The following is a 56,029-nucleotide window of genomic DNA, read 5'->3' on the forward strand; positions in this document are numbered from 1 at the left end:
CGGGTTTGCGGTCGTAGAGACCGGGAAACCAACCTGCTTCGCAACGGGGTTAATGGCAAATAAAAAGGTAAAAAGAACCGACGAGCGGTGGCGGCGCACTCCATGCGGCCATGACGGCCCCCTTCTCCCTGCGGATATTTAAACATCTGCATCATTTCCTACCTCGTTACACACTGTGTCGTTAACTGAAGCCCCGTTGCCGCCTGCGCTCCTTAACGCGGCATCCGGGAATGGCTGGGCTCCCAGCAAAAACGTCCGACCAGGCTCCGCTCAGGCCGTATGATGCTACTCGTGATAACGCTAAGCTGCCCCCTGCGGGGCGGCAATCAGGCGTTTTTCAACATCCACTCGATTTCGGTTTCCGTGATCAGCCGCTCAAACTGCAGTAATTCGTCGTTTTTACAGGCGTGATAAACGTGGCAGAAACGTTCGCCAAGCCGTTCGCGCAGGTGATCGTTTTGCATAAACTCCCACAGCGCATCGCTCTGGCGAATCGGGAACGGCAGCCCCTCCTGCTCAAGGCCGTTGCCTTCCACCTCTTCCTGTAACGGCAGCGGATTATCCAGACCGTGGAGGATGCCGGCGAAAATCGCCGCCATCACCAGGTACGGGTTGGCGTCCGCCCCGGCCACGCGATATTCGACGCGGTGGTTGTGCCGATCGCCGCACGGAATGCGCAGCGCCACCGTTCGGTTGTTGTGCCCCCACGACGCCTGGGTCGGCACGTACATTCCCGGTTGGAAACGACGATACGAGTTGACGTTCGGTGCCAGCAGCGCCATCGACGCCGGCATCAGATCAATCATCCCGGCGAGCGCGCGTTTTAACATCGCGGAATCTTCGCCGTCCGCGTCCGCCAGCACGTTCTCGCCTTTGTTGTTCTGCATGCTGATATGGATATGCATCCCGCTACCGGCGTGCTCTTCATAGGGTTTGGCCATAAAAGTGGCGTGCATCTTATGCTTCTCCGCCATTAAACGCACGAGACGTTTTAACGCCAGCGCGTCATCGCAGGCGTCGAGCACGTTATCGGTATGGTGGAGGTTGATTTCAAACTGACCGGGAGAGGCTTCCGCCACCGCGCCGTCGGCGGGGATCAGCTGAAGCTGGGCGATCTCATCGATTTCGTTCAGCACGTCGGCAAAGTGGTTGAGGTTGTCGACGGAGTAAACCTGGCTTTGGGTATTGCGATCGCCGGTTCCCGGCGCGCACGGCGGCTGCAGGTAACCTTCCGCGTCGCGCTTGCGGTCAAGTAAATAGAACTCCAGCTCTACCGCTACCACGGGGAACAGCCCGCGCTGGCGCAGCTGCTGCCAGAGCCGGTTAAGAACGTTCCGCGGCTCAACGTCAAAGGGAGCGCCATCTTCATCAACCATGGTCAGCAGAACCTGACCAATGTATTCCGGGTCCGCCGCCGACGGCGTTAAGGTTCCCAGCACCGGTACGCAGGTGCGATCCGGTTCGCCCATCTCCTGGCCGAGCCCCGCCTCTTCCACCACGTTGCCGAGAATGTCCATCGCGAACACCGAAGCCGGGAAATAGCAGCCCTTCTCCAGTTTGCTCAGGCCAGACACCGGGATCCGCTTACCGCGGAAGCAGCCGTTCAGGTCGGTTAACAGTACATCTACGTATTGCGTATTGGGGTAACGCTCGAGGTAGCGCTTCACTTCCCAGGTGAATGCGCTGACCCGTCTCTCTTCCGACTGCTGAACAAAATTCTCAACTTCTACGATATTAGTTTCCATGATTCACCGCCGTTGTTTAGTTTCGGACCCTGAATGGCACTGTTAAATATAATGTCCATTATTGGAATGTGTATGCAAACAAATTGTTTGTCAAATGTTAAATTAAGTTTGCAAAGGGCTATATCCACTGCTAGATTGAGAAAATATTGAACGAAATGGCCGTTTTACCCGCTAATCCGGTCATAATTTAGTCCACTTTGTGAGGGCGATCATGGAAAATATAATGTACAAGCCAGTTATTGGCGTGGTGATGTGTCGAAACAGGCTTAAGGGTCACCAGACCCAGACTCTGCAAGAGAAGTATCTGAACGCGATTGTTAACGCCGGCGGCGTGCCGATTGCCCTGCCGCACGCGCTGGCGGAGCCGGAACTGCTTTCCGCGCTACTGCCAAAACTGGACGGCATTTATCTGCCCGGCAGCCCGAGCAACGTACAGCCGCACCTCTATGGTGAAAACGGCGATGAGCCTGACGCCGATCCCGGGCGTGATCTTCTGAGCATGGCGCTGATCGACGCCGCGCTCGAAAGGCGCATCCCCATTTTCGCCATCTGCCGTGGACTACAGGAACTTGTTGTCGCCACCGGCGGGACTCTGTATCGTCGTCTGTTCGAGCAGCCTGAGCTTCTTGAGCACCGCGAGGACCCCGAACTTCCCGTCGAGCAGCAATATGCGCCCTCGCATGAAGTTCAGGTTCAGGAAGGAGGATTACTTTCTCAGTTAATACCGGGCTGCAACACGTTTTGGGTAAACTCGTTACACGGACAGGGAGCGAAAACCACGGGTCCACGGCTGCGCGTGGAGGCGCGTTCTCCCGACGGGCTGGCGGAAGCGGTCAGCGTTAACGACCATCCTTTCGCCCTCGGCGTGCAGTGGCATCCTGAATGGAACAGTAGCGAATACGCCCTGTCGCGAATGTTGTTTGAGGGTTTTATCACCGCCTGTCAGAACTATAGCCAAAATAATTCAAGTTGCAGGAAAGCGGCAAGTGAGCGACAAATTCGTCGGGAACGAATTTGACCAGCCGAAGGCTGGCCTCCGGTGAGAGGCAGGAGCCTCTCATTAATCCCCAGGAGCTTACTGGAGTAAGTGACTGGGGTGAGCGAGCAAAGCCAACGCGCAAGCGACTTGAAGTATGACGGGTATATGTCGCTGAAAAACAGCGACTCTGACCACTACCGTTAAGGAAATGCAAATATGAGCGATGACGGACTGGCGCCAGGGAAACGTCTGTCAGAGATCCGCCAACAGCTGGGTCTCTCGCAGCGTCGTGCCGCCGAACTGTCTGGGTTAACACATAGTGCCATCAGCACCATAGAACAGGACAAAGTCAGTCCTGCCATCAGTACGCTGCAAAAGCTGCTGAAAGTCTACGGGCTGTCGCTCTCGGAATTCTTTTCTGAACCAGAAAAACCGGCTGAACCTCAGGTGGTTATCAATCAGGACGATCTGATTGAAATCGGCAGTCAGGGGGTGTCGATGAAACTGGTTCACAATGGCAATCCGAACCGCACGCTGGCGATGATTTTTGAAACGTACCAGCCTGGAACCACAACCGGGGAGAGGATTAAGCATCAGGGTGAGGAGATAGGCACCATACTGGAGGGTGAAGTCGTGCTGACCATTAACGGTCAGACGTATCACCTGGTGGCTGGGCAAAGCTATGCCATTAACACCGGCATACCGCATAGCTTCAGCAACACCTCGGCGGGTATCTGCCGAATCATCAGCGCCCATACTCCCACCACATTCTGATTTTTTAGCCTGAGGTTTTCTCAGGCTTTCTTCAGGCCTGCACCGTCGGAGTTTATTCCGGCGGCGCGAAGAAAACGCAGTTCACCTTGCGCGATGCGGAAAAACGTATTCCGCTGGCCCCGGATAATTTACGCCCGTTAACGGGCAATTTAAACGGTACTCACCCCCGGGGACGCCCTACGCCCTGAGGGTCTGAAATCACCACTTTTTTATTTTTCCGATTATGTCATTAAGGAGTCATGATGGATTTTCACAACCTGGCTTACTGGCAACAAAAAGCACGCGAATTGACGATTGAAACGCGGTTATTTATTAACGGCGAGTACAGCGCCGCCGCCGATAATAGCGTGTTTACCACCGTCGACCCGGCGGCGCAGCAGACCCTTGCCGAGGTCGCGCGCGGCAAAAAAGCCGACGTCGATCGCGCGGTCCAGGCCGCCCGCGGCGTTTTCGATCGCGGCGACTGGTCGCAGGCGTCTCCTGCCCAGCGCAAAGCGGTGCTGACAAAATTCGCCGACCTGATGGACGCCCATCGCGAAGAGCTGGCGCTGCTGGAAACCCTCGACACCGGCAAACCGATCCGTCACAGCCTGCGCGACGATATCCCCGGCGCCGCTCGCGCGATTCGCTGGTATGCCGAAGCTATCGATAAAGTCTACGGCGAAGTCGCCCCCACCAGCGGCAACGAACTGGCCATGATCGTTCGCGAACCGATTGGCGTGATTGCGGCGGTAGTGCCGTGGAATTTCCCACTGCTGCTGGCCTGCTGGAAGCTTGGCCCGGCGCTGGCGTCAGGCAACAGCGTGGTGCTTAAGCCGTCGGAAAAATCCCCCCTTACCGCTCTGCGTCTGGCGGGCTTAGCAAAACAGGCCGGACTGCCGGACGGCGTATTTAACGTGGTGAGCGGTTTCGGCCATGAAGCCGGTCAGGCGCTGGCGCTGCATCCGGACGTCGAAGTGATTACCTTTACCGGCTCCACCCGCACCGGTAAACAGCTGCTGAAAGACGCGGGCGACAGCAATATGAAGCGCGTCTGGCTGGAGGCGGGCGGTAAAAGCGCCAATATCGTCTTTGCCGACTGCCCGGACCTGCAAAAAGCGGTCAACGCGACTGCCGGCGGTATTTTCTACAATCAGGGCCAGGTCTGTATCGCCGGTACCCGTCTGCTGCTTGAGGAGAGCATCGCCGACCGCTTTCTCGACCTGCTAAAAGAGCAGGCAAAAGCCTGGCAGCCGGGCAATCCGCTTGACCCGAATACCACCATGGGCATGCTAATCGACAACACCCATGCCGATAGCGTCCATAGCTTCATTCGCGCCGGCGAGGCGCACAGCACGCTGCTGCTGGATGGACGTAAAAATCCGTGGCCCGCGGCGGTCGGCCCGACCATCTTCGTCGATGTCGACCCCGCCTCCCCGCTCAGCCAGGAGGAGATCTTCGGCCCGGTGCTGGTGGTGACCCGCTTTCACACCGAAGAGCAGGCGCTGGCGCTGGCCAACGATAGCCGCTACGGCCTCGGCGCAGCGGTCTGGACCCGCGATCTCTCCCGCGCTCACCGCGTTAGCCGCCGTCTGAAAGCCGGATCCGTCTTCGTGAACAACTACAACGATGGCGATATGACCGTGCCGTTCGGCGGCTATAAGCAGAGCGGTAACGGACGCGATAAGTCCCTGCACGCCCTGGAAAAATTCACTGAACTGAAAACTATCTGGATTGCCCTGGAGTCTTAATCATGAGCGAACATACCACCAGCTATTATGCCGCCAGCGCCAACCGCTATGAGCCGTTCCCGACGCTGGACGAATCAATCAGCTGCGACGTCTGCATCGTCGGCGGCGGCTATACCGGCCTCTCATCGGCGCTGCATCTGGCCGAAATGGGCTACGATGTGGTGCTGCTTGAAGGCGCGCGCATCGGCTTCGGCGCCAGCGGGCGGAACGGCGGCCAGCTGGTTAACTCCTATAGCCGCGATATCGACGTTATCGAGAAAACCTACGGCCCGGACGCCGCGAAGATGCTCGGCAGCATGATGTTTGAAGGCGGCGACATTATTCGCGAGCGCATCCAACGCTATCAAATCCAGTGCGACTATCGCCCCGGCGGGCTATTTGTCGCGTTGAACCATAAACAGCTGGAGACGCTGGAAGAGCAGAAGGCGAACTGGGAGCGCTACGGCAATACCCAGCTGGAGCTGCTGGATGCCAGCGCTATTCGCCGCGAAGTGGACAGCGACCGCTACGCCGGCGCCCTGCTGGACCACAGCGGCGGCCATATTCATCCGCTGAACCTGGCGATTGGCGAGGCGGACGCCATTCGGATGAACGGCGGTCGGGTTTACGAACAATCACCGGTCACCCGCATTCAGCACAGCAGCCCTGCGGTGGTGACCACCGAACGCGGGCAGGTCACCGCCCGCTACGTGATCGTCGCCGGTAACGCCTATCTCGGCGATAAGCTCGAGCCGGAGCTGGCGAAGCGCAGCATGCCGTGTGGCACCCAGGTGGTCACTACCGCGCCGCTGGCTGAGGATCTGGCGCGCTCGCTGATCCCGAAAAACTACTGCGTGGAGGATTGTAACTACCTGCTGGATTACTACCGTCTGACCGCCGATAACCGCCTGCTGTACGGCGGCGGCGTGGTGTATGGCGCGCGCGATCCGGACGACGTTGAGCGACTGATTATGCCGAAGCTGCTGAAAACCTTCCCGCAGCTGCAGGGGGTAAAAATAGACTACCGCTGGACCGGCAACTTCCTGCTGACCCTCTCGCGGATGCCGCAGTTTGGCCGTCTCGATAACAATATCTATTATATGCAGGGCTACAGCGGCCACGGAGTGACCTGTACGCACCTCGCCGGACGGCTGATTTCGGAGCTGCTGCGCGGAGACGCCGAACGTTTCGACGCCTTCGCCAGGCTGCCGCACTATCCGTTCCCCGGCGGGCGCAGCCTGCGCATTCCGTTTACCGCCATGGGCGCGGCGTACTACAGCCTGCGCGATCGCCTGGGCGTTTAATCCCCCCGGCCGACGGCATCTGCCGTCGGCAATGTTGCCTCGTCGTACTGCTGCGGAAAGCGCTGCTGGAAGTAGCGGCGCAAAAACTCCACGGTGGCGCGAATTTTGGCCGAGGTCGCCAGCCGCGAGACGTATACCGCCCAGATATTGGCGGGCTGATAGTACTCCGGCAGCAGATGCAGCAGATTGCCGCTGGCAATATTCTCCCTGACGTCCCACCATGAGCGCAGCGCGATCCCCTGCCCCTCGAGGCACCACTGATGGACGATTTCGCCGTGGTTTGACGACAGCGGTCCGGTCACCTTAATAGCGTGCTCACCCTCTTTATCGCGTAGCTGCCAGACGCCAAAGGGCCGGTCGCGCTCTTTGATCACCAGACACGGCAGCGCGGCGAGATCGCTTAGCTGTCTCGGCCGGGGATAGCGGGCGACAAACGCCGGCGAGGCGCAGAGGATGCGGTGATTGCTGGCAAGCTGGCGGGCAATCAGGTTGGGGGCGATATCGTCGCCAACGCGAATATCCAGATCGACCCCTTCATTGGCTAAATCCACCAGCCGGTCAGCGACATCAAAACGGATTTCCAGCTGCGGGTAGTGACGGGCCAGCTCGGAGAGCGCCGGCGCGACTACTCGCCGGCCAAAGCCAAAGCTGCTGATAATCCGCAGCGTCCCCTGCGGTACCTGCCGCACATCGGAGAGCTCATCCATCATCTGATCGACGTCCTGCAGGATGCGCTGCCCCCATTCGTAGATGCGCTCCCCCTCTTCGGTGATAGCGACTCGTCGGGTGGTGCGGTGCAGCAGCTGGACGTTGAGCGTTTGCTCCAGCAGCGACACGCGCTTGCTGACGAAAGCCGGAGAGACCCCCAGCTCTTCAGCGGCGGCGGCGAAACCGGCGCGGCGGGCAACCAGCATAAAAACGCGCAAATCGTTCAGCAGCGGCAGATTATTCATGATTCGTGTTTTATGTTTCACCAGTTGGCGGGATTAATTATGAATCAGTCAATTATAGGATAGAGATGAAGTCAATTTCCCTTACCTGAAACTGAGAACAATGATGAATAAAACCTTACGTATTGCCGCCATCCCCGGCGATGGCATCGGTAAAGAAGTGCTGCCGGAAGGCGTCCGTGTGCTGCAGGCCGCCGCCGAACGCTGGGGGCTGGCGTTAAGCTTCGAGTATTTTGAGTGGGCCAGCTGCGACTATTACGCGCAACACGGCGCCATGATGCCCGACGACTGGCGCGCGCAGCTGCAAACATTTGATGCGATCTACTTCGGCGCGGTCGGCTGGCCGGATATCGTGCCGGATCACATCTCCCTGTGGGGCTCGCTGCTGAAGTTCCGTCGCGAATTTGACCAGTACGTCAACCTGCGTCCGGTGCGCCTGTTCCCCGGCGTCCCCTGCCCGCTGGCGGGTAAACAGCCCGGCGATATCGATTTTTACGTGGTGCGCGAGAATACCGAAGGGGAATACTCCGCCCTCGGCGGGCATGTGAATCCGGGTACCGAACATGAAGTGGTAATTCAGGAGTCGGTATTTACCCGCCGCGGCGTTGACCGTATTCTGCGCTACGCCTTTGAATTAGCGCAAAGCCGCCCGCGCAAAACCCTGACCTCAGCGACTAAATCTAACGGTCTGGCCATCAGCATGCCCTTTTGGGACCAGCGCGTTGAAGCGATGGCACAGGAATACCCTGAGGTGAAATGGGATAAGCAGCATATTGATATTCTGTGCGCCCGCTTCGTGCTGCAGCCGGAGCGTTTTGACGTGGTGGTCGGCTCTAATCTGTTCGGCGATATCCTCTCCGATCTCGGCCCGGCCTGTACCGGCACCATCGGCATTGCCCCATCGGCAAACCTCAATCCGGACCGTACCTTTCCGTCGCTGTTTGAAGCGGTGCACGGTTCGGCGCCGGATATCTACGGCAAAAATATCGCCAACCCGATTGCCACCATCTGGGCCGGCGCGATGATGCTCGACTTCCTCGGCAACGGGGACGCGCGCTACCAGGCCGCCCACGACGGTATTCTGGCGGCGATTGAGCAGACCATTGCCAGCGGACCGAAGACGCCGGATATGCAAGGCAGCGCCTCCACCCAGCAGGTGGGCGAGGCGATTTGTCGGGCGATTGCCGGGCAGTAGATCGCCCAGACGGGCGCGGCAGCGCCGCCTCCGGGACGATGTTCGTGCAGCTACGATATGCCTCTGAAACAACGTGATATGCAGCGATGCCCTGGTGCCCGCTGAAATCGGCGAACCGGAGGTCGGAAGACAAGGGCTGGCCGCCAGGGATGGCGGCCAGAGGCGAATCGAGACAGCGATGTCGAGTTGAGCCGACCGCGGGCTGAGGACCGGGAGGTGAGCGCAGTGCGCAGCACCGATTTCTTTGCGGGACCGCGGGGATTGTAAAGGGGGAGACGGTTTTCTCCCCCTTTACCCGTTCACCTACCACGGTGAGACATTTTCTGCGGGATAGCGGTGAACGGAACCCCTGCACGCTTTCCCGGAGGCGGCGCTTGACGCGCCTGTCCGGGCCCGGTGCCTCCCTCAGGCACCGGGCCCGGAAATCCCGGGTCGCGGCGTAAACGCCTTACCCGGGCTACTCCCCACTACCGTTTCGCAAACGACTGGAAACCCGTAGCCCCGGTAAGCACAGCGCCACCGGGGAGATGCTCCGGACCGAATTACAACTCCAGTTCGCGCTGCAGCAGCGCCGCGATCGCCTCGCTGCTCTGCGCCGTCACCAGCGATTGCCGGAACTCCGCATGCATAATGCGCCGCGCCAGCCGCGAGAAAATACGCATATGCTGATCGCCCGCCGAATGTTTGTTCAGCGTCAGCATAATTACAAACTGCGCCTCGTCGTCGCCCCACGCTACCGGCTGCGCCAGACGGGCGACGCTGATGGTCGACTGCTCGATATGCTCCGATTTACTGTGCGGAATGGCGAAGCTAAACCCTAACCCGGTGGAAAACACCGCTTCGCGGGCCCACAGATCCGCTTCCAGCTTACGCGGATAGCGGCAGCGACCGGCCAGCAGCAGATTGTCGGTCATGCCCTTAATCACCTCCTCTTTACTGCGCCAGTCGCTGTTCAGCGTAATGCATTGAGGGGTAATCAGCGGCGCGTCCTGCTGGGTCATACGGAACTGGGCCAGCAGGTGCTCGACCTCCAGCGAAGTACGGCACTGCATCGCCTGGTTAAGCAGCTGACGGCAGGCGCGGCTGTCAAGCTGCGCCAGACGCGCCTTGGTCGCGGGGATCGACGGCGCGCTCATGCTCAGCTCATCCAGCCCCAGCCCTACCAGCAGCGGCAGCACGGAACCTTTAGCCCCGAGTTCACCGCACAGGCCGATCCATTTACCCTGGCGATGCACCGCCTGAACCGCGTAATCCAGCGCGCGCAAAAAGGCCGGATTGAGGCTGTTGTAGTGGCGCGTCACCTTGGCGTTATCGCGATCCACCGCCAGCAGATACTGGGTCAAATCATTGCTGCCGATACTAAAGAAATCAATCTCTTCGCAGCACTGGTCAATGATAAACATCACCGACGGCACCTCGAGCATAATGCCCAGCGGGATCTTTTCATCGAACGGAATATGTTCGCTGCGCAGCGACTGCTTTGCATCCGCCAACTGCTCCTTCACCCACAGAATCTCCTCCATCGAGGAAATCATCGGGATCATGATTTTCAGCGCGCCGTGCGCCGAAGCGCGCAGAATCGCCCGCAGCTGGGTGCGGAACAGCGCCTGATACTCTGCGTAAATACGTACCGCCCGGTAGCCGAGAAACGGGTTGTTCTCCGCCGGAATGTTGAGGTAGGCCACCGGCTTGTCGCCGCCGATATCCATGGTGCGGATGATAATGCTGCGCCCGTTGGCCGGCTCCAGCGCCTGGCAAAATATGTTGTAGAGCTCGTTTTCCGACGGCGCGCTGGGCCTGTCCATATAGAGCATTTCGGTGCGGAACAGGCCTACCGACTGTGCGCCGTTGTTAAAGGCCGCCGTCGCCTCTACCGAATGGGCGATATTCGCCGCCACTTCCAGACGAATACCGTCTTCCGTACGCCCCTCTTTATCCAGCCAGGCCTGCTGCTGGCGGCGGATCTGCGCCTGCACCCAGGCCTCCTGCTGATAGTAACGCGCCACCGCTTCATCAGGATTCACCACCACCAGCCCGGCGTTACCGTCAATCTGCACTCGCCGATCGACCCACGGCAGCAGCGCCTCCATATCGACACCCACCAGGGTGGGAATATTGAACGAACGCGCGAGAATCACCGTATGTGAAGTTGTGCCCCCACTGCGCAGCAGCAGGCCTTTCAGCAGGGTTTTATCCAGCTCAAGGAACTGGCTGGGAGTGAGCTCATCGGCGAGGCAGATGGCCTCTTCCGTCAGCTTACCCGGCGCCGGAAAGCGCGCTTCGCCGTAGATATGCTGCAGCAGCTGGAAGCAGACATCGCGGACGTCCAGCACGCGCTCCTGCAAATAGTCGTTGCCGGAAGCGCTGAACTGGGCGCAAAAATGCTCCCCGGTGGCGACCACCGCCTCGGCGCAGCTCAGGCCGCTCAGCAGCCCGCCCAGCAGATGCTGGCGCAGCGAGGCGTCGGTGGCCAGGGAGCGATGCGCTTCCAGGATCGCGCTGGCGGTGCCGTCGTTATCCAGCAGGCGAAACTCAATGTTTTTTACCAGCAGGGTCAGCCCTTTATCGAGCGCCGCCTGCTCCTGTTCGGTGCCGCCCGCCGCCGGTAGCGCGCCTAAATCGCGCAGATCGAGGGACTTAAGATGGGTAAGCCTGCCGCCCGCGCTGCCGGCGCAGACCGGTAAGGCGCGAAACAGCGTGGGATTAAGGCGCGAGAGGGATTCAGGAACCGGCTGAACGTCCATTTGTTCCACCGTCGGCAGCGGCGCATCGCAGTGCGGAAATTCGTCGCGGATAAACGCCGACAGCGCGGTGAACGCCTGTTCTTCGTCTTCCCCGCTGACGATCAGCTCACAGCGGTCCCCCTTTAAGGTATTAGTGCCGATAATCGCCAGCGCGCTTTTCGCGTTCCCGCGCCCTTCCGTGCGGATATTTAACCATTCGACCGAAGACGAAAAAGTATTGCACAGCGTTTCGACCAGGCTTGCCGGGCGCGCATGTACGCCGTTGGGCAAATCACATATGAATTCAATTACCAGAGCCATCGCCTTCCTCCTGAATAATGCGTATTAGCCAAAAGGTAAAGAAAGAAGTCGCCCGCCACTACGCGATAAAAGTGGTAATTACTGGATAATTGTATGCCAGACTCTTTTTTATGCTCGTGGTCACAAATCCCCCCATTAACGTCGTCAGAAAGCCGCCAGGACTAAGATTTGAGGTGGATCGCAATTTTCTTTTCGTCTTACAAATATCCAGTAAATGCACTTTTTCTCTACTATTTTATGCGCCGCCCTTTTTCTAATGTTGAGACATCAACTCAGTCACGGGCCACGCAGCGCTCAGGAGAAAAATAATGAATGAACTGGTGCAAATATTAAAAAATACACGCCAGCACCTCATGACCGGGGTTTCACATATGATCCCGTTTGTCGTGTCCGGTGGGATCTTGCTGGCAGTCTCCGTCATGTTGTACGGCAAGGGCGCGGTGCCCGATGCCGCCACTGACCCTAACCTGAAAAAACTGTTTGATATCGGCGTGGCCGGACTGACGCTGATGGTGCCGTTTCTGGCAGCCTATATCGGCTACTCCATTTCCGACCGCGCGGCGCTGGCCCCCTGCGCCATCGGCGCCTGGGTCGGCAACAGCTTCGGCGCCGGCTTCTTCGGCGCGCTGATTGCCGGGATCATCGGCGGGTTGGTGGTCTACTACCTGAAGAAGATCCCGGTGCACAAAGTGCTGCGCTCGGTGATGCCCATCTTCGTTATTCCGATTATCGGCACTTTTATTACCGCCGGGATCATGATGTGGGGCCTCGGTGAGCCGATTGGCGCGCTCACCGCCAGCCTGACCGGCTGGCTGCAGGGCATGCGCGAAGGCAGTATCGTGATTCTCGCCATCATTATGGGCCTGATGCTGGCCTTCGACATGGGCGGTCCGGTGAATAAAGTCGCCTACGCCTTCATGCTGATTTGCGTTTCCCAGGGCGTCTACAGCGTGGTGGCCATCGCCGCCGTCGGCATCGCCGTGCCGCCGCTGGGCATGGGCCTGGCAACGCTGATTGGACGTAAATACTTCTCCGCGGAAGAGCGTGAAACCGGTAAGGCCGCGCTGGTGATGGGCTGCGTAGGCGTGACCGAAGGCGCGATCCCCTTCGCCGCCGCCGATCCGCTGCGCGTTATCCCGGCCAACATGATTGGCGCCGCTGCTGGCTGCGTGACCGCCGCGCTGCTCGGCGCCCAGTGCTATGCCGGCTGGGGCGGGCTTATCGTTTTGCCGGTCGTTGAAGGAAAAGGCGGATTTATTGCCGGCCTCGCGGTTGGCGCCATCGTCAGCGCCGCCTGCGTCATCCTGCTCAAGGCCCTGGCGAAAAAGAAAACGTCTGACGCCATAGCCGATGACGAGATGGATCTTGATTTCGAAATTAACTGAGACACTGGAAGGAATATTGTATGACTAAAATTATCGCCGTTACCGCTTGCCCGTCTGGCGTCGCCCACACCTATATGGCCGCCGAATCCCTGGAGAGCGCCGCTAAAGCCAAAGGCTGGCAGGTCAAAGTAGAAACTCAGGGCTCCATCGGCATCGAAAACGAGCTGACCGCGGAAGACATCGCCAGCGCCGATATGGTGATTCTGACCAAAGATATTGGCATCAAGTTCGAAGAGCGTTTTGCCGGTAAAACCATCGTGCGCGTCAACATCAGCGACGCCGTGAAGCGCGCCGAAGCCATTATGAACAAAATCGACAGCCACCTTTCACAAAATGCCTGACTGAATACACGGGGCGCGGCCTGCGCCCCGCAAAATAACATGGAGTTTGTCATGACCAATCGCACTCAACGCTTAAAAGATCGTCTGTTCGCCAACCCGCGCGAAATCTCCCTCGAGCGGGCCCTGCTCTACACCGCCAGCCATAAACAGACCGAGGGGGAGCCCGTGGTGATCCGCCGGGCGAAAGCGACCGCATGGGTTCTCGACCATGTGCAGATTTCGATTCGTGATGATGAACTGATTGCCGGTAACCGCACGATCAAACCGCGCGCCGGGATTATGTCGCCGGAGATGGATCCCTACTGGCTGCTTAAGGAGCTGGACCAGTTCCCGACCCGCCCACAGGACCGCTTCACCATCAGCGAAGAAGACAAGCGCATCTACCGCGAAGAGCTGTTCCCCTACTGGGAGAATCGCTCAATGAAGGACTTCATCAACAGCCAGATGACCGATGAAGTGAAGGCCGCCGTCAGCACACAGATTTTTAGCGTTAACCAAACCGACAAAGGCCAGGGGCATATCATTATCGACTACCCCCGCCTGCTGGAAAACGGCCTCGCCGCGCTGGTGGCAGAGCTTAAGGCGCTAAATAAGCAGCACCCGCAGAACAGTTTTTATCAGGCGGTGCAGATCCTGCTGGAAGCCTCCCAGCGCCATATTCTGCGCTATGCGGCGCTTGCCGATGACATGGCCGCCGGCTGCGTCGACGTTCAGCGGCGCAAAGAGCTGGAGACCATCGCGGAAATTTCCCGCCATAACGCGTTGCACCGGCCGGAAGATTTCTGGCAGGCCTGCCAGCTCTTCTGGTATATGAACATCATTTTGCAGTATGAATCCAACGCCAGCTCCATTTCACTGGGGCGCTTTGACCAGTACATGCTGCCGTACTATCAGGCTTCATTAAATCGCGGCCAGGATCCGCAGTTTCTTCAGGAGCTGCTGGAGTCGCTGTGGGTGAAGTGCAACGATATCGTCCTGCTGCGCTCCACCAGCAGCGCGCGCTACTTTGCAGGCTTCCCAACCGGCTATACCGCCCTGCTCGGCGGTCTGACCGAGACTGGGCGCAGCGCGGTCAATATCCTGTCGTTTTTATCCCTCGACGCCTACCAGAACGTGCGCCTGCCGCAGCCGAACCTCGGCGTGCGGGTCAACGAGCTGATCGACCGTCCGTTCCTGCGCAAAACCGCCGAAACCATTCGCCTCGGTACCGGTATTCCGCAAATCTTTAATGATGAAGTGGTGATCCCGGCGTTTCTCAACCGCGGCGTCTCGCTGGAAGACGCGCGGGATTACTCGGTGGTCGGCTGCGTTGAGCTGTCGATCCCGGGGCGCACCTACGGCCTGCACGATATCGCCATGTTTAACCTGCTGAAGGTGATGGAAATCGTGATGCTGGAAAACGAAAGCAATCCTGATATCACCTGGGATGGGCTGATTAACCAAATCCGCGACAAGATTCGCTATTACATTAAGCTGATGGTCGAAGGCAGCAATATTTGCGATATCGGCCACCGCGACTGGGCGCCGGTTCCCCTGCTCTCTTCCTTTATTGAAGACTGCGTGCAGCACGGCCGGGATATCACCGAAGGCGGCGCGCGTTATAACTTCTCCGGGGTGCAGGGCATCGGCATCGCCAATCTCAGCGACTCGCTGCACGCGCTCAAAGGGATGGTGTTTGAGCAAAAACGACTGAGCTTCGCCGAACTGATCGCGGTGCTGAAAGCCAACTTCCAGACGCCGGAAGGCGAAAAGATCCGCGCGCGCCTGATCAACCGCTTCGAGAAATACGGCAACGATATCGATGAAGTGGATAACATCAGCGCCGATCTGCTGCGCTTCTACTGCAAAGAGGTTGAGCGTTACCAGAACCCGCGCGGCGGTCATTTCACGCCGGGCTCCTATACCGTCTCCGCCCACGTGCCGCTAGGGTCGGTGGTTGGCGCGACGCCGGACGGACGCCTGGCCGGGGAGCAGTTGGCGGACGGCGGGCTGTCGCCGATGCTTGGCCAGGACGTGCAGGGACCGACCGCGGTGCTCAAGTCGGTCAGCAAGCTGGATAACTTTCTGCTCTCCAACGGGACGCTGCTGAACGTCAAATTCACCCCGGCGACCCTTGCCGGCGACAGCGGCCTCAACAAGCTGGCCGACTTTCTGCAGGCCTTCACCAAGCTGAAGCTACAGCATATTCAGTTCAACGTGGTCAACGCCGACACCCTGCGCGAAGCCCAGCAGCGGCCGCAGGACTTCGCCGGTCTGGTGGTGCGCGTCGCCGGCTATAGCGCCTTTTTTGTCGAGCTGTCGCAGGAGATTCAGGATGACATTATCCGCCGCACCGCGCATCAGCTGTGAGGTGATGGAAACGCGTGCCGATAAGGCGCGCATTTTTAACATCCAGCGCTACTCTTTGAATGACGGTCAGGGGATCCGTACCGTCGTGTTTTTTAAAGGCTGCCCGCACACCTGCCCGTGGTGCGCCAATCCGGAATCGATCTCGCCGAAAATTCAGACCGTGCGTCGGGAGAGCAAGTGCCTGCGCTGCTCCCGCTGCCAGCAGGACGTGGTCGAGTGTCCCTCCGGGGCGTGGGAGCAGATTGGCCGCGACGTCACCCTGGATAATCTGCTTAAAGAGGTGCTGAAGGATGAAGTCTTCTTCCGCGCCTCCGGCGGCGGCGTTACCCTGTCGGGCGGCGAGGTACTGATGCAGGCCGAGTTTGCCGCGCGTTTTCTGCGCCGCCTGCGCGAATGGGGAGTGAGAACGGCGATTGAAACGGCGGGCGATAGCGCCTTTAGCCGTTTTTTTCCGCTGGCGCAGGCGTGCGACGAAGTGCTGTTTGATCTGAAAATCATGGATGAAGCGCTGGCCCGAGAGCAGCTGCGGATGAATATGCCACGGGTGCTGGACAACTTCGCCCGTCTGGTGGAAGCGCATATTCACGTGATACCCCGAGTGCCGCTGATTCCGGGGTTCACGCTGAATGACGCGAATTTCCGTCAGATTCTGGCGTTTTTGGCCCCCTTTAAGCTGCCCGAAATTCATCTTCTGCCGTTCCATCAGTACGGCGAACCCAAATATCACTTACTGGGAAAAACATGGTCGATGTCGATGATTAAAGCTCCTGCGGAATCTGAGATTCAACCATTCAAGACGCTGGCCGAACAGGCCGGTTTTAGCGTGACCATCGGCGGATAACGCCTGGAGGATGCTATGGATTTCAATATCGTTGCCGTCACGGCCTGCGTCAGCGGCGTCGCTCACACCTATATGGCGGCCGAGCGGCTGGAAAAAGTCGGCCACCAGGAGAAATGGAATATCAAAATAGAAACCCAGGGCGCGTTGGGGGTGGAGAACAAAATCACGGCTGACGATATTGCCCACGTCGATGTCGTTCTGCTGGTGACGGATATTGAAATTGACGATGCCCAGCGTTTTAACGGCATCCGCACCATTAAGACCAGCATTAAAACCTTTCTGCTGCAGCCGCAGCAGATTGTCGAGGCGGTGAAATGCATTATGAAAAAACCGGTGGTTTATATCGAGCTCCCCTGAGGGTGTCGGTGATTTTGTCGCCCGGACAAAGCACTTGCGCCACAGCCCGGGGAAATAGCACTGCGCCCGCTCAGACCTCCCCCGGTCGCGCTGCGCTTACCGGGGCTACAGGTTCACCGCCGTTTGCCGTTTTGTAGCCCGGGCAAGGCGCTTGCGCCGCGGCCCGTGGAATTAGCACTGCGCCCGCTCAGACTTCCCCCGGTCGCGCTGCGCTTACCGGGGCTACAGGTTCACCGCCGTTTGCCGTTTTGTAGCCCGGGCAAGGCGCTTGCGCCGCGGCCCGGGGATATAGCACTGCGCCCGCTCAGGCCTCCCCCCGTCGCGCTGCGCTTACCGGGGCTATAATTCCATGCGATTTTTACGCCACCCCCAGCAGCCATTTCTGCGCGGGCGTCAGGCGGCTGGCGGTTTCCGGCGTCAGCCAGCGTTGCTGATCCTGCTGCGCGGTATCCGCTCTGTCGATATATAAACCGTGCAGCACGCGCCTTCTGCTGCCAACGCGGTTGCGCGTCCCGCCGTGCCAGGCGTGGGCGTTATAAATCATCACGCTGCCCGCCGGCGCGGCGAACACTACCTCATCAGGATGCGCCAGCTCTGGATCGTCCAGCACCTCTTCCGGCAACTCCGGGCGAAGATGGGTACCGGGAATAATGCGCGGCGCGCCGTTTTCCGCACTCAGGTCATCGATAGCCCAGATGGTATTCACCAGATGCACTTTCGGAAAATCGGGACGCGGCTTTTTCCAGTCCGCATGCAGCGGCTGATGGCCGCCGTTAAACAACGCTTCCCGCGCGTTCAGGCTGGAGACTTTAAAATCCCCCTGAAAAACATGCCGACAGGCGGAGAGAATCAGCGGGTGGGACCAGACCTTTTCCCAAATCGCGCCTTTGTTAATCAGGTTGGCGATGCGGGTTGCCGTCGCTTCCTGGTGGTGCTCCATCGCCAGATTATCGCCCTCCCTCTCGACGATGGCGTCGATAAGCGTACGCATCGCCGCCAGCCACTCCGCGTCCGCCACGTTATGCACGACGGTGTAGCCCAGGGTATCCAGCTCCTGTTTCATTGTCGGGCTCAACGTAACGTTCGCCCCCAGCGCATCCAGATAAACCGCAGATTGTTGTTCCATATTTATATTCCTTAACTTATCGATAACACAAAACAAACTCTAATCTGCGGCGGGCGGGAATACATGAGGCCAAAACTACGAAAAACTGGACAAGCGTACGCGGCAGGGAAAAGTGTGATGGCCATCAAAATCCAGCTTTTTCCCCCTTCCTGCAGGGCCATCATTAGTGAAGTCGCCTGATACAGAACAAACCTGTGTAGATAAAATAGATTATAATCAACAGGATAATTGCTCTCTTCTAAGGCATACGGAATGATTGACGATCTGGCGGATATTTTAAATCGTTTAGTAAATCAGAAAGATAATCTGCACGTCAGGTTCCCCGACCCGGATATCTCCGAGCCCGCGCTGGCGTTTAAGGTACCCTTTCCACGGCTGGAAATTGTGCTCGAGGGTGAGCTTAAGGAGAACGGGCTTCCGCTGTCGGAGACGATGCTCTCCGCCTCGCAGGTACTCTACGTTCAGGCGGGTAAATGGACGCTGCCGGAATGGACCGCGCCGGCGTCGACGTTAAGCATTCTGTTTGGCCGCCAGAAGCTCGGGTTTTGCGTTCAACACTGGGACGGCAGGCAGCTGCGCACGGAAAAGCAGAATGTCGCCCGCCTGGGGCCGCGCGTGGGCTCCTACCTGCTGCTGTCGCTCAATGAAATCTGCCTGCAGCCGGACCCAGTCACCGCCAGGCTGGTGGTCGCGGCCCTGTTGAGCCACTGCCTTGAGCAGTTGGTCGGGCTGGAGATGCGCGTCAGCCGCAGCCGCGATCTCTTTCTGGCGGTACAGGATTATCTCGAAGAGCATCTCAGCCAGCCGCTGACCCGCGAGTCGGTGGCGAAGCGCTTTCATATTACACCCAACTACCTGTCGCATATATTCCAGAAATCCGGCTCCGTCGGTTTTAATGAATTCCTCACCAGCGTGCGCCTGGAAAAAGCGAAAAAGCTGCTGCGCGGTTACGACCTCAAGGTCAAAGAGATCGCCCACAACTGCGGGTTCGTCGACAGCAACTATTTCTGCCGGGTGTTTAAACGCTATACCGAGCGCTCGCCGTCCGAATATCGCCGCCACTGCCGCAGCGCGCAGCAGGGATAGTTCACACGGCCCATTCAACCCGCCCGCGGCCATTATTTTTTGCTTTATAGAGCGCGTCATCAACCTTTTTAATAAACTGATTCTGCGGCTCGTCTTGATGCCGCAGGCCAACGCCAATGCTAATCGACAGCGGGTTGTCGTGGTTAATCAGGATTGCCCGGGCGTTTTGCAGAATAGAGTGCGCCAGTTCATCCACTTCCTGCGCCGACAGGCCATCAACGATAATGGCAAACTCTTCGCCGCCAATCCTCGATGGCAGCACCTTATCGCTGGTGAGTTTTGCCAGCTGTTTGCCGAGGGCAAACAGCACTTCGTCCCCCACCAGATGGCCGTAGGTGTCATTAATTTTCTTAAAGTAGTCGATATCAACAATCATTAGCGCCTGCGTATTCCCCGCCTTTTCGCGGACGGTGTCGATAAAGAAACGGCGGTTTGGTAGTTGAGTCAGCTCATCCTTAAGCGATTGAGAACGCGCGTCGACGTACAGAAGATTGATGCGCTCGATGATTTTGTAGACCCCGACCGCGCTCAGCAGCATGCCGGTCAGACGCAGCAGATCTTCACAGTAGTATCCCATCCAGCGCGGCTGGCGGAAGATTTCGTCCATCAGATCGAACGTGCCTCCGGCAATCCATAGCAGCAGCCCGTAGCGTACCCAGTTGACCGCCACGTGGTTCATGCGCACCTTGGTTGAGCTCCAGAGCATAAACAGCAGAAAAAGCAGCGCCAGAAGATCGATATACATACCGGGATTAGACAAAATCACGCGCCACGGCCCCAGCGGCGGCGAGACGAACGCGCACAGGCCCGTTACGGCGGCGATCGCCAGCAGCGCCGGAAAGATATGGGTTCGGGAAATAGAAGACGAGGGTTGAATATGGATGTTTTTTTCGCGTTCGGCCATGGTCAGGTCTCTTTACAGCGCGGCTTGCCAGGGTGTTAGCATAACAGCGGAAAGCGTTTGCGCGAACTGTAAAGGCGCGATGCCGGGCGATGCGCAGCAGCGAGCAGAAGAGAGTGGCCTGATCCCGCGGAATGTTCCAACCTACTACCAATCCATGGCGACGAAGTCAGTGGCGCGAATAATAAAGAGTTAACGCTACGAGGATGTGGCAATCGGTGCTGGGGGAAAGGCCTTTTCTGGACTCCGGGAGCGGTCTTCCATTTTTAGCCCGATGGCCGATGCTGAAGGGGCGGACTCCGCTATGCAAATAAGGCAGTGCTGACGCAGTTTATAACGCTCTGGTCCGCCGCAGACTCAGCCTCAAGGCTATCTCGAACTATCAGCTTCAACGTAAACGCTGACGTTCAGTCTCTTCGCCTCCATGGTTATTATCTTCCGGGCAAGGGCCCTGTCGCCGCCGTGCACCCGATCTATCAGCGCCTGGACGATTGTCATCATAAGAAAGTGCTGATTAGCCGGAGAGAAATCGGTCATATCAATCCCGCAATCCGCCAGCTGCTGGTGCGCATCGCGCTCTGTCTGAGTAATAAGGTCAGTCACTTGCTCTTTCATTTGTTCGACGCGCGCAAAAACCACGCGATTAATGATTTCGATTTGCTCAGGTGTAAAATTTTTGTCCATTATTATGCTCTCATCACAGTCTGAAGTAATTAATCAGCCAACCAGCCTCAACCCTTTCGCCACCACTCTTTTGAACTCTTCACAATGCCTATGCTCCGGCTGCGTGCAGCGCGCTGCGTGCTTTAGCCCGCGGCTTAACAGCTGCAGCTTGCGCACGGTAGCATCAATCTCTTTCGCACGCTGGAGGAGCAGCCCCCGGTCAATCGAGACCCCGGCTTGCGAACCAAACATCGCGGCGAGTTCATCCAGCGTAAACCCTGCCGCCTGCCCCAGCGCAATGAGCTGCAGCTTATTGAGCACATTTTCATGGTATTGCCTTCGCAAACCATTACGACCAACAGGCTGAATTAATCCCTTTTTTTCGTAATAACGCAATGCTGAGGGTGTAACGCCGGAGAGGTCGGCAATTTGTCGGATATCCAGCGCTTTCATCATTGACTTAAACCTCGCTTTAAGTTGCACACTGGCTACCAGCCTGTCATTGATTGGAAAAGGAGTACACCCTGGATACGATTATTGTTGTTAAAACTGTCATAACGGGTATTGGCGCGACGCTGATCATGGATTTGTGGTCATGGTGTCAAAAATACATCCTCAAGATACCGCCGCTGAACTATGCCCTGGTCGGTCGCTGGATATTATGGCTAGCCAGAGGAAAGCTCTGCCATCGCACCATCATCTCAACGCCGGAAATGGCTGGGGAGAGGCTTACCGGCTGGGTATTTCACTACCTGACCGGGATCGCTTTTGCTTTTGTCCCTCTGCTACTGAGCGGCGCCGTCTGGCTGGACGCCCCCTCGCTTACATTAGGCCTGCAGGCAGGCGGGTTAACCTTATTTGCGCCGTTCATCATTCTTCAGCCCGCATTGGGCTTTGGCATCGCGGCGTCGCAAACACCTCGCCCATCGCTGGCTCGCTTGCTCAGCGTGCTCACGCATCTGGCCTGGGGATTCGGACTCTATATCGCGGCTCTGGCAATCAGAGCGTGGGAATAATGGCTTAACAGACCACCGGGGGTCAGAGTGAGGCTAACTGCCCCCTTCGCGGTACGGGAATATTGCGCGGCTCGCTCACCCGACCAACCGTTAGCAACCCATATCACCTGTTTTGCCGCTGTAGCTGATTATGCTGCTCAAGCTCATACTCAATAAAGGCGTCTATCATGGACCGATACACTTTCTCAATAATCACTTCGGGCAACCCTGCCGCAGCCGCCTTCTCGCGAACCCGATCAATAACCTGCTGCACGCGTTCTGGCGCGCGTACGGCTGCGTGGTCTGTTTTAAATGCGGCGGCGGCCTGAACACACTCAGCGCGCTGAGCAATCAGGCTCACCAGTTCGCTATCAATCGAATCGATCTGACTTCTGACATCGGCAAGGGTGGAAAACGTCATTATTTGAACCTCCAAACTAGTACATGGGCTCATAATGATATAGTAAATTTCGCCCGATTCCACGCCTGGCGTCTATTCAGGCAGCGTTGGCCAGCTTTTCTTCAAGGCCGATGCCGGCGGCGCGCTGCAGCGGTGACCTTTCGTTTTTATCCGCGGACGCGCGTATTTGTTAGTGATAGAGCTTAGCCGGACAGCGGTGGTCGCTGGGTACGCATAGCCGCATAGAGGGAACAGAGCTCCTGCAGGCTGTTGGTCCCCATACGCTTCATCAGCCGGGTACGCTGGACGCTGACCGTGGACGGACTGACCCCGCGGATACGGGCAATATCATCCAGAGAATGGCCGCGTAAACTGAGCCTCATGATCTGTTGCTCGGCGTGGGTAAAATTAAACGTATCGGGCAGATAAGCAACGCTTTGGTTCTGGGCCGAAAACAGGCCCATCACTTTTAACGCCTGACGCAGTTCTTCAACCGTCAACCTCTCTGACAAACAGAGCTTTAGCAGGCCTGGAAACAGCCGGTTAATGGCCTCAAAATGGCGCTCAGAGGTGATGAAGATGGCGTAGTGCTCCGGCGGATGGCGAAAGAACAAAGCATAAATCTCCTGGATATCCATCCCGCAGGTGACATACACACAGTTGCTTAACCCTGCATCCGCGCCATCGCTCAGTTCCTGCAATAGAGTCTCTACGCCAGAAATAAATACACGATCCTTTCCATGAATAGTCATCTTGAAGTCCCGAGGTTACTGTCTTTTATTATCCTTCCATATGGATACTTTTCTGAGAGTGTTATGTCGTCAGTCTGGCAGATCAATAGCGCAATCTTTTCCGTTTAGCTTTCGTTTAGGTTAAAGGAATCGGAAGTATTGACTTCGGTTTAACCATTGAAACTATCAGAGTATTTTTAAGTTTTAACAAAATGAGCATTTAAAAATATAGGAATACGATTACCGCCAGTTCAAATAAAGCCTTAAATTCAGGTATAAAAAAGCGTCAAAAAACCACAAAATAATATGTAACTCCATGATAAAAATGGAAAATACATAATTAGGATTATCTTTATAAATAACATAAAAAATATTTATTCTCTCTTTTTAATATTCAGATCTCGATCTCAAAACATCATTTCATTTTGTGTAAAAGTTATTTTCAATAAAATTACAAACAGTGTGAGTTAGTCATCATCAGGGAATAAAGAATAATGTGTGGTGAATCCCCCTAAGCGGCGGGGTCATGCTGAATGGAGGAATACCCTCATCTACGTTTCGTTTTTATTGACGAATCAGGAAGTCAGCGCCTGATTCACCGGGAGGCACCCGGCACCACACCACCATCTAATAATTTAATGTGTATCGTTCTGCCTGCTTTACGGCAGGTAATTTCTTGTACCTTTGGAAAATATAAAAAGTAGAGGCACCCTATGTTTCGCTCATTATTATTAGTCACGATTCCTTTTATCAGTATTGCTGCCCACGCGGTGACGTTTGATTATCGTCATGAAACCAATGACAAAGCCGGCAATAATCATAAAGACAGACTGTTGATGTCGCACCGTTTTGCTAATGGTTTTGGCTTGTCGCTGGAAGGGAAATGGAAAGGTTCGCAGGATAAAAATAAAGCCTATGATGAAACCGTCAGTAACGGCACCGAAGTGGTGGCGAGCTATGTGCATAAAATAAATAAAACCTTTCAGATAGAGCCTGGCTTCTCTCTGGATACCAGTTCGTCTTCAAACAACTACCGCCCTTATCTGCGCGGCAAAGCCAACCTGACGGATGACCTCAGCGCCTCACTGCGCTACCGCCCTTACTACAAGCGCAATTCAGGCAATATCGGTACATCTAAAGATACCTCAGAGAACGGTTATAATCTGACCAGCGTTATTTCCTGGAAATTCCTCAAAGATTATCAGCTCGATTATGAACTGGACTATAAAAAAGCCAACTCCGCCGGGGTTATTTTAGCGGATAACGAAAGCTACGACTGGACCCATGATTTTAAGCTGACCTATAAATTCGATAAAAACTGGTCCCCTTATATGGCCATCGGCAACGTTTCCGGCAGTAAAGCCACCGATGAACGCCAAACGCGTTATCGCGTTGGTGTGAAATACTCCTTCTGATAACTTCCTGTCAGCCAGATAATAAATAAGGGTTTCATTAAACCCTTATTTTCATTAAGAGGAAAATAATGAAGATTGCAAAAATCACCCTGGCATTGGGCGCACTGAGTCTCTTCTCGCTGAGTGCTGGCGCCCAGGAGAACGCGCGGCTGAGCAGCGTAAAGCAGTTCGCCGACGTCGTGCTGGATAAAGCGGGAGATCGGTACGGCCATCACTCTCCTCTGCTGGCAAACGGCGTGGATCCTCGCACCGGCAAGCAAATGGAGTGGGTTTTTCCGGACGGTAAAGTTACCGTACTGTCGAACTTCTCCGCCCAGCAAAATTTGATGCGGGTGCTGGTAGGGTTAAGCAACCTGACCGGCGAAGCAAAATATAAGCAGCGGGTCGCGGAGAATATTCGCTACTACTTTGACCACTATCAGGACGCCAGCGGGCTGCTGCTGTGGGGAGGGCATCGCTTTGTTGATTTGAAAACGCTGCAACCTCAAGGCCCAAGCGAAAAGGAGATGGTCCATGAACTTAAAAACGCGTACCCCTATTACGACATGATGTTTGCCGTCGATGACAAGGCCACCGCGCGCTTTATCAAAGCGTTCTGGAATGCCCATGTTTACGACTGGAAAACGCTGGAAACCAGCCGTCATGGGGAGTACGGCAAAGCGATGGGCGCGCTCTGGCAAAGTGATTTTGAGCAACAGCCGCCGTTTTTCGCCACCAAAGGCCTGAGCTTTCTCAATGCCGGCAACGACCTTATCTACTCCGCATCGCTGCTCTATAAATACGATGGCGACGCAGGCGCGTTGACGTGGGCGAAGCGTCTGGCCGAACAGTATGTACTGCCGCGAGATAAGAAAACCGGACTGGGCGTCTACCAGTTTACCCAACCGCTAAAACGCGCCGACACCACCGATGATAGCGACACGCACTCGAAATACGGCGACCGTGCGCAGCGTCAGTTTGGTCCCGAACTGGGCCCGGACGCGCTGGAAGGCAATATGCTGCTGAAGGGCCGGACCAGCACGCTCTACTCAGAAAATGCGCTGATGCAGCTTGCCCTGGCCAAATCGCTGGGCACAGCCGGCGACGATCTCAAAAAATGGACCCTTGATGGCCTCAAGGCCTTCGCGACCTACGCTTACGATGAGCAGAACAATACCTTCCGCCCTCTGCTGGCCAACGGCACGGACCTCTCCGGCTATGTGTTAAAACGCGACGGCTATTACGGTAAAAAAGGCACGGTGCTGAAAGCCTATCCGGCAGGAAATGAATTTCTTCTCTCCTACGCTCGCGCCTGGACGCTTGAACCGGATCATGCCATCTGGAAAGTCGCCCGCGGTATCGCCAAAGGCCAGGGACTGGGTGATATTGGCGAACCTGGCGGCGCGAACCGCAGGCTGAACAGCCAAACGGAGAATCATCAGCCGTATGCGATTTTCGCGCTTATCGACCTGTGGCAGGCCACCGGGCAGCAGGACTATTTGATGCTGGCGGATCGGATCAGCGCTAACATCATCAAAAACCAGCGCATCAACGGCTTTTTTGTCGATGATCCTGAGGCCGAATATGCCAGTATCGATAGTATCGCCCCCTATGCGCTTCTCGCCCTGGAAGCCGCCTTCCGCAACACCCCAGAAGCGGTGGCGCCGTTCCTGAACGGCGCGGGATTCACCGAGGGTGCTTATCGACTGGCTGACGGAACGGTTCGCTACTCCACCCGCGATGACGAGCTATTCCGCCTTAAACCCGGTGAACAGCTCAAACCGAACGGCAAAAAATAAAACGGTCCCCCACCGCCACCGGTGGGGGACCGTTCCGCGACGGGACAGCTCCACTTGCACAGCGCCGGACCGCCCGGCGCTTACTTCCCGACATCCAGCGCCGACACCGCGCGCGAATAGGCGTCTATCGCCAGCGCCACATCGTCGGCGGTGACCGACTCGGCGGGATGATGGCTGATGCCGCCTTTGCAGCGCACAAATAGCATCGCTGATGGCCAGCGTTCGGCAATGGCGATGGCGTCATGCCCGGCGCCGCTCGGCAGCGTTAGCGAACGCCCCTGCACCGCCTGCACCGCTTCGCTCAATACCTGCTGCAATCCGCTTTCGCAGGCGGTAGCGGCAATCCGGTAAAACTCTTCGGCGCTGAACCGCAGCTGGCGACGGGAGGCAATGACCTGCGCCTCCATCAGCAGCGTATCCAGCAGCGCATCCAGCGGCTGGTCGTTCGGCCCGCGAATGTCGAGGGTCAGCGTCACTTCGCCGGGAATGACGTTAACCGCGCCGGGCGCGCAGCGCAGCGTCCCCACCGTGGCGACCAGGTTTCCGCCCTGTTCGCGGGTCAGCGTCTCTATCAGCACCATCCACTCGGCGGCCGCGGCCAACGCATCTTTCCGATGGCTCATCGGTACGGTCCCGGCGTGTCCCGCCTCGCCGGTAAAGCGGCAGTTCAGGCGACGCGCGCCGTTAATCGCTTCCACTACGCCTAAGGCCAGTCCTTCCTGCTCCAGGCACGGCCCCTGCTCGATATGCAGTTCCAGATACGCGGCGATCTCCTCCAGGCTGCGGGCGGCCAGGTGAATGCGCGCCGGATCCAGCCCGGCCAGCACCATCGCCTGCGCCACGCTGACGCCATCGGCATCGGTCTGCGCCAGCCAGCTCTCGGGCCAGGTGCCGGTCAGCCCGCGGCTGCCGAGCAGCGTAATACCGAAACGCGTCCCTTCTTCATCGCAAAAGCCGACAATCTCGATCGCCTTTTTCAGCCTACGCCCCTGTCGATGCAGGCTGTCCACCACCTCGATCGCCGTCAGGACGCCGAGCATACCGTCATAGCGCCCGGCGTTGCGCACCGTATCAAGGTGCGACCCCAGCAGGATGGCGGGCGCCCCCTCCTGCTCTCCCTCGTAGCGCCCGCAAATATTGCCGACGCTGTCCTGCCAGACGGTCATCCCGGCCTGGGTCATCCACAGCGCCGCCCGCTGGTTTGCCGCAAGATGCTGAGGAGAGAGATAAACCCGGGTCAGGGCATCCGGCGTTTCGCTGATCGCCGCCAGCTCGTCGGCGCGGGCCATCACTCGCGCCGCGGCCTGCTGCATATCCGCCTGCTGGCGTTGTGTTTGACTCATTGCGCGCGCTCGCTGCGATAGTGGTCCCACGCGGCCTGCATCGCGGCGCCCTGGGTGGTCGGGAATTTGAGGTAGTTCAGCACCGACTCCAGGGCGCTGAGCGTAGTCATCACGCAATCTTTCCGCGCGTTATAACCCATGGTGCCGATCCGCCACACCTTGCCGTGCAGCGGGCCAAATGAGGTACCGATTTCAATGCCGAAATCTTCCAGCATCAGCTTGCGCGCCTGGTCGCCGTTGATGCCCTGCGGGATGACGACGCCAAGCACGTTGTTCATCTTGTGTTTCAGATCGCCGAAGGTCTCCAGCCCCATCGCCTGGATGCCTTTAACCAGCGCATCGCCGTGCAGCTTATGCCGGGCAATGCCGTTATCCAGCCCCTCCTGTAGGATCAGGCGGGCGCATTCCCGGGCGCCGAACAGCGCGGTAGTGGCCTCGGTATGGTGGTTAAGGCGCTCCGGCCCCCAGTAGTCCATCACCATGCCGAGATCGAAATAGTTGGAGTAGATCATCTCCTCGTCGCCGTCGCGGTGGGCATCGGTGCGGATCCCCTCTTCCACGCATTTGCGGCGGCGAATCGCCTCTTCCATGCGCGCGCTGAGGGTAATCGGCGAGGTGCCGGACGGGCCGCCAAGGCATTTTTGCATCCCAGCCGAGACCGCATCCAGTCCCCAGGCGTCGGTTTCCAGCGGGTTGCCGCCCAGCGAGGCGGTGGCGTCGGTGTAAAACAGGACGTCATAGCGGCGGCAGATCTCCCCCAGCTCCGCCAGCGGCTGCAGCATGGTGGTCGAGGTATCGCCCTGCACCGTTAGCAGCAGACGCGGACGAATACGTTTGATGGCATCTTCCACCTGGTCCGGGGTGAACACTTCGCCCCACGGCACTTCAATGGTATGCACTTCCGCCCGGCAGCGGCGGGCGATTTCGCACAGCAGATGGCCGAAGCGGCCAAATACCGGTACCAGCACCTTGTCGCCCGGCCGAATAGCCGAAACCAGGATCGCCTCAATCCCGGCCCTTGAGGTTCCATCCACCAGCATCGTCCAGCGGTTTTCGGTACGAAATACGCCGCGGTACAGCGCCATCACTTCGTTCATATAGTGGGTCATCGCCGGGTCGTACTGGCCGATCAGCTGGCTCGACATGGCGCGCAGCACGCGCGGGTCGGCGTTAATCGGGCCGGGCCCCATCAGCAGGCGCGACGGTGGGTTGAGTTGCGAAAACTGGGAGATATCCATCTTTAAGTCCTTATTGATTGAGGCCGCGCACGGAGGAAATAAACTGCTTCAGTTCGCTGGTTTGCGGGTTGGCGAACAGCGTTTTGCTATCGCCCTGCTCCCAGACGCGTCCCTGATGCATAAATACGACGCGGTCGCCCACTTCGCGGGCAAAATTCATTTCATGGGTCACGAGAATCAGCGTCATGCCCTCCGCCGCCAGCTGCTCCAGCACCTTGAGCACTTCGCCCACCAGCTCCGGATCCAGCGCCGAGGTGATCTCGTCGCAGAGTAAAACTTTTGGCGACATCGCCAGCGCGCGGGCAATCGCCACGCGCTGCTGCTGGCCGCCGGAGAGACTGGACGGGTAGTAATCGAGCCGGTCGCCCAATCCGACCTTTTCCAGCATCCGCTGGGCCAGTTCACGGCACTCGGCGGCGCTCTTCTTCAGCACCCGACGCGGCGCCAGCATCACGTTTTCCAGCGCCGTCATATGCGGGAACAGATTAAAGTTCTGGAACACCATGCCGATAGAGCGGCTGATCTCACGCGCCTGCGAGTCGCGGTCGGTAATGGTCATCCCGCCGAGCTTAATGCTGCCTTCCTGATAGCCTTCCAGCCCGTTGATGCAGCGCAGCAGCGTGCTTTTTCCGGACCCGCTGCGGCCGATAATCGAAATAACTTCGCCCATATCGATATCCAGATCGACGCCCTTGAGCACGTGGTTATCGCCGTAATACTTCTGCATCTGATTAATGGTGATGAGAGGCATTGAATTTGTTCTCCAGATAACGGCTGTAGCGGGACAGCGGATAACACAGAATGAAATAGCCCAGCGCCACCAGCGCAAAGACTTTAAACGGCTGATAGGTGACGTTGGTCAGCATGGTGCCCGCTTTGGTCAGCTCGACGAAGCCGATAATCGACGCCAGCGCCGTGCCCTTGATAACCTGCACAGCGAACCCCACCGTCGGGGCGATGGCGATCCGCAGCGCCTGTGGCGCGACGACGCGATACAGCGTCTGGCCAAAGCTCAGCCCCAGACAACGCGAGGCTTCCCACTGCCCCTTTGGCAGGGCGCGAATGCTGCCGAACCAGATATCGAGCAAAAAAGCGCTGGTGTACAGCGTCAGCGCCAGCGAGGCCGCGGTCCACGCCGAAACGTCGATGCCGAAAAGCGCCACGCCGAAAAAGGCGAGGAACAGCTGCATCAGCAGCGGCGTCCCCTGAAACAGTTCGATATAGCCGCGGATCAGGCGTTTTACCTGGCGCCCGCCGGTCATGCGCAGCAGCAGGAGCGGCAGAGTCACCAACGCGCCGCCGAGAAACGCCACCAGCGACAGCAGCACCGTCCAGCGCCCGGCCAGCAGCAGATTGCGGACAATGTCCCAATCGGTAAAGGTGGTCATCATGCCTGTACCCCCAGCCATTTACGTCCCGCCGCCAGCAGCAGCTGACGCATCGTTATCGATAGCGCTAAATAAATCCCTGTCGTCACCAGATAGACCTCAAAACTGAGGAAGGTGCGCGACTGAATCAGGTTGGCGGCAAAGGTCAACTCTTCATAAGAGACCTGCGACACCACCGACGAACCGAGCATGACGATGATGCACTGGCTCACCAGCGCCGGATAAATGCGCTGTAGCGCGGGCGGCAGAATGACCTGAATGAAGGTCTGCGACCGGGTCAGCCCCAGCACGCGCCCCGCCTCCCACTGCCCTTTCGGCGTCACCTGAATACCGGCGCGCACGATCTCAGTACTGTAGGCCCCGAGGTTCACCACCATCGCCAGCAGCGCGGCCTCGCCCGCCGTCATCTTCAGCCCCAGATTCGGTAAGCCGAAGACGATAAAAAACAGCTGTACCACAAACGGCGTGTTGCGAATCAGTTCGACATACCCGCCCCATATCCGGCTGAACCACGTCGGACGTCCGCTGCGAACGGCGGCGCCGAAAATGCCAATCGTCAGGCCGCCTATGGTCGCCAGCACGGTCAGCTGAATGGTCACCCACAGCCCCGCCAGCAGCTCCGGCCAGTGCGGCCAGAGCTCAGAGAAATGAAGTTGCTCCGTCATGCCCGAACCTTACGCGCCGAGGCTGGCAGGCAGCGGCGCTTTCAGCCACTTCTCGGACAGCCCGTTGAGGGTGCCGTCTTTTACGCCCTGCTCAATCAGCGCATCCACTTTCGCCTTCAGGGCCGGTTCATTTTTCTTCAGGCCGATAAAGCACGGCGAGTCTTTCAGCATAAAGCTCGGCACCGGGGCTTTGTCAGCGTTCTGCCGGGAGATGGCCGCCACCACCAGATTGCCGGTCGCGACGTACTGCACCTGGCCGGAGAGATACGCCGACAGCGTGGTGTTGTTGTCCTCGTAGCGCTTAATCTGCGCCTCTTTCGGCGCCACGCTGGTCAGTACCATGTCTTCCACCGCGCCGCGGGTTACGCCAACGCTTTTACCACTCAGCGCCGCCGGGTCTTTCAGCTCTGCGCCCTTCGGACCAAATACGCCGAGGAAGAACGGCGCGTAGGCGCGGCTGAAATCGATCACCTTCTCGCGCTCGGCGTTTTTACCGAGGCTGGAAATCACCAGGTCCACCTTATCGGTTTGCAGATAAGGCACGCGGTTGGCGCTGGTGACCGGCACCAGCTGCAGCTTGAGCTTCATCTGTTTGGCGAGGTAGCGCGCCATATCGATGTCGTAGCCCTGCGGCTGAAGGTCGGTACCCACCGAGCCAAAAGGCGGAAAATCCTGCGGCACCGCAATGCGGATCGTGCCGCGCTTTTCAATATCCTGGAGCTGGTCAGCCTTCGCCGCCGAGAGGTTGGTTAACAGACAAGCGGCCCCGGCCAGTGCGATCAACAGTTTCTTCATGATGTTTACCCGTTACGTTAGCATGAAACAAAAGATTCTTTAAAGTCACTTTTGCAACTAATGTGCCAGATAAATCGCCGCGCATCGTGTTAGCCCGGCATTTGGCTAAGCAGAGGTAAAACAAGGGAAAGTGAGGAATTAAGAGGAAACGACTGCGCGTTTCCTCATTATTTTATCGCACCAAAACCATGCAAGGCACCACGCTGGCGCCCCATTATCGTTGTTCCAGCTCGTCCAGCTGCTGATAGAGGGTGGCAATATCGTGAATCCGCGGGCGGCCTTTATCGAGAATTTCGTGCAGAAATGCGTTCGACAGTAGATTGATCAGGCTATTGACCGACGCGTAGCTATCGTAGGCCGATACGCTATCCAGCGGCGCGCAAAGCTGCCAGCGCGCCAGCGGAAACAGGCCGTGGGCCTGCGGTTCGCACATCAGCAGCGCCGGAATACCGCTGCTCTGTAGCTGCTGCAGCAGCGGGCGAATAATTCGCGGACGGCGGCGAAACGCCATCACCACCACCACATCGTCGGCGGTTAAATCCACCAGCTCCTCGCTTAAACTTTGTCCCGGCTGCGGCAGCACCAGCACCTGCCCGCGCGCCTGTAAAAGCTGCTGGCGCAAATGCAGCGCCGCCGGATAAGCATTGCGCATGCCGATAATCACGATACGCCGGGCGCTCACCAGCGCCTGAATCGCCTCGGCGAACTGCTGGACATCAAGGGCGTTAACCCACTGGGTCAGGTTGGCCATCTCCTGTTTATAATGGCGCGCCAGCAGCGTGTTGCCCTGCACTGCATCGCGATTATCGGTCAGCGGCATTCCGCTCTGGCGCAGGGTGCGCAGCTCATCGCGCATATCTTTATATTTCTCATAGCCCAGGCGCTTGAACAGCCGGCTGACCGTGGCTTTCGATACCCCGCTAAGCTGCGCCAGCTCCGCGCTGTTGTAGCTAATCAGGTCATCAAAATGATCGAAAATAAAATCCGCCACCCGCTGTTCCTGCGGCGATAAAGACGGGTACTGCTCTTTTAGTCGTTCATCAAGCTGTTGCATAAGACCTCTGTAACTTTCGTTTCACCGCACTATACCGTTAACGTCTTTCATAATGCATGCCAGTTCGACAAAAAACGCCCCTCACCAGCAGCGATTGAAACTTTACGTTCAGACATGGAACAGCTTTTGCAACCCTCTCGGACGATTTGGTTAATTGAGGACACCCCATGCAAAGTCATGTTGCCGCCCACGGGATGGCGGTCGCGCCCCATCATCTGGCCAGCCAGAGCGCGCTGGCGGTTCTGCGCGAAGGCGGAAGCGCGATAGAAGCGATGGTCGCCGCCGCCGCCACCATCGCCGTGGTTTATCCGCATATGAACGGCCCCGGCGGCGACGGCTTCTGGCTTATCGTGCCGCCCGAAGGCGACCCCATCGCCATTGACGCCAGCGGCGCGGCGGGCTCGCTGGCGACGCCGCAGGCCTACGCCGGCCTGGCGCAGATCCCCCACCGGGGTCCACAGGCGGCCCTCACCGTGGCGGGTACCGTCAGCGGCTGGGAAGAAGCGCTGAAGGTTTCGCGCGAGTTAAGCGGAAGATCGCTGCCGCTGTCGCGGCTGCTGGAAGACGCCATCGGCTACGCCGCAAGCGGCATCCCGGTTACCGCCTCGCAGGCCAGCGCCACCGCCGGGAAATTCAGTGAACTGCGCGACCAGCCCGGCTTCGCCGAAACCTTTCTGGTGGACGGCCAGCCGCCGAAAGCCGGGAGCCGCTTTTTGCAGCCGGCGCTGGCGAACACCCTGCGCCGGCTAAGCGAGGAAGGATTGGACAGCTTTTATCGCGGGCCGCTGGCGGAGCATCTGGCCCGCGGCATGGAACAGTATGGACTGCCCGTGACCCTCAGCGATCTGCAGCAGCATCGCGCCCGCCGCCCGCTGCCGCTCAGGCTTGAGCATCAGCACGGGGAACTGTGGAACCTCGCGCCGCCGACCCAGGGGCTGGTTTCGCTGGCCATTCTCGGCATCACCGACCGGCTGGCGATGGCCGAGGCCGACGATGCGATGACCATCCACCGCATTGTTGAGGCGACCAAGCTGGCCTTCGGCCTACGCGACGCGCATATCACCGATCCGCGTCACCTTGATGTCGATATCCAGAGCCTGCTGGCAGCGGCGGCGCTGCAACCGCTGGCGGATAACATCGACGACCAGCAGGCCGCTCCGTGGGGCGCGGGCAAAGGCCCTGGCGATACCGTATGGATGGGGGTTATCGATAAAAGCGGACTGGCGGTCTCCTTTATTCAAAGCCTTTATCACGAATTCGGCAGCGGCGTGGTGCTGCCGGAGAGCGGAATTGTCTGGCAGAACCGCGGGGCCTCTTTCAGCCTCGACCCGAGCCACCTGCTGGCGCTGGCGCCCGGCAAACAGCCGTTTCACACCCTCAACCCCGCCGCCGCAAGGCTGAACGATGGCCGGGTGATGGTGTACGGCTCCATGGGCGGCGACGGCCAACCGCAAACCCAGGCCGCTATTTTCACCCGCTACGTGCTGCAAAACGCGCCGCTGCAGGAGAGCATCACCCGACCGCGCTGGCTGCTGGGACGTACCTGGGGGCAAACTTCCGACTCGCTCAAGCTGGAAGGCCGCTTCAGCGCCGAATGCGTTGCCCGCCTGCGTCAGCTGGGGCACGACGTTGAAGTGCTGGCCGATTTCAGCGAAGCCATGGGCCACGCCGGGGCGATCGTTCGCCACCCCAACGGTCTGTTCGAGGGGGCCAGCGATCCGCGCAGCAACGGCTCCGCCGCCGGATATTAGGAGCTGATGATGAACACACCGCACAACGAATGGGACGCTTACCTCACGCAAATGGAACAGCTGTTGGCGCTGGAGCTGGACGATGCGAGGCGCGCAGAGCTCAGGGTGCAGTTTAGCCGCATTGCCGCCATGGCCGGGCCGCTGCTGGCCTTTCCCCTCGACGATCGCGTCGAAATCGCCGGAGTTTATAAAGCATGAAGCTGCCTGAAATGACGATTCACGAAATCCAGCGCGCGCTGGCCAGCGGCGAACTCAGCGCCAAAGAGATCGCCCGCCACACCCTGGAGAACATCGCGCGGGTTAACCCGCAGATCAACGCCTGGACCCACGTCAGCGAAAAACGCATGCTCGCTGAGGCGGAGAATATCGATACCTTGCGGCGGGAAAAAAAGCCCCTGCCCGCGCTGGCAGGCGTTCCCTATGCGGTGAAAAATCTTTTCGATGTCGCCGGACACACGACCCTTGCCGGGGCCCAGCTGCTGAGCGATCGCCCCGCCGCCGTTGCCGACAGCTGGGCGGTGCGCCAGCTGCACAGCGCGGGCGCGCTGCTCTCCGGGATGCTGAATATGGATGCCTACGCCTACGGGTTTACCACCGAAAACAGCCACTACGGGGCGACGCGTAATCCGCACGATCTCTCGCGGATCGCCGGGGGTTCCTCGGGCGGGTCGGCGGCAGCGGTGGCCGCCGGGCTGGTGCATTTTTCGCTGGGAAGCGACACCAACGGATCCATTCGCGTCCCGGCATCGCTGTGCGGGATCTTCGGCCTGAAGCCGACCTTTGGCCGCTTGTCGCGTTCCGGGAGCCATCCTTTCGTCGCCAGCCTCGACCATATCGGTCCGTTTGCCCGCTGCGTCAGCGACCTTTCCGCGGTTTACGATGCCCTGCAGGGTCGCGATCCGGGCGATGGTTTTCAGGCCGACAAGGCCAGCGAGCGCACGGCGAATCTGCTGTCGCGCGGGCTCGAAGGCCTGCGCTGCGCCACCCTCGGCGGTTATTTTACAACGTGGTGCGATAATGACGCCCGTGCGGCCGTCGCTCGCGTCGCCGGGGCGCTGGCGGCGCATGAGGAGCTGATCTTCCCGGAGGCGGAGCTGGCCCGCTCGGCGGCGTTTATTCTCAGCGCCGCCGAGGGCGGCAACCAGTACCTGCCCGCGCTGCGTAGCCAGCCCGAACGTTTTGAGCCGAACTCACGCGAGCGCCTGCTGGCGGGCGCGATGATCCCGTCGGCCTGGTATCTTCAGGCCCAGCGCTTCCGCCGCCACGCGCAGCAGGCGTTTAAAGCCTTGTTCGCCCATGCGGATGTGCTGATCGCCCCGGCCACGCCGTGCAGCGCGACGCTCATCGGCGCGCAGACCATGGAGATCAACGGCCAGCCGCTGCCGATCCGCGCCAGTATGGGGATGCTGACCCAGCCCATCTCCTTCCTTGGTCTACCGGTGGTCACCGTACCGCTGCGCACGGCGAGCGGGCAGCCGATCGGCCTGCAGCTGATTGCCGCGCCTTTTAATGAACAAGCCTGTCTGCGGGTCGCGCGGGCGCTGGAAGAGACGGGCGTGACCGACGCCCGCCCCCTGGAGATAGCAGCATGATGACGCAAGAGCATATTAATCGCCCGCGGATCCTCGCCGAGGTCACGGCGGCGTTTTACCGCTATGAGGAAGCGCTGGTCAGCAACAATATCGCGGTGCTGGATGAGCTGTTCTGGCACGACAAGCGCACGGTGCGGCTGGGGGCCGGCGAAAATCTCTACGGTATCGACGAAATCCGCGCCTTTCGCGCCGCCCGTCCTGCCGCCGGCCTGCAGCGCGAGCTGCGGCATACCACCATCACCACCTTCGGCGAGGATTACGCGGTGTGCAGCACCGAATTTACCCGCGATGGCAGCGAACGCATTGGCCGCCAGCAGCAAACCTGGGTGCGTTTCCCCTTCGGCTGGCGCATCGTCGCCGCCCAGGTCAGTTTGATGAGTTAAGCCCCGCGCCTTTCCCGGTATCCCCCGGGTTGCGCTGCGCTTACCCGGGCTACGGGTTAACTCGCGCCTGCAGGTCAGTACCCCGGGTAAGCCGCTTGCGGCGCGACCCGGGGAACGACTTTACCCTCTAAACGGATGAACCTCACGCCAGTGTTCGGCGATCTGCTGACGGGTGCAGACCCAGACCCGGTCGTGCTGCTGCACATAATCGAGGAAACGCTGCAGCGCGCGAAAGCGGCCCGGTCGTCCCAGCAGGCGGCAGTGCATACCGATGGACATCATCTTCGGCGCGCTGGCCCCCTCTTCATACAGCACATCGAAGCTGTCTTTCAGATAGGTGTAAAACTGCTCGGCGGTATTAAACCCCTGGGCGGTGGCAAAGCGCATATCGTTGGCATCGAGGGTATAAGGCACGATCAGGTGCGGCTTACGCGTCCCGTCGCCGCACGCCACCTCGCTCCAGAACGGCAGGTCGTCGCCATAATAATCGCTGTCGTAATCAAAACCGCCGTGCTCCACCACCAACTGGCGGGTCTGAGGACTATCGCGCCCGGTATACCAGCCGGTGGGCGGCTTGCCAAACAGATCGGTTAACACCTGAACGGCTTTATTGAGATGCTCCCGTTCCTGCTCGACGGGCATATTCTGGTAATGGATCCAACGCCAGCCGTGGCTGACCACGTCATAGTTCGCCGACTTAATCGCCTCGACCACCTCGGGATGACGCGCCAGCGCCATGGCGACGCCGAACACGGTCAGCGGCAGTCCCCGCTTACTGAACTCATTATGGATGCGCCAGAAACCGGCGCGGCTGCCGTACTCATACAAGGAGTCCATCGACATATGCCGGTCAGGGTAGCTGGCGGCGCCGATAATATCGGACAGAAACTGTTCAGAACCGGCATCGCCGTGCAGCACGTGGTTTTCCGAGCCCTCTTCGTAGTTCAGCACAAACTGCACAGCGATGCGCGCGTTGTTCGGCCACCGGGCGTGCGGCGGCTGTCCGCCGTAGCCGCGCAGGTCGCGCGGGTAATCTTCTGTCAAAAATGCCATCTGCCACCTCTTTAATTTAAAACGGGGTTAATGCCTGAAATTTGCCGCTCAACGCCTTGGTTTCGGGAAAAGCTAAATCGCCGTGCTTGCTGGTCGACAGGCCTAAGGCCACCAGTGACTCAACCATTTTGACCGCCGCGCTGACGCCATCGATCACCGGTACGCGCAGCTCGCGAGTCAGCTCCTGGGCCAGCGTCGCCATCCCACCGCAGCCCAGCACGATGGCCCCGCAGCCGTCCTCTTTTAGCGCCTGAATACAGCGCGCGCGTACCTTCTCCTGCGCCACACCGCTGCCGTCCTCCAGCGCCAGCACCGGTAAATCAATGGCGTGCAGGGCCGCGCAGTGGTCATGAAAACCATACTGATGCAGCAGATGACGGGCGATGATCAGAGTGCGCGGCAGCGTGGTCACGATGGAGAAACGGGTGGCCACCAGCGTCGCCATATGCATCGCCGCTTCGGCAATGCCCACCACCGGCCCCTGCGCCAGCTCGCGCGCCGCCAGCAGACCGGGGTCGCCAAAACAGGCGATCACGTGCCCGTCGACCCCCTGTTGACGACCGGCGTTGATCTGCTCCAGCACGCCCACGGCGGCGATGGCTTCATCAAAGTGGCCCTCTATCGATGGGACGCCTTCGCGGGGGCAGACCGCCAGAATCTCGGTTCCCGGCGCGGCGACCGCCCGCGCGGCGGCGCCGATGGTTTCCGTCATGGCCAGGCTGGTGTTGGGGTTGATGACTTGTATACAAACAGCGGCCATTACGGCTCCTTATAACCGGCAAACAGCCGGGCAAAATCAGGTAGGGTCACGCCAGAACGCTCAAAGCAAAGGCTGGCGACGATATGTTCAAAATGGTGACTTAACGCATCGCTCAGCGGCTGCAGCGCCTTGTCGCGCAGCAGTTGGACAAGCCGTTCGTGATCGTCGCAGCGGCAGCCCTGACGCCACGGCGATCCCCACGCTGCGATAACTAATGAAGAGCGCTGGCTCAGGCGGGTCACCATCTCGGTGAGCACCTGATTGCCGGAGATCGCCTGCAGCTGAATATGAAACTCGGCGGAGTAGCGGATCGCCGCCGGGCCGTCATAGCGTTCATGGGCCTGCTGCTCCTCACGGATAATGGCCTCCAGCGCCGCGAGGTGCGGCGGCTGACAGCGGGCCAGCACATCCGGCAGGTTGGCCACCTCCAGCAGCGCGCGGGTGCGGAAGATCTCTTGCGCCTCTTCTACCGTCGGGCTGGCGACCTGTGCACCACGTTTGGGCGTCAGGGCGACCATTTGCACAGTCGCGAGTCGTTGCAGCACCTTTCTGATCCCGGTACGGCTTACGCCGAACACTTCCGCCAGCGCCTCCTCCGGCAGTTTGCTCCCCGGCGGCAGCTGATGCTCGACGATCGCGGTCATCAGCGCCTGATAGATGGATTCGTCTTTATCCTGCAGTTCTGGCGCGGCCTGCAGACGATGTTGGTTGCTCATTCACCACTCCGGTTTTTACTTTTTGATATCGGATCGTATACATAAAATTTAATTCTTGCATACAAAAATAACTACTTTGGCCTAAATCCTGCAACAGCCTCAGCAATCCATTTAAACGGGTGTTCATTTACAGGAGCAGGTTTCATGCCAAATCAACAAAATACGCATCAGGTTAAGGCCGCTGATCCCCACGCTGGATACAGTCCGCGACTTTGCAATGAGGATCTGGCGCCGACGCGCGACCAGAACTGGAGCTGGTACAACATCTTTTCTTTTTGGATGTCGGACGTGCACAGCATGGGGGGCTACGTGGTGGCGGCGAGCTTCTTTACGCTCGGGCTGGCGAGCTGGCAGGTGCTGCTGTGCCTGCTGGTGGGGATTTGCATCGTTCAACTGTGCGCCAACCTGGTGGCGAAGCCCAGCCAGATGGCGGGCGTGCCCTACGCAGTCATTTGTCGTCAGGCGTTTGGCGTGTTTGGGGCCAATATCCCGGCGGTGATCCGCGGGCTTATCGCCTTCGCGTGGTACGGCATTCAGACCTATCTCGCCGCCAACGCGCTGATGCTAGTGCTACTGAAGTTCTGGCCATCGCTATCGACGCTCACAGCATCCAGCGTCCTCGGCCTGTCGCATCTGGGCTGGCTCTGCTTCGCCACCATGTGGCTGCTGCAGGCGATGGTGTTCTGGCACGGAATGAACGCCATCAAGCGCTTTATCGATATCGCCGGCCCGGCGGTCTACGTGGTGATGCTGGCGCTGGCGGGCTGGATTGTATACAAAACCGGTTTTGACGGGATCTCCTTCACCCTCGCCAGTAAGTCGCTGAGCGCCGGGGAGCAGACCTGGCAGATGATCACCGCCACCGCGCTGGTGGTCTCCTACTTCTCCGGCCCGCTGCTCAACTTTGGCGATTTCTCGCGCTACGGCAAAAGCATGGGTGATATCCGCCGCGGCAACCGCTGGGGCCTGCCGTTTAACTTCCTGCTGTTCTCCATCGTGACCGTGGTGATTGTCTCCGGCACGCAGTCGCTGTTTGGCCGCATGATCACCGACCCGATTGAGACCGTGAGCCGCGTGGGCAACGACCTGGCGGTCGCCATTGGCCTGCTGACCATGATCACCGCCACCATCGGGATTAATATCGTGGCCAACTTTGTCTCCCCGGCGTTCGATTTCTCGAACTGCTCGCCGCAGAAAATCAGCTTCCGCACCGGCGGGATGATTGCCGCCGTGGGGTCTATTCTGCTGACGCCGTGGAACCTGTTTAATTCGCCGGAGCTTATCCACTACACCCTTGATGTGCTAGGGGCGTTTATCGGCCCGCTGTTCGGCATCCTGATTGTGGATTTTTACATCATTAAGCGCGGTAAAGTTTCCGTCAACGACCTGTTTGACGACACGCCAAAGGGCCAGTACTGGTACCGCAACGGCTTTAACCCGAAAGCGATCGCCGCCCTGATACCCTCCGTCGCTATTGGTCTGGTCATCAGCTTTATTCCGGCCCTGCACGAAGTGGCCAACTTTAGCTGGTTTATTGGCGTCTTCTTGAGCGGCGTGGCCTACCGCTGGATTGCCCGCGACGAGCTCGTCGGCGCGACGGCCGGTTTCAGCGCCCTCGCCCAGAAAGAGTAACCCCGTCCCCCCGCCGCGGCGTCACGTCGCGGCGGCTCTTCGCCTGCGCAAACTGGCATTATTCTTGCTGAATCAACCTATCCTTTCGCTAACCCACAGGGCAGCTATGATGTTTGACTACCATGCCGCAGTTCGCGGCGCATTTTTCGATATCGCCGCCGTTGCCGAGAGCGCTGACGATATCGCCCGCCATGCGCGCTATCTGGAGGATGGCGTGCTGTTTCTTCGCGACGGACGCGTTCAGGCGCTCCTGCCATGGCAGGAGGGCGAAAGGTACCTGCACCCGCAGAAGGGCTATCGCGACCTGCGCGGTAAGCTGCTGCTGCCGGGGTTTGTCGATGCCCACGTCCACTATCCGCAAACCGAGATGATTGGCGCATTTGGCGAGCAGCTGCTGGAGTGGCTCACCACCTATACCTTTCCGGTGGAGAGCCAGTTTGCCGATGCCGACTACGCCGCCGAGATCGCGCAATTTTTTGTCAACCAGCTGCTGAGCCACGGCACCACCACCGCGCTGGTTTTTTGTACACTGCATCCGGAATCGGTGGATGCCCTGTTTAACGAAGCGCTGCGCCTGAATATGCGCCTGCTCGCCGGGAAAGTGATGATGGATCGCCACGCGCCCGATTATCTGAGCGAAAGCGCGGAGCAGAGCTACCGGCAAACCCGCGAACTGATTGAACGCTGGCACCAGCGCGGCCGCCTCGGCTACGCCATTACGCCGCGCTTCGCGCCGACCTCGACGCCGGAGCTACTGGCGGCGGTGCGGCAGCTACGGGAAGAGTTTCCTGATACCTGGCTGCACACCCATCTGAGCGAAAACCTCAACGAAGTGGCGTGGGTAAAAAGCCTGTGGCCAGAGCATGAGCACTATCTCGACGTCTACCATCACTATCGGTTGACCGGCGAGCGCAGCGTGTTTGCCCACGGCATTCACCTTGCGGACGCCGAGTGGCAGTGCCTGCACGAAACCGGTTCAGCGCTGGCCTTTTGCCCAACGTCGAACCTGTTCCTCGGCAGCGGGCTGTTTCGTTTACCGGTCTGCTGGCAGAACAAGGTGCGCATGGGCATCGGTAGCGATGTTGGCGCGGGCACCACCTTCAGTATGCTGCGCACCCTCGGCGAGGCGTATAAGGTCAGCCAGCTGCAAAGCTATCGCCTTCGCGCCAGTGAAGCCTTCTACCATGCGACCCTTGGCGGCGCGCGCGCTCTGCGCCTTGATGAGAAGATTGGCAATTTCCAACCCGGCAAAGAGGCCGATTTTGTGGTTATCGACCCGGCGGTCACGCCGCTGCAGCGCTTACGCAGCGGGCGCTGCAAGGATATCTATGAGCAGCTGTTCGTGCTGATGACCCTGGGCGATGAACGCAATATCAGCGAGACGTGGGTAAACGGCGAGCGCGTGTGGGGGGATGCAGCTGCGCAGTAGTCCTTTTCCCGGGTCGCGGCGCAAGCGCCTTACCCGGGCTACCAGAGGACAAATGACATTGAACGCGCGGCGCCGCCTCCGGGGAAATTTAGCTGCCGCGATAGGTGGACCAGCCGCCGGGAGCGATTAAAAACGGTAAGTGATAGTGCCCGCCAGCCGCTTCGCGGATGGCGAAATCAATCTGCGCGCTCAGGTAGAGCGTCTCGCGCCCGCTGGCGGTAAACCACTCGCCAATTTCCGCACTCAACCGGTAACGCCCCATCGCCAGCGGTCCGGCGCCGAGTTCGCCAATGCGGCCGTTCTCATCGGTAGTCCCGCGGGCAATCAGCGCGCCTTCGCGCTCCAGCACAACCTTCACGCCCTGCGCCGGTCGGCCGGTAGAGATATCCAGAATATGGGTGCTTAAGGTACTCATTCGCCAATTGCTCCTTCCAGTCTTAATAAGGTGATTTCGCGCAGCTGCGCTAACGCATCCTGAACTTCTGCGCGATCGCTGTTTTGCAGGCGACGCGACAGCGCCGCTAAGATTTCATCCCCGCTGCGCCCTTTCGCGCGAATCAAAAAAATCCGGCCAAATCGCGCTTCGTAGCGGGCGTTGCCCTCTTTCAGCGCCAGCGCCAGCGCAGCATCGCGCTCATCAACGCTTCCCTGCTCCTGACGCGAGAGCGCCGCGTGCGCCTGAGACCCGGCGGGCTTTTCGCCGATACGCGGATGGGCGCTTAGCGCCTCGGTCAGCTCCGCTTCGCCCCACGCCGCCATCAGCCGCTCGGCGGCGCTGAGCAAATCAGCGCGGCTGCGCCAGGGCCGGCCGGCGGCGAGCGCCGCCGCCCAACCAGCAACGGCAACGCAGGGCGCCAGCAGGGAAACGGCCTCTTCGCCGCTCAGTTGGTTAAAGTGATTCAGCGCGATCATCGGTGCTCCTTGTGGCCGCCGCCGCGGCCGGTTTCTCTTCCGGAATAATCAGATTCAGGACAATCGCCACCAGCCCGCCGCTGGTCGCCGCAGAGCCGAACAGGTTACCCACGATCGGCGGGAAGTGGGTCAGAAACGCCGGGACTGCCTCAATGCCAAGACCAAAACCGAAGGCCAGGCCAACGATCAGCATATCGCGGCGGGTCAGCGGTTTCTGGGTGATAATGCGGATCCCTGCCGCCACAACGCAGCCAAACATCACCATCGTCGCGCCGCCCAGCACCGGCACCGGGATCTGGCGCAGTATCTCGCCGAACGGCGGAAACAGTCCCAGCAAAATCAAAATCACCCCAATGTAGCGGCCAACATAGCGGCTGGCGACGCCGGTCATCTGAATCACGCCGTTGTTTTGCGCAAAGGTGGTATTGGGGAACGCGCACAGCATCGCCGCCACCATGCAGCTTATGCCATCGGCAAGAATGCCGCCTTTTAGCCGGGAACGGAAGGCCTCGTCATCTATCGACTGCTGAGAGATCAGGCAGTTAGCCGTCAGATCCCCCACCGCCTCAAGAATGCAGACCAGCGACACCAGCGCAATCGGCAGAAAAATCGCGCTGTTAAACTGAAAACCAAACGGAAACAGCTGCGGCAAGCGGAACCAGACATCGCCGACGCCTTTAAGCTGGAACGATCCGCTCAGCGCCGCCGCCGCGCAGCCGACGGCAATCCCCACCACCACTGAAGAGAGGCGCAGCCAGCGGTTTTTCGCGCAGCTTAGCAGGACGATAGTCCCGAGTGTGCCCGCGCCGAGGGCGATATTGCTCATGCTGGCAAATGCTTTCGCCTGCTCGCCGCCGCACCAGTTAATGACGCTGACTTTAATCAGGCTAATGCCGATCAGCGCTATCACGCTACCGGTAATCACCGGAGTAAAAATGCGCTTCAGCGGTTCAATAAAGCGGCTGACGAGGCATGGCACCAGCGCGGCGACGAAGTTGACGCCAAACAGCATGGCCATAATATCCTGCGGCGTACCACCCTGCCCTTTTACCCACATACCGCCGGCAATGGCGACGCCGAGGAACGCAAAGCTAGTGCCCTGCATACAGATCATGCCCGCACCGATCCCCCAAACGCGGTTGGATTGCAAAAAGGTGCCAATGCCGGAGGCCAGCAGGGACATGCTGATCAAATAGGGCAGCCACTCCCCCAGCCCCAGCGCCGCGCCGATAATCAGCGGTGGGGTGATAATGCCCACCAGCCCGGCGAGTACGTGCTGTAAAGCGCTAAAAAAAGCCGGAAGCGGCGGTATCCGCTGCTCGAGGCCGTACAGTAAGCCGCCGTTTTTTTCATCTGACATGGTCGTTTCATCCCGTTGCGAATAAGCGTGCGGGAACGGGTGCACAAAACAGGCCAAATTCGCTCACACTTGCGCAACATTTAATTTTTCCTCTGTTTTACAAAGAGATAAATCATCTACCGGGTGAACACCTGTGCGCCCAGGCTGGCCACCGTAATGAAACTTTAGATTCTACATTCCCAATATAGAAATTATTGATTCATAAAAAGGCAACAAAACCCCCATCACGCACCACGACTGTGCAACCGCACGATGGCGGGGAGGCCGAATCGGCGAAATCCGCGCCTGCGCCAAAGTGGTACGCAAATTGCTCAAGCCAATCACGACGTATGTAAAGGAGAAGCAAATGAAAGCATTAGTTATCGGCGGCGGAATCGGCGGCCTGAGCGCGGCGGTGGGGTTAAAAAATGCAGGTATCCATTGCGAAGTCTTTGAAGCGGTGAAAGAAATCAAACCGGTGGGCGCGGCCATCTCCATCTGGCCGAACGGCGTGAAGTGCATGAAGCATTTAGGTATGGGCGATATTATCGAGAACTACGGCGGGCCGATGCATTTTCTCGCTTATAAGGATTATCTGCGCGGGGAGGATCTGACCCAGTTCAGCCTCGCTCCGCTGGTAGAGCGTACCGGCGGCCGCCCCTGTCCGGTTTCCCGCGCTGAACTGCAGCGCGAGATGCTCGCCTTCTGGGGACGCGACGCCGTGCAGTTTGGTAAACGCGTCACCCGCTGCGAAGAACACGCCGACGGCGTTCGCGTCTGGTTTACCGACGGATCGATGGCAGAGGGAGATTTTCTGATTGCCGCCGACGGTAGCCATTCGGCGTTGCGTCCGTACGTGCTCGGCTATACCCCTGAGCGCCGCTACGCGGGTTACGTTAACTGGAACGGTCTGGTAGAGATTGATGAAGCGATTGCGCCGGGCAACCAGTGGACCACTTTCGTCGGCGAGGGGAAACGGGTGTCGCTGATGCCAGTCTCCGATGGCCGGTTTTACTTTTTCTTTGATGTTCCGCTGCCGGCGGGGCTGGCCGAGGATCGCAGCACGCTACGGGCGGATCTCAGCCGCTACTTTAGCGGCTGGGCGCCGCAGGTGCAGAAGCTGATCGCCACCCTCGATCCGCAGACCACCAACCGTATTGAAATCCATGATATTGAACCTTTTGCGCGGCTGGTTCGCGGCAAGGTAGCGCTGCTGGGCGATGCCGGGCACAGCACCACGCCGGATATCGGCCAGGGCGGCTGCGCGGCGCTGGAGGATGCGGTGGTGCTGGGAGACCTGTTCCGCGAGAGCCGCGACATCGCCGAGGTATTGCGCCAGTACGAAGCGCTGCGCTGCGATCGGGTCCGCGACCTGGTGCTGAAGGCGCGGAAACGCTGCGATGTGACCCATGGTAAAGATATGGCGCTGACGCAAGCCTGGTATCAAGAGCTGGAAACCGAGACCGGAGAGCGGATTATCAACGGCCTGTGCGAAACCATTCAGGGCGGCCCGCTGGGGTAAAAATGTTGGCATCGGCGCCCTTCCCGGCTCGCGGCGTAAACGCCTTAGCCGGGCTATCGGCCAACAGATGGTAGTGAACCCGCTGCCCCGGCCTGCATCTCCTCCATCACGGCGGTCAGCTTCTGGATCGCCATCTGCGCCGGGCGGGAGAGCTGGCGCGACGGCGCGGCGCACAGGGCCAGGGTGAGCGGGCGCAGCAGCTTGTTGCGTAGCGGGACAAACGCCAGCTGCCCGAGCTTCACCTCTTCCAGCACGTCCAGACGGCTGAGAATCGTCACGCCGCCGCCTTTCAGCACCAGCGATTTGATCAGCCGGATATCGTTACAGCTAATACTGTTGGCCGGAGCAAAATCATAATGGCGATAAAGCATCGCGACCCGATCATGGACGATCAGCGGCGCACCGGGGACAATATGCCGCTCCTCGCTTAGCTCCCCTGGCGACAGCATCGCGGCCTGCGCCTGAGGATGATCCGGGCGCATTACCGCGCCCATCTCCAGCTCGGCAAAGGCCAGCACGCTCAGCCCCGCCTGACCTTCAGGATCCAGAATCAGGCCGAAATCGAGATCCGCCTGCCGCACCTTCTGGCTGATGGTATGGCTATCCGCCACCTGCAGATTCAGCTCCAGCCACTGCCAGCTGGCGATAATGTCCGCCAGCGCGGCGGCAAAGCTCCCTTCCGCCAGCGCCTGCACCATGCCAAGACTAACGCTGCCGCGCTTCAGCCCCTGCAGCTCATCAAACTTTTGCCGCGTCAGATGAAACTCCTTTTGCCAGCGCAGCAGATTGTCGTACAGCAGCTCCCCGGCGGTGGTCATGCGCAGCCCTTCCGGCAGGCGCTCAAACAGCGGCGTGCCGAAGGCCTCTTCCGCCTGCAAAATTTGCCGGTTGATGGCCGAAGCGGAAATATGCAGCTTTTCCGCCGCCCGCCGCAGGCTGCCGCTGCGGGCCACTTCGGCAAAATAGATAGCGAAACGTGAAAATGGGCTCATCGGTAACCTGTTCTCTTTTTTGCAACGGCTGGGTGAATTCTTGCTGATGGATGTCAACACCCTAATATGGCAACAATAAACTCACAACAATTAAACAAATGTTTTTGTGAGCAGGAAGAGAAGCCATGAACAAACCACAACCCACCCCGCCCGCCCATTGCACCTTTGAGCCCGAGGACTGGCTGCGCCTGGCGAAATGCTGGCATCCCGTCGCCCGCGCCTGCGATATCGGCCCCGCGCCGGTAAAAGCCACCCTGCTTGATGAACAGCTGGTTATCTATCGTATCAAGGGCCAGGTGGTGGTCGCTCGCGACGTCTGTCCCCACCGCGGCGTGCCGCTGACGCTCGGTTTTCACGACGAAGAAGGGATCGTCTGCCCGTACCACGGCCTGCGCTTCGGCGAAGATGGCCGCTGTAACCGTATCCCGTCCAGCCCCGACCAGCCGGTACCGGCGAAGCTCAACCTCACCAGCTTTGCGGTTGAGGAACGCTATGGCCTGATCTGGACCTGCATGGCCTTCGACCCGGAGAACCCGATGCCGCTGCCGGTGATGCCGCACTGGCACGACGACGGCTTTCAGCAAATCAACTGCCCGGCCTTTGAGGTCAACGGCTTTGCGGGCCGCCAGGTCGAGGGCTTTCTGGACGTCGCCCATTTCGCCTGGATCCACACCGATACCTTCGCCGACCCGGATAACCAGGTGGTGCCAAACTACACCCCGCAGGAGACGCCGTTTGGTTTTATCGCCGATTACTGGAGTTCGGTCGGCAACTATCCCGCCAGCTCCGAGTTTCGCGCGCCGGAAGGCTTTCAGTGGCTGCGCCATTTCGAGATGCATCTGCCGTTTACCGCCACCCTGACGATTCATTTTCCCGGGGAGGCCCGGCTGGTGATTATGAACGCCGCCTCGCCGGTTTCTTCACGGATCACCCGGATGTTCGCGCCCATCGCGCGTAATTTCGATCTGCACGTGCCGGTAGAGGATGTTCACGCCTTTAACCTGCGCGTCTTTGAGGAAGATCGCCTGATGGTGGAGACCCAGCGCCCGGAGAGACTGCCGCTGGATTTAACGCTCGAAGCGCATATCCCCGCCGATCGCAGCTCCATCGCCTATCGCCGCGGGCTGAAAAAAATGGGCTTCGGCGACTTTTTCCTCGTTTAAGTGGAGAGCCATCATGAGCGATGTAGTAGAGGTTATCGTTGACGGCATCTGGCGCCAGGGTAGCCAGAGCCTCGCCGTCAGGCTGGTGGCGCAGGACGGCCGACCGCTCCCCGCCTGGCAGCCCGGCGCGCATATTGACGTACATCTGCCGTGCGGCATTATCCGCCAGTATTCCTTGACCGGCCCGGACGATCCTGACGACGGCTACCTGATCTGCGTGGCGCTGGAGAAAGCATCTCGCGGCGGCTCGCGCTATATCCACCAGCAGCTGCGCCCCGGCCAGACGCTGTTGATTTCTCCCCCGCGCAATCTGTTTCCTTTACGTACGGCGGAACGGGTGACGCTGCTGGCGGCCGGGATCGGCATTACGCCGCTGTACGCGATGGCGCTTAGGCTTAAGGCGGAAGGCGTGCCGTTTACCCTGCACTATTACCTGAAAAACCGCGCGCAGGGGGCGTTTGTCCGCGAACTGCAGCGGCGATTCAGCGCCGAAAGCGTGGTGATTCACAGCTCTTGCGAAGGAGACAGCGCCCGGCAACATTTAGCCGCCGCGCTGAACAAGACGCATACCGGATATCCGATTTATCTCTGTGGACCTGAGGGATTTATGGTTGCCGCGCGTCGGGCGGCCATGGAACGGGGCTGGGCGGAAACGCAGATCCATAGCGAAGCCTTTCAGCCCACCGCTGCGCCAGCCGGCGCTGGGGAGGGAGAAACCTTTAACGTGACGCTTGCGTCCTCGGGAGAGCGGTGGCCGGTGCCCCCGCATAAAACCATCGCCCAGGTGCTCCAGGAAAACGGCGTCGCCGTCCCGCTCTCCTGCGAGATGGGGATTTGCGGCGCCTGCCTGACGCCGGTTATCAAAGGGGTTGTCGATCATCGCGACACCGTACAGTCGGAGGCGGAGAAATCCGCCAGCGCGCAGCAGATCGCCCTGTGCTGCTCGCGCAGCCGGTCGGCGAATCTGTGCATTGATTTATAGCCCGGCGCCGCTAGCGGGCGAAAACTCGCGCCTCGCCCACCACCTCAATACGTACCGCTGCCCCCGGCCGCCATAACTGCCGGCTGACGGTTTTAACGAGCAGCGGCTCGCGCTGGCCGGGCAGCGTCAGGGTTAACGTGGAGAGATGGCCGCTAAAGTCCACATCGCGTACGGTAAGCTGCGGGTCATCCGCCCGGCAGGGAGAAATAACCAGCTGCTCGGGGCGCAGCATCACCCTTCCCTGGCCGACGGCCTGCGGATTGTCGGTTAAGACTTCACCTATCGCGCAGCGCGCTCGGCCGCCGCACAGTTCGGCGGGCAGCACCAGCGCATCGCCGAGAAAAAGCGCGGTCTCTTCATCAACCGGGTGACTGTAGACCTCATACGGCGTACCAACCTGGGCAAAGCGCCCCTGACGCATCACCGCGACCTGGCTGGCAAAGGAGAGCGCTTCATTCTGATCGTGGGTGACCAGAATCGACGCGATACCGGCCTGCGCCAGTAAATCAGCGGTGGCTTTACGCGTAGCCGCGCGCAGTCCGGTATCGAGGGCGGAAAAAGGTTCATCCAGCAACATCAGCGCGGGCCGCTGTGCCAGCGCGCGCGCCAGGGCCACGCGCTGCTGCTGACCGCCGGAAATTTCGTGCGGCCAGTGGTTCGCCAACTGACTGTCCAGCGAGACCCTCTCCATTAGCGCCGCCACCTGCTGGTATTTCTCCTGGCGACTGCCATCGAGCCCCCAGGCGATATTGTCCGCGACGTTCAGATGGGGGAACAGCGCGCCCTCCTGCGGCACGTAGCCCACCCCGCGCAGGTGGGCGGGAATAAATGTCCCCTGCGCAAACAGCGTGCGCCCCTGCATAACAATCCGCCCGCTATCCGGCGTTTCGAAACCCGCCAGGATCCGCAGCAACGTGGTTTTACCGGAGCCGGAGGGGCCGACAATCGCCGTGCGGCTGCCTGCGGCCACCGTCAGATTGAGGTTTTCGAGCACCCGCGTACCGGCAAAAGATTTTGAGATTGAGGAGAGTTCAAGCATTTACAGGCCTGCGATTTTTTTCGACTGAATATAGAGAATGCCGGTCAGCGGCAGCGAAAGCAGAATCATCAGCATCGCGTAAGGGGCGGCGGCGACATAATCAATTTCGCTGGTCAACGCCCAGAAGCCGGTTGACAGCGTGCGGGTGCCGAGCGGAGAGAGCAGCAGCGTGGCGGTCAATTCATTGGTGATGCCGAGAAACACCAGCGCCGCCCCCGCCGCCGCGCCCGGCGCCGCCAGCCGCATGGTGACGCTCCACAGCGCCCGGCCGGGGCTGCGGCCTAAACTGCGGGCGACGTTTTCCAGCTCGACGGGGGCCTGCGCGATCCCGGCCCGCAGGTTAACCAGCGCCCGGGGCATAAACATCAGCAGCCAGGCGAGCAGCAGCGTGACCTCGGTCTGATAGATGGGGCGCGCGTAGTGAATGGTGACCGTCACCAGCGCCAGCGCCGTCACGATGCCGGGCAGCGAGCTGGTCATATAGTTACACCCTTCCAGCAGACGAAAAAGAGGCTGCGGATAGCGAACGCCCAGCCAGGCGATGGGAATTGCGCAGGCGGTGGTAAGGAGCGCGCCCACCGCGCCGAGCAGCAGCGTTTGCCGCAGAGAGAGCCACAGGTCGGCGCTCATCCAGTTTTCCACGCCGCCCAGCCAGAGCCAGCGGCAAAGCACCATCAGCGGTATCCCCAGCGCCAGCATCACCAGCGTCAGCAGCGCGAGCTGGAGAGGGATCGCCGCCAGCCGACTCAGCGGCTGCCGCTGCTGTTCGCGCGCGGCGCCCGAACCGATGCGGGCATAGCGCGCCTTCCCCCGCGATGCTCCTTCCAGCAGCAAAATGGCCAGGCAGCAAAGCGCCAGCACCCCGCCCAGCATATTTGCCGCCGGGCCGCTGAAGGTTGACTGGAACTGATCATAGATAGCGGTGGTAAATGTATCGAAACGGACCATCGCGAAGAGGCCGAACTCCGCCAGCAGATGCAGCGCCACCAGCAGCGCTCCGCCGCATATCGCCAGCCTGAGCTGCGGCAAAACCACGCGGAAAAAGATCCGCCACGGCGGCGTACCTAATGAAGCGGCAACATCTTCCAACGTTGGGTCCAGCCGCCGCAGAACGGCGGCAACCGGCATATAGATAAACGGGTAATAGGCCAACAGGGAGAGAAAAACCCCGGCAGACAGGCCGTGCATTGCCGGCACCGCGCTGACCCAGGCGTAGCTTTGTACAAAGGCCGGGATCGCCAGCGGCGCAACCGCCAGCACCGACCAGACTCGCCGCCCCGCCAGCAGCGTACGCTCCGTCAGCCAGGCCAGGCCAACGCCCAGCACAATGCACAGCGGTACCGTCAGCGCGATAAGCCACAGGGTGTTGCTCAACAGCTCGGCGACGCGGGGGCGAAAGACCAGCGCCTGGATTGTCTCCCAGCCGGTATCGACCCCTACGGCAATAACAAAACCCGGCGGCAAGAGCGCCAGTAGAGAAAACAGAACGGCTAACGCGATCATCGGAAAAGCAGGACGCCTGCGCTCAGGCAGGCGTTGGGCTTTTTTTCCGAGCGCGAAACTCAGAGAAGACATAGCGTATTCACTTTAACGGACGATTACAGCAGGCCAGCCTGGGTCATCAAATCGACCACTTTTTTGCTGTTCAGCGAAGACGGTTCAACTTTCGGCGCCTCTAACGCCTGCAGCGGCGTCAGCTTCGGGTTGGATGCGGCGTTAACGCCAACGGCATATTCAAAGGCGTTGTTGGTGCGCAGCTCATCCTGCCCCTGCTTGCCGGTGATCCACTTGATAAAGGCCTGAGCCTGTTCCTGATGTTTGCTGGAGGCCAGAACGCCGCCGCCGGAAATGCTGACAAAGGCGCCAGGATCCTGGTTTTTAAAATAGTGGAGACGGGTATTTTTGCTGTTCTCGCCGGTTTTCGCCTGATCGACAAAGCGGTAGTAATGATAGATAACGCCGCCATCAATCTGACCGGCATTCACCGCTTTCATCACCGTGCTGTTGCCCTTGTAGGCCACAAAATTGGTTTTCATCGCTTTAAGCCACGCCAGGGTGGCCTGCTCGCCTTTCAGCGCCAGCATCGCGCTGACGATGGCCTGGAAATCCGCGCCGGATGGCGAAGCGGCCCAGCGCCCTTTCCACTGCGGTTGCGCCAGGTCCATCAGCGACTTCGGCAGCTGCGCTTCGCTGATTTTCGCCGGATTGTAGACGAATACGGTGCTGCGAGCGGCAATGCCTATCCAGCGGCCGTGCTCAGGGCGGTACTGCGGGGCGACCTGCTGAAGGGTCTCGGCCGCCAGCGGCGCAAACAGCTTCGCGTTATCCACCAGCACCATCGCCGGGGAGTTTTCGGTCAGAAAGACATCCGCCGGGGATGCCGTCCCCTCCTGCACCAGCTGATTCCCCAGCTCACTATCGCCGCCGTTCCGCAGCGTCACTTTAATTCCCGTCTCTTTGGTAAAACCGTCAACCCAGGACTTAACCAGATTTTCATGCTGCGCGTTGTAGACCACAATCCCGTCGCTGCTGGCCGCCGCCAACGCCTGCGGAGCAATAAACGCGGAAGAAGCCATCAATGCAGCGGAGCAATAAGACACCAGACGAAAACGCATACGCTAATCCTTAATAGAGGTGGGCAAAAGGTAACTGGCAGCCGGCCGGCAAGGATTAAATCACAGAGAAATGTGAATGATAATGCAAACAATTACCATCTAATTAAAAAAGAGAAATATACTGCGCGCGGGCGGCAACAGGCGAGGAAAATGCTATAAAAAAATAGCTGCCGCGATGAACATTAAAATAACCTTAAGACAGCTTAAGTTTATTTTACACTGCCTTCAAAACCCCACTGCGGGCGGGTTTTCGCCACTGCGTTAGCGAAAACTCCACTGCACGCTCACCACAAAGACGGCAGGAAGAATAATTCCGCTTTCCACGCCGAAATAATCGGTAAAGTTGTACTGAAAACCATGGTAAATATAGGGAGAAAAGCCAATGCCGGTCGCATCTTTAAAATCCTTGTAAGAACCATGGTCGCCGCAGTGCTCAAAGGCCGAGAAGAAAAACTCGCCAACGTAGCCATAAATTCCCTTAAATACCCAGCCGTTGCCCAGCGAGGCCCAGTCGCGGCGTACCCCCAGCGCGATGCAGCGATCGTCAAAGCTGTTTTTCATCGTTCCGGCCAGCAGGCTGTACTGAGAATCTTCGGAGAACTTGCGCTCAACGGAGGCAAACTGGTTGTCAAAGCCTTCGGTGTACTGCCCGTGGTTGTTCGACAGATGGTAAATCCAGGAGCCGGTATTCACCGAATAAAGATTGATTTCATCCGCTCGTAGGGCCGTAGAAGACATCAACAGGGCGGCGGCGGCCACCACAGGCTTCATCATTTTTCTGCGCATCAACATCATCCCCTGATTCAGGCGTCGGCCCGGCTGGATAATAAGAGTATATACCCGTCGTCTTTCAAGTTGCTTCTTTGTTGGCTACGTTAGTTCACCCCAGTCACTTACTTGAGTAAGCTCCTGGGGATTAATGAGAGGCTCCTGCCTCTCACCGGAGGCCAGCCTTCGGCTGATCAAATTCGTCCCCGACGAATTTGTCACTCCCTTGCCGCCTCGAAGCAACTCGACATCTATTGGGTATAGAAACCGCCGGTTGGCTCTGCCGGACAAATGCGCGATTTTCTGCAAAGAGATATTTTAATGAAATTCTGGCGGGTTAATTTTAGTAATACAGCGTATTTCATCCGGTCATCATTGTCTGATGAACAAGAGTAAAGCGAGGTAGCTTAAATAGTTTTCAGAGGAGGAGTTGAGCGTTAATAATAAAATACCTGGCGTCTTACCAGGCATTTCTTCAGGTCTGTTTAGCGCTGGCAAATTTTTATCAACAGTTCCGCCATCCAGCGGTGGCTTCTCTCCTGGCCCGCCGTTTCATGCCACGAAAGATAACAGGTACGGCTGTCCATGTCTAAAGGCAGAGGCAGCAGCTGTAGCGCAAACTGCTCTTCAAACTCTTTCGCCAGCCATTCCGGCGCGATAGCCACCATATTGGTTTGCGACACGACGCTCAACACGCTGACCAGCGCATTACCGTGAAAAGCGACGCACGCCCGCTGCTCTTCAGAGCTATACCAGGGATAGCTGAAGGAGGCGTAGCGATCCAGCGCGACGGTGGCGTGCTGCTCGCGATAAATATCCTCCTCGCTCAGCGGCGATGCGATACGCGGATGGTTGCGTCTGGCCACCAGCACCATCCGGTCATGGAACAGCGGGATACTGGTAAATTCCGGATGATTGAATTTGTTGTAATCGAGTACAAATTCCACCTCCTGATAGCGCAGCTGATTTGTCACCTGCTGACTTAGCGAAGATTTAAAGGATAGACTGACCCTGGGCGCAATCTCACTTATTTTGTTAAAAATAAGCGGCGTCAGATAGTTATCCAGCGGGCTACAGACGCAAAGGTTGTAGAGACGTTCGCAGTCCAGCGGATCGAAAAGCGTATCCGGTAGCTCATTTTGCACCAGCGATAGCGCGCGTCGAACCGAGCTAAAGAGTTGAAAGGCGCGCTCTGTCGGTTTAATGCCGCGGCCGTTGCGGACAAACAGTTCATCCTTAAACAGCACCTTCAGGCGAGAGACCGCGCTGCTGACCGCAGGCTGAGACATGCCCAGCGTTTGCGCCGCTTTGGTTAGGCTTTGTTCCTGCATGACGGTATCAAAAATGGTCAGCAGGTTGAGGTCGACTTTCCGCAATACCGGCTGCAGGACTTTCGGTTCAGAGGTTGGCTTAGATGTTGTATTTTCACTCATGTAGGGAACTCCACCAGCACATTAATCAGCGATTCTGCTGCGTAACACTGAGACTTTTCGCCAAAGGAAAAAAATGGGCAGATAAATCACCATCGGCCCCAGCAGCCATGTGTTATCGGTTTCCAGCAGCACGCTCAAATGTATGAAACTTATTATCAAAATGGTAAACAGCAGAAGAATATGAAACGTATTATGTTTTCTGGAGAAAACGGCATAGCGGTAAAGCATTCATTTTTCCTTCGTTCACTCCTTGAACAACGGAGAATACCATATAAAAAGTGATGAAATTTCTGAAAAATACGCGACTTAATCCTAATAAGTAAATTCTCATTGAAATTAATCGACTGGACTTAGCTAAATCGAGAAGCAGGCAGGACGCTGATATTCCTTTGCCGCAAAGGGGGGGGCTAAAACCGGATAATAACCTTCCGTGACTCACAGAGGCTAAAGAATAGAAATGATTTCACAGGAAATAGTCACGTATAAGCAGCAATAGCCGGGAGGAGACCAGGGCGCTGGGCGAAATAAAAATTGTGCGGAAGCGGGAAGCACTCTGTTAACGTACTAAGTCGATATTGGGCCGCCATCGAGGCCTCGAACCCCGTTCCCTACAACGTATGTCGTTCGCTCTTCCAGATGAGCTAATGGCGGTCAGGTGCTAATCAGCAAAGTTCAGCAGTGGCGTGCCGATACCAATTAGCGACGCGCATACTAGCCCGTTGAATGGGCGGTGTAAATAATATAAATGCACGAAATATCTGGATCCCCCCTCTCTGCGCCGCCGATGCGGGTCACCTTTGAGGATGCAGACAAAACCTTACACGCCAGCCTCTTGTGCATTGATAAGGATTGTTTATGATCCCCGGGTTCTGAAATGTCCTGGTACCCTATGCGCAACCGTCGACTCCCTGGTAAATGGTTTTTGATACTCACCTGCTTCGTCATGGCTTTCTGCCTTGTTCAGCGGGCGGCCTATCTGCACCATTTTTTGGCGGACGTCAGCGCCCAGGCGCAGGACAGCGCTCTCAGCGCGCAGGCCAAGCAGCCCTCTTCAGAGGAGGCTGAGCAAGGGCCTCCGCCCTGTCAACTGAGCGCCAAATCCCTGCTCTGCGCGCAGCCGCTTTTCTTCGATGGCGCGTTACCGGCCGTTATTTTATTCCTTGCCCTGCTTCAGCTGCTCGCCGCAGGCCGTCCGGTGGTTTTCCGGGACGATCCCGTCCGGCCTCCCACGCTGCGAATACATCTCAAAAACTGCGTTTTCCGTGAATGAAAAAATCGTTCTTAGACGATTAGTTTTTTAAATTCACGGAGAAAAAAATGCTGAATATCTTCAGGGGCTTCGTCTTCCTGGTGCTGACCTGCGCGGGCGTTGCCCACGGGGCGGACACAGGATGGCT

At 58.6% G+C, this 56,029-nt stretch carries 53 protein-coding genes and 1 pseudogene (2 of these 54 cut by a window edge); 25 read left to right on the forward strand and 29 right to left on the reverse strand.

The annotated features are described in order from the left end of the window. Together K7H21_RS29385 and puuA are read right to left on the reverse strand one after the other, a co-directional pair. On the reverse strand, positions 1–155 hold the 5' portion of the coding sequence (locus K7H21_RS29385; protein WP_462442477.1) for a YmjE family protein. It extends 34 nt beyond the left edge of the window; the window shows 155 of its 189 coding nt (coding positions 1–155); the start codon lies at positions 153–155; its stop codon lies off the left edge, out of view. A 171-nt stretch (positions 156–326) separates the two neighbouring features. Then, positions 327–1,745: a glutamate-putrescine ligase gene (puuA, locus tag K7H21_RS17305; RefSeq protein ID WP_004131267.1), complete on the reverse strand. Its 1,419-nt coding sequence runs from the start codon at positions 1,743–1,745 to the stop codon at positions 327–329. Between the two features lie 223 nt (positions 1,746–1,968). Here puuA and puuD point away from each other — a divergent pair, with 223 nt between their 5' ends. The 4 genes from puuD to K7H21_RS17325 all read left to right on the forward strand — a co-directional run bounded on the left by puuD (position 1,969) and on the right by K7H21_RS17325 (position 6,511). Next, complete coding sequence (puuD, locus tag K7H21_RS17310; protein WP_227631392.1) at positions 1,969–2,763, forward strand: gamma-glutamyl-gamma-aminobutyrate hydrolase; 795 nt, start codon at positions 1,969–1,971, stop codon at positions 2,761–2,763. A gap of 177 nt (positions 2,764–2,940) precedes the next feature. After that, positions 2,941–3,498, forward strand: coding sequence for an HTH-type transcriptional regulator PuuR (puuR, locus tag K7H21_RS17315; protein WP_004131263.1), 558 nt, complete (start codon positions 2,941–2,943; stop codon positions 3,496–3,498). Positions 3,499–3,740: 242 nt separating this feature from the next. Then, positions 3,741–5,228 carry an aldehyde dehydrogenase PuuC gene (puuC, locus tag K7H21_RS17320; protein ID WP_172880682.1) on the forward strand — a complete coding sequence of 496 codons (1,488 nt, stop codon included), beginning with the start codon at positions 3,741–3,743 and terminating at the stop codon, positions 5,226–5,228. 2 nt (positions 5,229–5,230) lie between these two features. Then, positions 5,231–6,511, forward strand: coding sequence for an NAD(P)/FAD-dependent oxidoreductase (locus K7H21_RS17325; RefSeq protein ID WP_004131260.1), 1,281 nt, complete (start codon positions 5,231–5,233; stop codon positions 6,509–6,511). Here the strand turns inward: K7H21_RS17325 and K7H21_RS17330 are convergent. After that, entirely contained in the window at positions 6,508–7,485 is a 978-nt protein-coding gene (locus tag K7H21_RS17330; RefSeq protein ID WP_162626069.1) for a LysR substrate-binding domain-containing protein, read from the reverse strand. The genes K7H21_RS17325 and K7H21_RS17330 overlap by 4 nt on opposite strands. An 82-nt stretch (positions 7,486–7,567) precedes the next feature. On the opposite strand from K7H21_RS17330, the gene K7H21_RS17335 reads away from it, so the two are divergent. Next, positions 7,568–8,656 carry a tartrate dehydrogenase gene (locus K7H21_RS17335; protein WP_049115835.1) on the forward strand — a complete coding sequence of 363 codons (1,089 nt, stop codon included), beginning with the start codon at positions 7,568–7,570 and terminating at the stop codon, positions 8,654–8,656. 542 nt (positions 8,657–9,198) lie between these two features. On the opposite strand, the gene ptsP is transcribed toward K7H21_RS17335, so the two are convergent. Beyond that, positions 9,199–11,700 (reverse strand): phosphoenolpyruvate--protein phosphotransferase, encoded by a 2,502-nt coding sequence (gene ptsP / locus K7H21_RS17340; RefSeq protein ID WP_170100727.1) that lies wholly within the window; start codon positions 11,698–11,700, stop codon positions 9,199–9,201. Between the two features lie 308 nt (positions 11,701–12,008). On the opposite strand from ptsP, the gene K7H21_RS17345 reads away from it, so the two are divergent. The 5 genes from K7H21_RS17345 to K7H21_RS17365 are packed head-to-tail and all read left to right on the forward strand — an operon-like array spanning position 12,009 to position 16,973. Beyond that, positions 12,009–13,085 (forward strand): PTS fructose transporter subunit EIIC, encoded by a 1,077-nt coding sequence (locus tag K7H21_RS17345; protein ID WP_087829306.1) that lies wholly within the window; start codon positions 12,009–12,011, stop codon positions 13,083–13,085. Positions 13,086–13,105: 20 nt separating this feature from the next. Continuing rightward, positions 13,106–13,426, forward strand: coding sequence for a PTS fructose-like transporter subunit IIB (locus K7H21_RS17350; RefSeq protein ID WP_004131252.1), 321 nt, complete (start codon positions 13,106–13,108; stop codon positions 13,424–13,426). Positions 13,427–13,477: 51 nt separating this feature from the next. After that, positions 13,478–15,775: a formate C-acetyltransferase gene (locus K7H21_RS17355; protein WP_049114957.1), complete on the forward strand. Its 2,298-nt coding sequence runs from the start codon at positions 13,478–13,480 to the stop codon at positions 15,773–15,775. Continuing rightward, complete coding sequence (locus K7H21_RS17360; RefSeq protein ID WP_004131248.1) at positions 15,741–16,616, forward strand: [formate-C-acetyltransferase]-activating enzyme; 876 nt, start codon at positions 15,741–15,743, stop codon at positions 16,614–16,616. Before K7H21_RS17355 ends, K7H21_RS17360 begins: the two co-directional genes overlap by 35 nt. Before the next feature lie 15 nt (positions 16,617–16,631). After that, positions 16,632–16,973: a PTS fructose-like transporter subunit IIB gene (locus K7H21_RS17365; RefSeq protein WP_004131246.1), complete on the forward strand. Its 342-nt coding sequence runs from the start codon at positions 16,632–16,634 to the stop codon at positions 16,971–16,973. A 358-nt stretch (positions 16,974–17,331) separates the two neighbouring features. Here K7H21_RS17365 and K7H21_RS17370 read toward each other — a convergent pair whose 3' ends face one another. Beyond that, positions 17,332–18,099, reverse strand: coding sequence for a phytanoyl-CoA dioxygenase family protein (locus tag K7H21_RS17370; protein ID WP_004131245.1), 768 nt, complete (start codon positions 18,097–18,099; stop codon positions 17,332–17,334). Between the two features lie 252 nt (positions 18,100–18,351). Here K7H21_RS17370 and K7H21_RS17375 point away from each other — a divergent pair, with 252 nt between their 5' ends. After that, entirely contained in the window at positions 18,352–19,185 is an 834-nt protein-coding gene (locus K7H21_RS17375; RefSeq protein ID WP_049114159.1) for a helix-turn-helix transcriptional regulator, read from the forward strand. A 1-nt stretch (position 19,186) separates the two neighbouring features. Here K7H21_RS17375 and K7H21_RS17380 read toward each other — a convergent pair whose 3' ends face one another. From K7H21_RS17380 to K7H21_RS17390, 3 genes are all read right to left on the reverse strand, one after another. Continuing rightward, entirely contained in the window at positions 19,187–20,089 is a 903-nt protein-coding gene (locus K7H21_RS17380; RefSeq protein ID WP_004131242.1) for a GGDEF domain-containing protein, read from the reverse strand. A gap of 366 nt (positions 20,090–20,455) precedes the next feature. Then, on the reverse strand, positions 20,456–20,770 hold the full coding sequence (locus K7H21_RS17385) for a hypothetical protein (RefSeq protein ID WP_004131241.1): 315 nt from the start codon (positions 20,768–20,770) through the stop codon (positions 20,456–20,458). Between the two features lie 33 nt (positions 20,771–20,803). Further along, positions 20,804–21,202 (reverse strand): MerR family transcriptional regulator, encoded by a 399-nt coding sequence (locus K7H21_RS17390; RefSeq protein WP_223035903.1) that lies wholly within the window; start codon positions 21,200–21,202, stop codon positions 20,804–20,806. Between the two features lie 83 nt (positions 21,203–21,285). On the opposite strand from K7H21_RS17390, the gene K7H21_RS17395 reads away from it, so the two are divergent. Further along, positions 21,286–21,765: a DUF2938 family protein gene (locus K7H21_RS17395; RefSeq protein WP_142473619.1), complete on the forward strand. Its 480-nt coding sequence runs from the start codon at positions 21,286–21,288 to the stop codon at positions 21,763–21,765. A 103-nt stretch (positions 21,766–21,868) separates the two neighbouring features. Here the strand turns inward: K7H21_RS17395 and K7H21_RS17400 are convergent, their stop codons facing one another. After that, on the reverse strand, positions 21,869–22,165 hold the full coding sequence (locus K7H21_RS17400; RefSeq protein WP_004131235.1) for a chorismate mutase: 297 nt from the start codon (positions 22,163–22,165) through the stop codon (positions 21,869–21,871). A gap of 182 nt (positions 22,166–22,347) precedes the next feature. Continuing rightward, positions 22,348–22,896 carry a helix-turn-helix transcriptional regulator gene (locus tag K7H21_RS17405; RefSeq protein WP_004131234.1) on the reverse strand — a complete coding sequence of 183 codons (549 nt, stop codon included), beginning with the start codon at positions 22,894–22,896 and terminating at the stop codon, positions 22,348–22,350. Positions 22,897–23,588: 692 nt separating this feature from the next. Here K7H21_RS17405 and K7H21_RS17410 point away from each other — a divergent pair. Together K7H21_RS17410 and K7H21_RS17415 are read left to right on the forward strand one after the other, a co-directional pair. Further along, entirely contained in the window at positions 23,589–24,290 is a 702-nt protein-coding gene (locus K7H21_RS17410; RefSeq protein ID WP_004131233.1) for an oligogalacturonate-specific porin KdgM family protein, read from the forward strand. 68 nt (positions 24,291–24,358) lie between these two features. Further along, positions 24,359–26,068 carry a pectate lyase gene (locus K7H21_RS17415; protein WP_004131232.1) on the forward strand — a complete coding sequence of 570 codons (1,710 nt, stop codon included), beginning with the start codon at positions 24,359–24,361 and terminating at the stop codon, positions 26,066–26,068. Between the two features lie 80 nt (positions 26,069–26,148). On the opposite strand, the gene hpxK is transcribed toward K7H21_RS17415, so the two are convergent. The 7 genes from hpxK to hpxU all read right to left on the reverse strand — a co-directional run bounded on the left by hpxK (position 26,149) and on the right by hpxU (position 32,551). Continuing rightward, positions 26,149–27,411 carry an allantoate amidohydrolase gene (gene hpxK / locus K7H21_RS17420; RefSeq protein ID WP_223035253.1) on the reverse strand — a complete coding sequence of 421 codons (1,263 nt, stop codon included), beginning with the start codon at positions 27,409–27,411 and terminating at the stop codon, positions 26,149–26,151. Continuing rightward, a complete protein-coding gene (locus K7H21_RS17425) occupies positions 27,408–28,649 on the reverse strand; it encodes a pyridoxal-phosphate-dependent aminotransferase family protein (RefSeq protein WP_049114165.1) in 1,242 nt (413 codons plus the stop codon). The genes hpxK and K7H21_RS17425 overlap by 4 nt, the downstream gene beginning before the upstream one ends. 10 nt (positions 28,650–28,659) lie before the next feature. Further along, a complete protein-coding gene (locus tag K7H21_RS17430) occupies positions 28,660–29,400 on the reverse strand; it encodes an amino acid ABC transporter ATP-binding protein (RefSeq protein ID WP_004131222.1) in 741 nt (246 codons plus the stop codon). Beyond that, positions 29,381–30,037: an amino acid ABC transporter permease gene (locus K7H21_RS17435; RefSeq protein ID WP_004871411.1), complete on the reverse strand. Its 657-nt coding sequence runs from the start codon at positions 30,035–30,037 to the stop codon at positions 29,381–29,383. The genes K7H21_RS17430 and K7H21_RS17435 overlap by 20 nt, the downstream gene beginning before the upstream one ends. Beyond that, positions 30,037–30,702, reverse strand: coding sequence for an amino acid ABC transporter permease (locus K7H21_RS17440; protein ID WP_049114166.1), 666 nt, complete (start codon positions 30,700–30,702; stop codon positions 30,037–30,039). Before K7H21_RS17440 ends, K7H21_RS17435 begins: the two co-directional genes overlap by 1 nt. 9 nt (positions 30,703–30,711) lie before the next feature. Beyond that, the gene (locus K7H21_RS17445; protein WP_004871415.1) at positions 30,712–31,497 is read right to left on the reverse strand and encodes a transporter substrate-binding domain-containing protein; all 786 of its coding nucleotides are present in this window, start codon (positions 31,495–31,497) and stop codon (positions 30,712–30,714) included. A 214-nt stretch (positions 31,498–31,711) separates the two neighbouring features. Continuing rightward, on the reverse strand, positions 31,712–32,551 hold the full coding sequence (gene hpxU / locus K7H21_RS17450) for a MurR/RpiR family transcriptional regulator HpxU (RefSeq protein WP_004131213.1): 840 nt from the start codon (positions 32,549–32,551) through the stop codon (positions 31,712–31,714). Between the two features lie 167 nt (positions 32,552–32,718). Here hpxU and hpxW point away from each other — a divergent pair, with 167 nt between their 5' ends. From hpxW to hpxZ, 4 genes are read left to right on the forward strand one after another with little or no spacing between them, the layout of a single operon-like run. Next, the gene (gene hpxW, locus K7H21_RS17455; RefSeq protein WP_223035254.1) at positions 32,719–34,302 is read left to right on the forward strand and encodes an oxamate amidohydrolase; all 1,584 of its coding nucleotides are present in this window, start codon (positions 32,719–32,721) and stop codon (positions 34,300–34,302) included. Positions 34,303–34,311: 9 nt separating this feature from the next. Further along, the gene (hpxX, locus tag K7H21_RS17460; protein WP_004131209.1) at positions 34,312–34,500 is read left to right on the forward strand and encodes an oxalurate catabolism protein HpxX; all 189 of its coding nucleotides are present in this window, start codon (positions 34,312–34,314) and stop codon (positions 34,498–34,500) included. Further along, the gene (locus K7H21_RS17465) at positions 34,497–35,894 is read left to right on the forward strand and encodes an AtzE family amidohydrolase (RefSeq protein WP_004131202.1); all 1,398 of its coding nucleotides are present in this window, start codon (positions 34,497–34,499) and stop codon (positions 35,892–35,894) included. The genes hpxX and K7H21_RS17465 overlap by 4 nt, the downstream gene beginning before the upstream one ends. Further along, a complete protein-coding gene (gene hpxZ, locus K7H21_RS17470) occupies positions 35,891–36,277 on the forward strand; it encodes an oxalurate catabolism protein HpxZ (RefSeq protein WP_004131200.1) in 387 nt (128 codons plus the stop codon). Before K7H21_RS17465 ends, hpxZ begins: the two co-directional genes overlap by 4 nt. 120 nt (positions 36,278–36,397) lie before the next feature. Here the strand turns inward: hpxZ and puuE are convergent, their stop codons facing one another. The 3 genes and pseudogenes from puuE to K7H21_RS17485 all read right to left on the reverse strand — a co-directional run bounded on the left by puuE (position 36,398) and on the right by K7H21_RS17485 (position 38,806). Then, positions 36,398–37,330, reverse strand: a complete 933-nt coding sequence (gene puuE / locus K7H21_RS17475; RefSeq protein WP_004131198.1) for an allantoinase PuuE — start codon at positions 37,328–37,330, stop codon at positions 36,398–36,400. Positions 37,331–37,370: 40 nt separating this feature from the next. Continuing rightward, positions 37,371–38,090 (reverse strand): annotated as a pseudogene (gene hpxA, locus K7H21_RS17480) (allantoin racemase); the annotation flags it as partial. Next, positions 38,090–38,806 carry a GntR family transcriptional regulator gene (locus K7H21_RS17485; RefSeq protein WP_024359599.1) on the reverse strand — a complete coding sequence of 239 codons (717 nt, stop codon included), beginning with the start codon at positions 38,804–38,806 and terminating at the stop codon, positions 38,090–38,092. The gene K7H21_RS17485 and the pseudogene hpxA, both read right to left, overlap by 1 nt. A 144-nt stretch (positions 38,807–38,950) precedes the next feature. Here K7H21_RS17485 and K7H21_RS17490 point away from each other — a divergent pair, with 144 nt between their 5' ends. Both K7H21_RS17490 and guaD read left to right on the forward strand, forming a co-directional pair. After that, positions 38,951–40,438, forward strand: coding sequence for an NCS1 family nucleobase:cation symporter-1 (locus tag K7H21_RS17490; protein ID WP_142445471.1), 1,488 nt, complete (start codon positions 38,951–38,953; stop codon positions 40,436–40,438). A gap of 109 nt (positions 40,439–40,547) precedes the next feature. Continuing rightward, a complete protein-coding gene (guaD, locus tag K7H21_RS17495; RefSeq protein ID WP_032742088.1) occupies positions 40,548–41,867 on the forward strand; it encodes a guanine deaminase in 1,320 nt (439 codons plus the stop codon). An 88-nt stretch (positions 41,868–41,955) separates the two neighbouring features. On the opposite strand, the gene uraH is transcribed toward guaD, so the two are convergent. From uraH to K7H21_RS17510, 3 genes are read right to left on the reverse strand one after another with little or no spacing between them, the layout of a single operon-like run. Further along, positions 41,956–42,282, reverse strand: a complete 327-nt coding sequence (gene uraH, locus K7H21_RS17500; RefSeq protein ID WP_004131187.1) for a hydroxyisourate hydrolase — start codon at positions 42,280–42,282, stop codon at positions 41,956–41,958. Next, on the reverse strand, positions 42,279–42,779 hold the full coding sequence (gene uraD / locus K7H21_RS17505; protein WP_049112143.1) for a 2-oxo-4-hydroxy-4-carboxy-5-ureidoimidazoline decarboxylase: 501 nt from the start codon (positions 42,777–42,779) through the stop codon (positions 42,279–42,281). The genes uraH and uraD overlap by 4 nt, the downstream gene beginning before the upstream one ends. Continuing rightward, on the reverse strand, positions 42,757–44,139 hold the full coding sequence (locus K7H21_RS17510) for a nucleobase:cation symporter-2 family protein (RefSeq protein WP_142446129.1): 1,383 nt from the start codon (positions 44,137–44,139) through the stop codon (positions 42,757–42,759). Before K7H21_RS17510 ends, uraD begins: the two co-directional genes overlap by 23 nt. A gap of 346 nt (positions 44,140–44,485) precedes the next feature. Between K7H21_RS17510 and hpxO the strand changes: the two genes are divergently transcribed. Then, positions 44,486–45,640: an FAD-dependent urate hydroxylase HpxO gene (gene hpxO / locus K7H21_RS17515; RefSeq protein WP_196564879.1), complete on the forward strand. Its 1,155-nt coding sequence runs from the start codon at positions 44,486–44,488 to the stop codon at positions 45,638–45,640. 53 nt (positions 45,641–45,693) lie between these two features. Here the strand turns inward: hpxO and hpxR are convergent, their stop codons facing one another. Continuing rightward, positions 45,694–46,632 (reverse strand): LysR family hpxDE operon transcriptional regulator HpxR, encoded by a 939-nt coding sequence (gene hpxR / locus K7H21_RS17520; RefSeq protein ID WP_049112162.1) that lies wholly within the window; start codon positions 46,630–46,632, stop codon positions 45,694–45,696. 125 nt (positions 46,633–46,757) lie between these two features. Here hpxR and hpxD point away from each other — a divergent pair, with 125 nt between their 5' ends. Together hpxD and K7H21_RS17530 are read left to right on the forward strand one after the other, a co-directional pair. Further along, positions 46,758–47,795, forward strand: a complete 1,038-nt coding sequence (gene hpxD, locus K7H21_RS17525; RefSeq protein WP_004131179.1) for a molybdenum cofactor-independent xanthine hydroxylase subunit HpxD — start codon at positions 46,758–46,760, stop codon at positions 47,793–47,795. Between the two features lie 13 nt (positions 47,796–47,808). After that, positions 47,809–48,777 (forward strand): PDR/VanB family oxidoreductase, encoded by a 969-nt coding sequence (locus K7H21_RS17530; protein WP_223035255.1) that lies wholly within the window; start codon positions 47,809–47,811, stop codon positions 48,775–48,777. Between the two features lie 10 nt (positions 48,778–48,787). Here K7H21_RS17530 and K7H21_RS17535 read toward each other — a convergent pair whose 3' ends face one another. From K7H21_RS17535 to leuO, 5 genes are all read right to left on the reverse strand, one after another. After that, positions 48,788–49,816 carry an ABC transporter ATP-binding protein gene (locus K7H21_RS17535; RefSeq protein WP_049112165.1) on the reverse strand — a complete coding sequence of 343 codons (1,029 nt, stop codon included), beginning with the start codon at positions 49,814–49,816 and terminating at the stop codon, positions 48,788–48,790. Then, complete coding sequence (locus K7H21_RS17540) at positions 49,817–51,391, reverse strand: ABC transporter permease (protein ID WP_004131173.1); 1,575 nt, start codon at positions 51,389–51,391, stop codon at positions 49,817–49,819. 23 nt (positions 51,392–51,414) lie between these two features. Beyond that, complete coding sequence (locus tag K7H21_RS17545; RefSeq protein WP_004871451.1) at positions 51,415–52,431, reverse strand: iron ABC transporter substrate-binding protein; 1,017 nt, start codon at positions 52,429–52,431, stop codon at positions 51,415–51,417. A 261-nt stretch (positions 52,432–52,692) separates the two neighbouring features. Further along, on the reverse strand, positions 52,693–53,202 hold the full coding sequence (locus tag K7H21_RS17550; protein WP_375339093.1) for a hypothetical protein: 510 nt from the start codon (positions 53,200–53,202) through the stop codon (positions 52,693–52,695). A 482-nt stretch (positions 53,203–53,684) separates the two neighbouring features. Continuing rightward, positions 53,685–54,632 carry a transcriptional regulator LeuO gene (gene leuO / locus K7H21_RS17555; RefSeq protein WP_223035256.1) on the reverse strand — a complete coding sequence of 316 codons (948 nt, stop codon included), beginning with the start codon at positions 54,630–54,632 and terminating at the stop codon, positions 53,685–53,687. A gap of 889 nt (positions 54,633–55,521) precedes the next feature. Between leuO and K7H21_RS17560 the strand changes: the two genes are divergently transcribed. Both K7H21_RS17560 and K7H21_RS17565 read left to right on the forward strand, forming a co-directional pair. Further along, on the forward strand, positions 55,522–55,902 hold the full coding sequence (locus tag K7H21_RS17560; protein WP_220676296.1) for a hypothetical protein: 381 nt from the start codon (positions 55,522–55,524) through the stop codon (positions 55,900–55,902). A gap of 47 nt (positions 55,903–55,949) precedes the next feature. Further along, on the forward strand, positions 55,950–56,029 hold the beginning of the coding sequence (locus tag K7H21_RS17565; protein ID WP_195321874.1) for a protein-disulfide reductase DsbD family protein. It continues 1,945 nt past the right edge of the window; 80 of the gene's 2,025 nt are visible here — the first part of the coding sequence; the start codon lies at positions 55,950–55,952; the stop codon falls past the right edge of the window.

Origin of the sequence: Klebsiella sp. CTHL.F3a (assembly GCF_019890895.1) — a bacterium.
Lineage (GTDB): Bacteria > Pseudomonadota > Gammaproteobacteria > Enterobacterales > Enterobacteriaceae > Klebsiella > Klebsiella grimontii.

Excerpts from the sequence above, each read along its gene's own strand:
- puuA (WP_004131267.1), bottom strand. The coding sequence starts at position 1,745 with ATGGAAACTAATATCGTAGAAGTTGAGAATTTTGTTCAGCAGTCGGAA.
- puuD (WP_227631392.1), top strand. The coding sequence starts at position 1,969 with ATGTACAAGCCAGTTATTGGCGTGGTGATGTGTCGAAACAGGCTTAAG.
- puuR (WP_004131263.1), top strand. The coding sequence starts at position 2,941 with ATGAGCGATGACGGACTGGCGCCAGGGAAACGTCTGTCAGAGATCCGC.
- puuC (WP_172880682.1), top strand. The coding sequence starts at position 3,741 with ATGGATTTTCACAACCTGGCTTACTGGCAACAAAAAGCACGCGAATTG.
- K7H21_RS17325 (WP_004131260.1), top strand. The coding sequence starts at position 5,231 with ATGAGCGAACATACCACCAGCTATTATGCCGCCAGCGCCAACCGCTAT.
- K7H21_RS17335 (WP_049115835.1), top strand. The coding sequence starts at position 7,568 with ATGAATAAAACCTTACGTATTGCCGCCATCCCCGGCGATGGCATCGGT.
- ptsP (WP_170100727.1), bottom strand. The coding sequence starts at position 11,700 with ATGGCTCTGGTAATTGAATTCATATGTGATTTGCCCAACGGCGTACAT.
- K7H21_RS17345 (WP_087829306.1), top strand. The coding sequence starts at position 12,009 with ATGAATGAACTGGTGCAAATATTAAAAAATACACGCCAGCACCTCATG.
- K7H21_RS17350 (WP_004131252.1), top strand. The coding sequence starts at position 13,106 with ATGACTAAAATTATCGCCGTTACCGCTTGCCCGTCTGGCGTCGCCCAC.
- K7H21_RS17355 (WP_049114957.1), top strand. The coding sequence starts at position 13,478 with ATGACCAATCGCACTCAACGCTTAAAAGATCGTCTGTTCGCCAACCCG.
- K7H21_RS17360 (WP_004131248.1), top strand. The coding sequence starts at position 15,741 with ATGACATTATCCGCCGCACCGCGCATCAGCTGTGAGGTGATGGAAACG.
- K7H21_RS17365 (WP_004131246.1), top strand. The coding sequence starts at position 16,632 with ATGGATTTCAATATCGTTGCCGTCACGGCCTGCGTCAGCGGCGTCGCT.
- K7H21_RS17370 (WP_004131245.1), bottom strand. The coding sequence starts at position 18,099 with ATGGAACAACAATCTGCGGTTTATCTGGATGCGCTGGGGGCGAACGTT.
- K7H21_RS17375 (WP_049114159.1), top strand. The coding sequence starts at position 18,352 with ATGATTGACGATCTGGCGGATATTTTAAATCGTTTAGTAAATCAGAAA.
- K7H21_RS17380 (WP_004131242.1), bottom strand. The coding sequence starts at position 20,089 with ATGGCCGAACGCGAAAAAAACATCCATATTCAACCCTCGTCTTCTATT.
- K7H21_RS17385 (WP_004131241.1), bottom strand. The coding sequence starts at position 20,770 with ATGGACAAAAATTTTACACCTGAGCAAATCGAAATCATTAATCGCGTG.
- K7H21_RS17390 (WP_223035903.1), bottom strand. The coding sequence starts at position 21,202 with ATGAAAGCGCTGGATATCCGACAAATTGCCGACCTCTCCGGCGTTACA.
- K7H21_RS17400 (WP_004131235.1), bottom strand. The coding sequence starts at position 22,165 with ATGACGTTTTCCACCCTTGCCGATGTCAGAAGTCAGATCGATTCGATT.
- K7H21_RS17405 (WP_004131234.1), bottom strand. The coding sequence starts at position 22,896 with ATGACTATTCATGGAAAGGATCGTGTATTTATTTCTGGCGTAGAGACT.
- K7H21_RS17410 (WP_004131233.1), top strand. The coding sequence starts at position 23,589 with ATGTTTCGCTCATTATTATTAGTCACGATTCCTTTTATCAGTATTGCT.
- K7H21_RS17415 (WP_004131232.1), top strand. The coding sequence starts at position 24,359 with ATGAAGATTGCAAAAATCACCCTGGCATTGGGCGCACTGAGTCTCTTC.
- hpxK (WP_223035253.1), bottom strand. The coding sequence starts at position 27,411 with ATGAGTCAAACACAACGCCAGCAGGCGGATATGCAGCAGGCCGCGGCG.
- K7H21_RS17425 (WP_049114165.1), bottom strand. The coding sequence starts at position 28,649 with ATGGATATCTCCCAGTTTTCGCAACTCAACCCACCGTCGCGCCTGCTG.
- K7H21_RS17430 (WP_004131222.1), bottom strand. The coding sequence starts at position 29,400 with ATGCCTCTCATCACCATTAATCAGATGCAGAAGTATTACGGCGATAAC.
- K7H21_RS17435 (WP_004871411.1), bottom strand. The coding sequence starts at position 30,037 with ATGACCACCTTTACCGATTGGGACATTGTCCGCAATCTGCTGCTGGCC.
- K7H21_RS17440 (WP_049114166.1), bottom strand. The coding sequence starts at position 30,702 with ATGACGGAGCAACTTCATTTCTCTGAGCTCTGGCCGCACTGGCCGGAG.
- K7H21_RS17445 (WP_004871415.1), bottom strand. The coding sequence starts at position 31,497 with ATGAAGAAACTGTTGATCGCACTGGCCGGGGCCGCTTGTCTGTTAACC.
- hpxU (WP_004131213.1), bottom strand. The coding sequence starts at position 32,551 with ATGCAACAGCTTGATGAACGACTAAAAGAGCAGTACCCGTCTTTATCG.
- hpxW (WP_223035254.1), top strand. The coding sequence starts at position 32,719 with ATGCAAAGTCATGTTGCCGCCCACGGGATGGCGGTCGCGCCCCATCAT.
- hpxX (WP_004131209.1), top strand. The coding sequence starts at position 34,312 with ATGAACACACCGCACAACGAATGGGACGCTTACCTCACGCAAATGGAA.
- K7H21_RS17465 (WP_004131202.1), top strand. The coding sequence starts at position 34,497 with ATGAAGCTGCCTGAAATGACGATTCACGAAATCCAGCGCGCGCTGGCC.
- hpxZ (WP_004131200.1), top strand. The coding sequence starts at position 35,891 with ATGATGACGCAAGAGCATATTAATCGCCCGCGGATCCTCGCCGAGGTC.
- puuE (WP_004131198.1), bottom strand. The coding sequence starts at position 37,330 with ATGGCATTTTTGACAGAAGATTACCCGCGCGACCTGCGCGGCTACGGC.
- K7H21_RS17485 (WP_024359599.1), bottom strand. The coding sequence starts at position 38,806 with ATGAGCAACCAACATCGTCTGCAGGCCGCGCCAGAACTGCAGGATAAA.
- K7H21_RS17490 (WP_142445471.1), top strand. The coding sequence starts at position 38,951 with ATGCCAAATCAACAAAATACGCATCAGGTTAAGGCCGCTGATCCCCAC.
- guaD (WP_032742088.1), top strand. The coding sequence starts at position 40,548 with ATGTTTGACTACCATGCCGCAGTTCGCGGCGCATTTTTCGATATCGCC.
- uraH (WP_004131187.1), bottom strand. The coding sequence starts at position 42,282 with ATGAGTACCTTAAGCACCCATATTCTGGATATCTCTACCGGCCGACCG.
- uraD (WP_049112143.1), bottom strand. The coding sequence starts at position 42,779 with ATGATCGCGCTGAATCACTTTAACCAACTGAGCGGCGAAGAGGCCGTT.
- K7H21_RS17510 (WP_142446129.1), bottom strand. The coding sequence starts at position 44,139 with ATGTCAGATGAAAAAAACGGCGGCTTACTGTACGGCCTCGAGCAGCGG.
- hpxO (WP_196564879.1), top strand. The coding sequence starts at position 44,486 with ATGAAAGCATTAGTTATCGGCGGCGGAATCGGCGGCCTGAGCGCGGCG.
- hpxR (WP_049112162.1), bottom strand. The coding sequence starts at position 46,632 with ATGAGCCCATTTTCACGTTTCGCTATCTATTTTGCCGAAGTGGCCCGC.
- hpxD (WP_004131179.1), top strand. The coding sequence starts at position 46,758 with ATGAACAAACCACAACCCACCCCGCCCGCCCATTGCACCTTTGAGCCC.
- K7H21_RS17530 (WP_223035255.1), top strand. The coding sequence starts at position 47,809 with ATGAGCGATGTAGTAGAGGTTATCGTTGACGGCATCTGGCGCCAGGGT.
- K7H21_RS17535 (WP_049112165.1), bottom strand. The coding sequence starts at position 49,816 with ATGCTTGAACTCTCCTCAATCTCAAAATCTTTTGCCGGTACGCGGGTG.
- K7H21_RS17540 (WP_004131173.1), bottom strand. The coding sequence starts at position 51,391 with ATGTCTTCTCTGAGTTTCGCGCTCGGAAAAAAAGCCCAACGCCTGCCT.
- K7H21_RS17545 (WP_004871451.1), bottom strand. The coding sequence starts at position 52,431 with ATGCGTTTTCGTCTGGTGTCTTATTGCTCCGCTGCATTGATGGCTTCT.
- K7H21_RS17550 (WP_375339093.1), bottom strand. The coding sequence starts at position 53,202 with ATGAAGCCTGTGGTGGCCGCCGCCGCCCTGTTGATGTCTTCTACGGCC.
- leuO (WP_223035256.1), bottom strand. The coding sequence starts at position 54,632 with ATGAGTGAAAATACAACATCTAAGCCAACCTCTGAACCGAAAGTCCTG.
- K7H21_RS17560 (WP_220676296.1), top strand. The coding sequence starts at position 55,522 with ATGCGCAACCGTCGACTCCCTGGTAAATGGTTTTTGATACTCACCTGC.